This is a genomic window from Micromonospora sp. NPDC007271 (genome assembly GCF_040634005.1).
Taxonomy (GTDB): domain Bacteria; phylum Actinomycetota; class Actinomycetes; order Mycobacteriales; family Micromonosporaceae; genus Micromonospora.
Map to the genome: position 1 here is coordinate 1 of NZ_JBEYER010000032.1, position 57,671 is coordinate 57,671.

Sequence of the window (57,671 nt, forward strand, 5' to 3'; positions counted from 1 at the left end):
TCGGCGATTGCCGAGGTCGAGCAGTACTCGCGGGTCAAGCTCATCCCACCGGTCGCTGTCCGTGGCCTGGGCGGCCCGGCCCGGCAGCTGCTGTCGGCTCGGCCGGGGCGGTGGAGGCCGGCCGAGCTCAGGAGTACCGGGTCCAGGCGCGCTGGCTGACCACGTAGACGCCGAGCGAGTCCCGCTCCATGCCGCCGTGCCGGATCGGGGCGAACGCGTACCCGCCGGCGATCCCCTCGGTCACCTGGGTCTGGAGGTACGCCCGCAGCCGACCACGGTCGACGCTGCTCGCCGCCCGGGCCGCCGAGGCGAGCAGTTGGACCGCGTCCGAGCCGTACGGGGCGAAGCCGCTGAAGCTGCCGTGCCGCTGGATGTAGCGGAAGGTGAAGTCCCGCCGGGCCAGTTCGGCGGTGGTGGTCGTGGTGAGCGTGCTCGCGGCGAGGCAGCTCGGGTGGATGGCGTACGCCCCCTCCACGGCGGTGGCGTTCGGCCCGGTGAGGGTGTCCTCGGCGACCGCGCCCGGGTCGAAGAAGAGCGGACCCGAGTGGGCGGCGCGCCGCAGCTCCTGGGCCGCGGTGCCGGAGTCCGGGGCGGTACCCCAGACGATGACGCCGTCCGGCTTGCCGGCCGCGGCCTGTCGCGCCGCAGCCGTGAAGCTCCGCCCGGAGGCGGGCAGGCGCACGGTCCGCGTCAGGTCCACGTCGACGGCCCGTAGGGCGCTGCGCACCGCCGGTACGCCGGAGTCGCCGTGCAGCCCGTCAGCGGCCAGCAGGGCGACCCGCCGCAGCCGTTGCGACTCGATCAGCCGGGCCATCCGGCGGGCCACGTCCCCGGCGTCCGGCGTGAGCTTGTAGATGTACGTGCGTTCGGCCAGCGGCAGGACGATGTCGTCCCCGGCACCCAGCGAGACGAACGGCACCTGGAGCTTCTGGGCGACTTCGACGATGGCCATGGAGGTCTCGGCGGAGGTGCCGCCGACCAGCGCGTGCACCTGGTCCCGCCGGGCCAGCTCGGTGGCCTGCCGCGCGGCGTCCTGTGGGTCGCTGCGATTGTCCCGGATCTCCAGGCGCACCGTCCGCCGCAGGTTGCCGACCGGGATGCCGGCGAGGTTCAGCGACTCCACGGTGATCTCCATGGCCCGCTGCTGGAGCACGCCCAGGGCGGCCCCCCGGCCGGTCAGCTCCAGGCTGGCGCCGATCACCAGTTCGTGGCGGCCGGAAGCGGTGGTGCTGGCGGTCGGGCCCGCGTCCGGTCGCTGGTCCTGCTCCCCGCAGGCGGCGAGCAGCAGGGTGCCGGCCGCTGCGGCGAGGACGCCCCGCCGGTTCAACAGGGGGGAGTCGAATGCCGGTGTCGCCATTGGAGTCGCCTTCCCACGCCGGCGACGTCCGCCGCCGGCTGTTCCGCCGGGTATGCTCCCGGCCGGCCCGACCCGGCGTCAAATTATCCGGGTGTGGGCAGAAACACGAAGGTGAGAAGGGGGCGACTCCGATCAGGACCGGTAGCCGGCGGAACGGTATTCGTACTCCCGCTCGTCGTCGCGGTCGCCGGTGTCCCGGCTGAAGTCCCAGCCGCCGGCCGACTCCCGCCCCGGGCGGCCACCGACCGCGAAGCCGCCGATCTCCTGACCGCGCCGCCACCCACGGAAGTAACCGGTGGTGTTCTCGGCGAGGCTGGCGGCGTTCCGCACGATCCGCAGGGGACGCTCGTCGCGCAGCGGCGAGCCCGGCACCAGGTTGGCCTGGGGTACGCGCTTCGGCAGGCCGGCCTTGGTCTCCGCGCCGACCGCCGGACGGGCCGCCTGCTCGGCGGCCTGCCAACCGGTGTCTGCGGTGCTCGACCAGTCCAGGTCGGCGTCATCGCCGTGTCCGACGAACCAGGCGGACTTGGTCTGCGCGAAGATCAGTAGATCGCCGTCGCCCTCGTCCGAGACCGGCGGGGGCCGGTGCTCCATCGGCGCGGGCGACTGCTGCAGGTCGCGGCGCGGCGTCAGACGCGCCGAGCTGGAGTGGTCGAGGCGCTCGGGCGACCCGGGCAGTTCGGGGCCGCGCGCCGGACGGCCGGACGGGTCGGCCTCCTGCCGGTCGACCAGCCGCAGCGACGGGGTGTCCAGGCCCGGGTCGGTCGGTGGGTCCAGTTCGTCGCGCAGCGCCCGGTCGGCCAGCGGCGGCGGCTCCACCAGCCGCAGCATTGGCGGCTCCTGGGGCAGGTCGTCGGCGAGCCATGGCGGGGTGACCCGGCTGTTCTCGGGGTCGGTCGGCGCGTCGACGCTCCGGCCGCCGTACCGGTAGCCGGCCGGCGCCTCGGCGGCGTGGTCGTCCTGGTCTCCGTTGTTGACCAGCGGCCAGTTGGCCCGGGAACCCGGGGGAGCGGTCTCCTGCTCGGGTCGCGGCGGCTGCACCGGGATGCTCAGGTCGGTGGCGCTGAAGCCACTGGTCGGCGGCTCCGGGGTGGTCTTGGGGCGCGGCGGGATGACCGTGCGCTGGCGCTCGGCACGGGCCTTGTTGAGCGCTGCGGTGGTGAGCGTCGGGCGGAACGGCTCACCGGCCTCGGCCGGTGGCACCTTGCCCCGCTGGGTCGGGGGGATCGGGGTGATCCCGGGTGGTGGCGGAGGCGGCGCGGAGACCGGCCGGTTGGTCGGCCCGTCCGCTCGCTGCGGCATCGGCGCGCCGGTCGGCTCCGGACGCGCCGGCGGCGCCGAGGTGGGCCGGCCGGCGGCCGCGGCCGGAGTGACCGGTGCGGGGGCGACGGGCGGCGGCGTTACCGGTGGCGGGGCGACCGGCGGGGGGGCCAGCGGGCGCGGGGTGGCGGGCGTGGCCGGCCCGGAGACCGGCTCGGGGCGGCCACGCCGGCCCACCGGCTCGGGCTCGGCCGGCCGGATCGACCGCGGGCCGGACCCGGCGGTGGTGAGTTCGGGGCGCTCGTCGACCGACTCGCCGCGGGCCGCCCGGCGGCCGGGTGCCGGGGCGGGCGTGGTGACCCGGGCGCTGAGCGCGCCGACCAGCGCCGTGCAGCCGGCGTCGCAGGCCCGGACGGAGGAGACCGCCTGCCGTACCGTCTCGGCGACGGCGGCGGTGAGCGCCCGGTTGACGGTGGCCCGCCGGGGCGTCTCGGCGATGGCGACCCGCAGCGCGGTCACCGCGTCGTTGATGGTGTCGACGTCCGCGACGCCCTCGGCGGCCAGGTGCGCGGCGACGGCGTCCGCCGCGACCGCCACCTCGCGCCCGCGGGCCACCGTGCCGCTGAGCATGCCCGGCTCCGGCAGCGCGTCGAGCACGGCCAGGGAGACCGGCTCGGCCGGGTCCGGATAGGCGCGGAGAGCGGCCGGGTAGAGCTCGCGGAGCACCTCGCGCAGCGCCACTGCGGCGGAGTGCCGCCCGCTGGCCAGCGCGGCGTGCGCGGCGAGGACCTGCTTGTAGCCGGCGAGGTCACGGGGCGCCGGCAGGGTGACCGCGGACAGCGCGCCGGCCTGCAACGCGCGGGCCAGCCCGACGGCTCGGCGCTCGGCCGGCGGGGACTGCATCTCCTCCAGCGAGTCGTCGTCGGCGAAGCGCTCGGCGAAGTCGTCGACCGAGTCGTCGTCCGCGATCGCCAACGGTCGACCGGCCGCACTGAGCAGCGAGGTGACCGTGTGGTCGTCACTGTCGGCGGCGATGGCCGCACCGCTCGGCCCGCCCGACCGCTCCACGAGCAGCGCGACCAGCTGGGCGTAGCCAGCGGGGTCGTCGCCGATCTCGCAGACATGCAGCAGACGGCCTGCGTCGTCGACCACAGCGGACGTCAGCGTCGAACCGGCCGAAGCCGGCCGGTCGGCCGGATCCGCCGAGGCCAGACCGCAGTACACGCGCACAAGCGCCACGGCGTCGTCCTCCTCCCGGGACACAGGTCTTGCTCTGCCAGAGACTGATGCTCCCCGCTCCGGGTCAGTCGCGCCAGTCCACAACGGCAGAGATCTTGCCGACAATGGTGCGCCAACCCAAACTTGCGGTTTGTGCCCCAATTTTCTTCAGCCGGCGCCGACCCAGGAATCCGCCGATCCCACCGTTGACGGTTGCCCGCAGGGCCTCGTCCAGGTCGTCCAGGCTGGACCCGGCGGAGAGCATGTCCAGCACGGCGGGTAGCTGCATCGCGTACGCGACGTCACGGGCGATCTCGCCGGCCTCGATCAGGAGCGTGGGATCCCACGCGTCGTGGCCGCCGCGGAGGTTCTCCACCACGAGGTCGAGCTCGTAGGTGTCCTCGTCCAGCGGGGCGATGTCGGCCGGCTCCACCCGTTCGGACAACTCGCGCCAGCTGTCCAGTTGGGACAGATCGTTGGGGGCGCCGGACCGGATGAAACTGACCAGCGACTCAGGGGTCTTGAACAGCAGCAGCCTGCCGCGGTGGCTGAGGAAGATCGGGACCTCCTCGTCACCGGCGGTCTCGTCCGCCTCGTCCTCGTCCTCGTCCGCGGCCTCAGCGTCCGCGGCCTCGGCGTCCTCGTCCGCCTCCGCGTCCTCGTCCGCTGCCTTGGCCCCGCGGCGCCGGCGCTTCTCCGGCCGCTCCTCCTCGGCCTCCTCTTCCTCCTCGGCGGAGAGGGCGGCGAACTCCTCGTCGAGGATCACCACCTCCTCGTCGTCCTCGGCCTCGACGACCTGACGGCGAGCCAGGAACGGGTCCTCCTGGTCGCGTTCGGCGACGTCGGTCGGGGTCAGCTCGCGGGCCGGCCGGTACGCCCGCAGGGTGAAGCCGGTGCCGGCGGGCAGGGCGATCTCCACCGGGTCGATCCGCAGCTCCTCCCAGAGCGCGTGATCCGCGGTGGGGCGGTCGACCTCGACCTCGACCTCGTCTTCGGCGGCCGACGAGGTGGTGTCGTCGAGCTCGGGCTCGTCGGCGTCGGGCCGTTGGGGCGACTGGCGGGCCACGCTGACCTCCGTGTGCTTCGGGTTTGCCCACCCGGCGGCGCCTCCGGCCGCCGAGTGACTCTGCGCACATACCCTAGTGGTCGACCCGGCGGGGCCGGGAGTCCACCCCGGTGGCGGCCGGGACGGCAGACAAGTAGCCTTTCTACGTATGAACGCCCAGGCACTGCACGGACACCTGGACGCGCTGCTGCTCGCGGTGCTGGAGCGAGGCGCCCGGCACGGCTACGCGATCATCGAGGCGCTCCGGGAACGTAGCGGGGGCACCCTGGAGCTCCCCACCGGCACCATCTACCCGGCGCTGCGCCGCCTGGAGCGGGCCGGCTACGTGGCGAGCTCGTGGAGCACGGTCAACGGCCGGGAACGGCGCACCTATCAGCTCACCGAGGCCGGCCGTCGGGCGCTCGTCGGCGAGCGGGCCGGCTGGCGCGAGTTCAGCGCGACGGTGGGGCGCTTCCTCGGCACCGACGAGCCGCCCACCGCGCCGGCCTGACCGCGTCCACTCGGCCGCGTCCGCCGTGCCGGCCGGGCGCCCGACGGGACGCTGGCGGGCCGCCCCTGCGCTGCCCGGTCAGCAGCCGGTCAGCAGCCAGTGGCGGGCCGCTCGGGCGAGCGCGAACCAGCCGGCGCCGGCCAGCACCGCACCGATGATCATCGGTGGCCAGGTGAGGGCCGCCTCCCAGAGGCTGACCGACCAGCCGAACAGAGCGATGCCGGCGAGCAACCCGCCCGCCAGGCCACCGGACAGCCCGAAGCCCGCCAGCCGGGCCAGCCGGGCCAGCCGGGACGACCCGTACCGGGCAGCCAGGAAGCCGAGCAGCAGCCCGGCCAGTGCCAGCCCGGCGATCAGCGCCCAGATCGCGTTCATCGAGGCGGAGAGCAGCAGATAGGCCTCGGGCGGCCGTGGCCCGTCACTCCAGCTCGACCCGCGCCAGGTCAGGTCGCCGCCGGCCGTCAGCACCACCGCCACCGCCAGCGCCCGCAGCGCCAGCCCGCGCAGGGCCCCCGCCGCCAGCTCGGCCTGGTAGCCGGGGAGCAACTGGCCAGGGCTGCCGAACTCGGCCACCGCCCGCCGCTCGGCCTCCGCCGGCGACAGGCCCACCTCCCGGTACGCCTCGACGGCGTCCAGCAACGCGTGCCGCGCCTCGGTCAGCAGGTCCGCCTTGAGGCGGGTCGGCCCCCGCAACCCTCCGGCCAGCTCGCCCAACCGCTGCTCCACGAGCACGTCCTCGTCGCCCCGCACGCCACCACCCTGCCATCCGGCGCGGCCGGCCGCGTCCGGGGATTCCCCGGAGCCTGCTCAGGGTGCCAGGGCCAGGTAGCCGCGCTCGGCCGCCGCCTGGAGCTGCCACTGCTCGCGGTACCAGCCCGGCTGCGCCACCAGCTCGTCGTGCCGGCCGCGCTGCACCACCCGGCCGGCGTCGAGCACCACGATCTCGTCGAGCCCGGCCAGGCCGCTGAGCCGGTGGCTGATCAGCAGGACCGAGTGGCCGGCCGGGGTGGCGGTCAGCACCGAGGCGAGCACGGCGTCGGCGGCGGCCGGGTCGAGGCCCTCGGTCGGCTCGTCCAGCACCAGCACGGCCGGGGCGGCCAGTAGCGCCCGGGCCAGCGCGAGCCGCTGCCGTTGCCCGCCGGAGAGCTGCCCGCCCTGCTCGCCGACCACGGTGTCCCAGCCGTCGGGCTGGGCGTTCACCCAGTCCAGCAGGCCGGCCGCCCGGACGGCGGCGGTCAGCTCCTCCGCGTCGGCCCGCGGCCGCCCGAGCAGCAGGTTCTCCCGCACCGAGGCGTGGAAGACGTACGCCTCGGCGAGCAGCCCGCCGACCAGGCGGGGCAGCTCCCCGGCCGGGTACGCGGACACGTCCACCCCGTCGAGAGTGACCCGTCCGGCGTCGGGGCGGACCGCGCCGGTGAGCACTGCGGCGAGGGTGCTCTTGCCCGCGCCGCTCGGCCCGACCACAGCCACCCGGCGACCCGCCGGCAGGGCCAGGTCGACGCCGGCGAGGGCGGGTGCCGCTCCCTCGCGGTACCGCACGGTCACCCCGGCGAACCGCACGTCGTGCCCGGCCGCCGTCGGCTCGGGGCCGGGTGCCGGCTCGGCGGTTGCCGGCGCCGGGGCCGGCGCGGTGAGCAGGGCGGCCACCCGGGCCAGGCCGGCCCGCAGCTGGGTGCGCTGCCGGGCGGCCCCGACCAGGGCGAGGGCGACCTCGACGGTGGCCAGCGTGCCGACGGCCAGGACCCCGACCAGTACCCCGCCGACACCCGCGCGCATCGCCACCACGACCACGGCGGCGGCGGTCAGCCCGCCGACCAGCACCCCGGCCGCGTCGACCGCGAAGCCGGCCGCGGCGAGCCGTCGTTCCAGCCGGGCGAGCCGTCGGGCCCGCCCCTCGGCCGCCCCCAGCGCCGAGGCGGTGGCGCCGAAGGCGGCCAGGTCGGCGGCGCCGTGGGTCAGGTCCACCGCGTCCACGGCGAGCGCCCCGCGCAGCGGGGCCACCTCGTCGGCGGCGCGCCGGGTGAGCACGGTGGCCAGCACGGGCAGCCCCACCCCGGCCAGCAGCAGCCCGACGGCGAGCACCCCGGCCGCCGGCGGCGAGATCAGCGCGGCGCCCCCGACGGCGAGCAGGCTCACCAGCGCGGCGGCCGCCCCCGGTACGAGCACCCGGAGCAGCAGGTCCTGCACCGCCTCCACGTCGGAGACGAGCCGGCTCAACGCGTCCCCGGTCCGCTGGGCGGCGGTGTCGCGCCGGGCGGCGAGGGTGGCGAAGACCCGGGCCCGGACATCGGTGATCATGCGGAGCACCGCGTCGTGCCCGGCGAGCCGTTCGGTGTAGCGGAACACGCCCCGGCTGACGGCGAGGGCCCGGACCGCGACGATGGCCACGGTCAACCGGTCCAGCGTCGGCCGGCCGGCGGCGGTCATCAGCAGCCAGGTCGCAGTGGCCATCAGCGCCAGCCCGGCGAACTCGGTGGCCGCGGCGAGCAGCCCGGCCCCGAGCAGTCGGCTCAGGTACGGCCGCGCCAGCCGCAGCACCACCCGCTCGGCGCGGGCCCGGCGGCCGCGCGCGTCGCCACCGGACGGGGCCAGCTCGGGCGGGACGGGCTCGGCACCGGTCGGTGTGCCGGGATCACGGGCGGCCGGGGTCACGCCGTCCCGGGAGGTCCCGCCCGGTACGGCCCGTACCGGTTGGTCCGGGCGCTCCGGCACGGCCCGTACCGGCTGGTCGGAGGGCTCCGGCACGGCCGCTCCGCCGGTCATCCCGCCACCTTCCCCGCCGGCACCCGGCTCAGCTCGGTCACCCGGCCGTCCTCGACGCGCAGGATCCGGTCGGCGTCCTCCAGCAGCGCCGGCCGGTGCGCGACCAGCAGCGCGGTACGCCCGGCGACCAGCCGACGGGTGGCGGCGAGCACGATCGCCTCGCTGGCGGTGTCCAGCCGGGCGGTCGGCTCGTCGAGGAGCACCAGCGGGGCGTCCCGGAGGAACGCGCGGGCCAGTGCCACCCGCTGCCGCTGCCCGCTGGACAGGCCGTGCCCGCGTTCGCCGAGGAGGGTGGCCAGCCCGTCGGGCAGGGCGGCGACCACCTCGTCCAGCGCCGCGTCGGTGACCGCGCGGGCGAGGGCCGCGTCCGGGGTGTCGGACGCGCCGAGGCGGATGTTGTCGGCCAGCGAGCCGGCGAAGAGGTGGGCCCGCTGCGGCACCCAGGCCACCTGGCGCCGCCAGGCGTCGAGGTCGACCTCGGCCAGATCGACCCCGTCGACGGTGACCCGGCCGGCGGTCGGGGTGACGAACCCGAGCAGCAGGCCGAGCAGGGTGCTCTTGCCGGCGCCGCTGGGCCCGATGACCGCGACCCGGTCGCCGGGCCGGATGGTGAGGGTGACGTCCCGCAGCGCGGTGGTCCGCTCGTACTCGACGGTCACGCCCTCGAAGCGGATCTCGCCGGACCCGGCGGGGGCCGGCCGCCGCCCGGCGGCCGGCGCGGCGGCCGCCGGGGCGGCGGAGACGGTGAGCGCCTCGTCCAGCGCGGTCAACCCCTCCATGCTGGCGTGGAACCGGCTGCCCGCGGCGCGCAGCGGCAGGTACGCCTCCGGGGTGAGCAGCAGCACCAGCAGCGCGGTGGAGAGGGTGATGCCCCCGCCGAGCAGCCGGATGCCCACCGGCACCGCGACCAGCGCCACCGAGAGGGTGGCGACCAGTTCGAGGACCAGCGCGGAGAGGAACGCGATCCGCAGGGTCTTCATGGTGGCCTGGCGGTGCCCGTCGGCCATCCGGCGCACCACGTCGACCTGGGCCCGGGCCCGGCCGAACGCGCGCAGCGTGGGCAGCCCGGCCACCATGTCGAGGAAGTGCCCGCCGAGCAGCGACAGCCGCCGCCACTGCCGCTCGGTGGCGGCCTGCGCCTGCCAGCCGAGCAGCGCGCCGAAGATCGGGATGAGCGGAATGGTCAGCGCGATGATGACCGCCGAGCTCCAGTCGGCGAGGACGATCCGGGCCAGCACGGCCAGCGGCACGGTCACGCTCAGCACGAGCTGCGGCAGGTAGCCGGTGAAGTAGGCGTCCAGCGCGTCCAGCCCGCGCCCGGCGAGGGTGGCGAGCTGCCCGGCCCGCTGGCCGGCCACCCAGGTGGGGCCGTGCCGGCCGACCGCGCCGAGCAGGTCGGCGCGGAGGGCGGCCTTCACCGTCGCCGCCGCCCGCGCCGCCACCGTGCCCTGCGCCCAGCTCACCAGCGCCCGGGCGGCGACCGCCGCCAGGAAGCCGGCCAGCGCCGGCCGGTGCAGCCGTCCGTCCACCGCCGTCGCCAGCAGCGTCGCCAGCGCGGTGGCCTGCCCCACCACCAGCAGCGCGGTCAGCCCGCCCAGCAGCGCGAGCACGGCGAGGTCGCGCCGGGCCGCGGGGACCCGGCGCAGCAGCCGCGGGTCGAACGGGCGGCGGTTCACCAGTACACCGGTGCCCTGCCGTCGGTCCGTCCCCGGAACACCCACCGGCACATCGCTTGAAAGCCTAGTAGGGCCGGGAGCAGCGGCAGCGCGAGCCAGGCCAGGAGGGACAGCGTGGGTCCGCTCGCCGCGGCGTCGGCGACGGTCAGCGAGGCGGCCGGGTCGACGGTGGAGACCAGCACCCGGGGCCAGAGGGCCGCCCCGACGAGCACCACCGGCAGCGCCAGCGCCGAGCTGGTCGCCGCGAAGGCCACCCCCGGCCGGCCGCGGCCGAGCGCCGCGCGGGCCGCCAGCAGCGCTGCGACCAGCGCCAACGGCAGGAGTACGGCCAACGCCGGACGCGCCACGGCCGCGCGTACCCGGTCGGAGAGCAGGCCCAGGACGGTGGCCGTGGCGACCGCGGCGAGTGCCGTCGGCACCAGGCCGCGAGCCAGCCGGGCGGCCGACGGGGCGTCGACGGCCGGCAGTCGGAGCGTGAGGAAGGTCGCACCCTGCACGGCGACCAGCGCCAGCATCGCCAGCGCGGCGGCGGCCACGAACGGGGTGAAGAGGTGGCCCACCCCGTCGACGTGGCCGTCCACCCGCAGCGGTAGGCCCTGCAGGAGCCCGCCGAGCAGCGCGCCCCAGCCGAGGGCGGCGAGACCGCTGCCGACCACCACCGCCCGGTCCCAGGTGGCGCGGGCCGATCCGGCGTGCGGTCGGCTGCGCAGCTGGACCCCGGCGGTCACCAGGACCACCCCGGCGACCGCGCCGAGCACGGCCGGGTAGAAGCCGGAGAGAAGTTCGCCCTCCAGGACGGGGAAGGCGCCGAAGAGAATGCCGACGGCGGCCACCAGCCAGACCTCGTTGCCGAGGAAGAACGGCCCGACGGCGTTGAGCGCCGCCCGGCGGGCTCGATCGTTCCGGCTCGCCGCGTCCGGTGCCGTCGCCGGGGCGGCGCCGCGGGCGAGCAGCAGCCCGACGCCGTAGTCGTAGCCGCCGAGGACGAGGTAGGTGGCGAAGAAGAGGCCGAGCAGGGCGTACCAGGCGAGTTCCACGGCGGGCTCCCTCAGGCGAGCACGGAATGCGGACGGGGGTCGGTGTCCGGTGCGGGTGGCCGGCCGAGGGCCGGGTCGTGTGCGCCCCGGGCGGCGTGCCGGGCCAGCAGCACCCAGTTCGTGACGGCGAGCGTGCCGAGCAGCAGGCTGAAGCCGATCAGCGAGGTGAGCATCAGCCCGGGACTGACCGGCGAGACGGCCTGCCCGGTCGGCAGCAGCCCGTACGCGGCCCAGGGCTGGCGGCCCACCTCGCGGGCGATCCAGCCGAGGATCACCGCGACGAAGGGCAGCGGCAGGGCGAGCAGGATCAGCCAGAGCGGGAACTGCAGCCGGATGATCCAGTCCCGGAAGAGAAGCGGCACCACGAGGATGCCGAAGAAGAGCGCCATCCCGATGAGGATCATGAAGCCGAGACCGACGTTGGCCAGCGCCGGCGGCGTGTAGTCGCCCGGGCCGAACTTCGCCGTCCACTCCGCGATCAGCGCGTCCCGGTCGACGCCGCCGCCGAACTTGGTGGGCTGCAGCTCCCCGACCGGGCCGAACTGGGCGAAGCCGAACCCGATCAGGAAGACCACCGCGACCGCGAAGGTGAGTAGACCGAGCCGCAGGGACTTCCGGAACAGCGCGAAGTCCGGGGTACGCCGGATCAGGTGCCAGGCGCTGACCGCGGCCATCAGCATCCCGCCGGTGACCAGGCTCGCCGAGACGACGTGGCCGAACGCGAAACCGAAGGTGGGATTGGTGAGCAGCGCGCCGAAGTCGGTGAGGTGGGCCACCCCGTCGCGCAGCTCGTAGCCGACCGGGTGCTGGAGCCAGGAGTTGGCCACCATGATCCAGAAGGCCGAGGCGTACGCGGTGAGCGCGACGCCCCAGAGCAGCGCGAGGTGGACGCCGCGGCGCAGCCGGTGCCAGCCGAAGATCCACATGCCGAGGAAGGTGGACTCCAGGAAGAACGCGACCAGCGTCTCCATGGCCAGCGGCGCGCCGAAGACGTTGCCCACGTACCGCGACAGGCCGCTCCAGTTCAGCCCGAACTGGAACTCCATCACCACGCCGGTGGCGATGCCGAGCACGTAGTTGATCACATAGAGCTGGCCCCAGAAGCGGGTCAGCCGCTCGTACACCGGCTTGCCGGTGACGAAGCCGGCGGTCTGCAGTCCGACCAGCAGGGTCACCAGGCCGAGCGTGACCACCACGAACAGGAAGTGGATCGAGGTGGTGGTGGCGAACTGCAGGCGGGCGAGGAGCAGGGGATCCATGGCCGTCTCCCACGGGTAGGCTCGCTTGTCGTAGAAACCCTACACGTAGTCTCTCTACTCATTGACTCGTGGTCACCCGACCGGTGCCGGAGCGAGCCGCGGTCAGCTCAGGAAGAGGGAGATCGGCAGCGCGACCAGGGTGGTCGCGACGGTCAGCGCGGTGGTGCCGAGCAGCCGGGGCGGCCGGTCCGCGACCAGCAGCCGCTGCACGCGTACGTCGAGGTCGCGGTCGCCGAGGCCGAGCGCGCCCGCCGGGGTGATCCGGTGGCCGGCGGCGGCGAACCGGCGCAGCGCCCCGGCCAGCGGCACCTCGGCGTGCAGCTCACGGGCCTTGTCGTCGGCGCGCATCTCCACCAGCAGCGCCACCCGCTCGTGCGCCTCCCGGACCCACTGGAACCAGGGCAGCGCCCGGCAGAGCGCGGTGAACGGCAGCAGCACCAGGTCGTGCCGCTCCTCGGCGTGCGCCCGCTCGTGGGTCAGCACCGCCGCCAGCTCGGCCCGGTCGAGCAGGCTGAGCGTGCCGGCGCTGACCACCACCCGAGGCTTCATGCCCGGCAGGCAGTACGCCGCCGCGCTCGGGTGGTCGAGCACCAGCGCGCCGGGCACGGTCGGGTCCCGGCGGGCGACCAGGCTGAGCAGCTCCCGGTGCCGGCGCTGGGCGCGGATCGTGGCGTGCACGCTGCGCACCGTCGTGGTGAGCAGCACCGCGCCGATGCCGAAGCCGACGCTGACCAGGCCGAGGTGGACCACCCCGACCCCGTCCGGCAGGCTGCCGTGGGCCAGGTCGGTGGCGAGGGCGACCAGCGCGCTCCCGGTCGGCTGGCGGTAGGCGTGCAGGCCGAGCGCCATCGGCAGGCCCATCGCGGAGAGGCCGAGCGCCAGCCCGACCGCCTGCCAGCAGACGATCGCGACCCGCGGGGCCCGCCAGGTCCACCTCGACACGGCCAGGACCTGCGCGGTCAGCCAGCAGGCCAGGATGCTCGCGGCGAAGTGCACGGCGTACGCCACGGCCGTCGCCCTACCGGTCCGTCGCCTCGTCGGCCAGCGCCGGCCGCCCGGACCGTGGGTCCTCGACCCGGTCCGTCAGCCCGGTCTCGCGCTCGGCCGACCCGGAGCCGGTCAGCCCGGCCTCGGCGCTCAGCGCCGCGCGCAGCACCTCCGCCTCGGTGCCGGTCACCGAGCGGGCGAAGCGCACGAGCGCGGCGTCCCGGCTGCCACCGAGGTCGAGGGCGTCGAGCATGAGCTGGGCGATGTGCGCCTCGCGGCTGGCGGCGGGCCGGTAGCGCCAGGCCCGCCCCTCCCGCTGGCGCTCCACCATGCCCTTGCCGGCGAGCCGGTCCAGCACGGTCATCACCGTGGTGTAGGCCAGCTCCCGCCCGTCCAGGGCGTCGGCCACCTCGCGCACGGTCACTCCGTCCGACGTGCCCGGGTCCGTGTCCCACAGCACGTCCATCACCGCACGTTCGAGATCGCCAAGCCGAGTCACGCCGCCAATCCTACCCCCCGTAGTAGACCCTTCCCAGGGCAGTACACCTGAGCTCGACCCTCGGCGCGGACCGGGACCACAACAGGTTTTCGGGGGAGCCCCGCCCGCGGAGGGATCAAGCCTGACCGCCCGGCGCGGGTGGGGCTCCCCCGAAAACCCAGAGGCCGTCACACCCCCTTGGGGTGCCAGACCGTCTTCGTCTCCAGCAGGGCGGTCATCCGGCCCGGGCCCGGGTCGGCGTACCAGTCGTGGTCGGCCGGGGCGGGGCGGAGCACCCGCTTGAGGTTCTCGGCCGCCTTGACCTCCAGGTCCGCCGCCAGTTCGGCGTCGGTCACCCCGGTCAGGTCGATCGCGTTGACGTCCATGTGCGCGGCCAGCGTCGGCACCGTCTCGGTGATCCGGCCGGTGAGGATGTTGACCACCCCGCCCGGCAGGTCGGAGGTGGCCAGCACCTCGGCCAGGGTCACCGCCGCGAGCGGCGCCGACGGGGAGGCGGCCACCACCACCGTGTTGCCGGTGACGATCGCCGGGGCGATCACGCTGACCAGGCCGAGCAGCGCCGGCGCCGCCGGGGCCACCACGGCCACCACGCCGGTCGGCTCGGGCGCCGACAGGTTGAAGTACGGCCCGGCCACCGGGTTCGCGCCCCCGTACACCTGGGGGAGCTTGTCCGACCAGCCGGCGTACCAGACCCAGCGGTCGATCGCCGCGTCGACCTCGGCGACCGAGGCGCCGAGCGCGACGAACTGCTCCCGGCGGCCCTCCAGCATCTCGGCCACCCGGTAGAGGATCTGACCCCGGTTGTACGCGGTCGCCCCGGCCCAGCCCTGCACGGCGGCCCGGGCGGCGACGACCGCGTCCCGCGCGTCCTTGCGGGAGGCCAGCGACACGTTGGAGTCCTGCACGATGTACGACCGTCCCGACTCGCTGCGCGGGAACTTCCCGCCGATGAAGAGCTTGTACGTCTTCCGTACCGCGACCCGCTCAGACATTGAGGTACGCCTCCAGCCCGTGCCGGCCGCCCTCGCGACCGTAGCCCGACTCCTTGTAGCCGCCGAACGGCGAGGTGGGGTCGAACTTGTTGAACGTGTTGGCCCAGACCACACCCGCGCGGAGCCGGTCCGCCAGCCACAGGATCCGGGAGCCCTTGTCGGTCCAGATCCCGGCCGACAGCCCGTACGGCGTGTTGTTCGCCTTCTCCACGGCCTCGGCCGGGGTGCGGAAGGTCAGCACGGAGAGCACCGGCCCGAAGATCTCCTCGCGGGCGATCCGGTGCGCCTGGGTGACCCCGGTGAAGATGGTCGGCGCGAACCAGAAGCCCCGCTCGGGCAGCTCGCAGGCCGGCGACCAGCGCTCCGCCCCCTCGGCCGAGCCGGCCTCGGACAGCTCCCGGATCCGGGCGAGCTGGGCGGCCGAGTTGATCGCGCCGATGTCGGTGTTCTTGTCCAGCGGGTCACCGACGCGCAGCTGGGCCATCCGGCGCTTGAGCGACTCCAGCACCCGGTCGGCGACCGACTCCTGCACCAGCAGCCGGGAGCCGGCGCAGCAGACGTGCCCCTGGTTGAAGAAGATGCCGTTGACGATCCCCTCGACCGCCTGGTCGACCGGGGCGTCGTCGAAGACGATGTTGGCCGCCTTGCCGCCCAGCTCCAGGGTGAGCTTCTTGCGGGTGCCGGCGACCGCGCGGGCGATCGCCCGGCCGACATCGGTGGAGCCGGTGAAGGCGACCTTGTCCACACCCGGGTGCTCGACCAGCGCCCGGCCGGTGTCGCCGGCGCCGGTGACGATGTTGACCACGCCGGCCGGCAGGTCGGCCTGCTGGCAGATCTCGGCGAAGAGCAGCGCGGTCAGCGGGGTGGTCTCGGCCGGCTTCAGCACCACCGTGTTGCCGGCGGCGAGGGCGGGGGCGATCTTCCAGGCCAGCATGAGCAGCGGGAAGTTCCACGGGATGACCTGCGCGGCGACCCCGAGCGGCTGCGGGTTCGCCCCGAAGCCCGCGTGGTTGAGCTTGTCGGCCCAGCCCGCGTAGTAGAAGAAGTGCGCGGCGACCAGCGGGATGTCGACGTCCCGGGACTCCTTGATCGGCTTGCCGTTGTCCAGCGACTCCAGCACGGCCAGCTCACGGGAGCGCTCCTGGATGATCCGGGCGATCCGGAACAGGTACTTGGCCCGGTCGCGGCCCGGCATCGGGCCCCAGACCTTCTCGTACGCCGTGCGGGCGGCGCGGACCGCCCGGTCCACGTCCTGGGCGCCCGCCTCGGCGACCTCGGCGAGCACCTCCTCGGAGGCCGGGTTGATCGTCTTGAAGCTGCCGCCGTCGGTCGGGTCGACGAACTGCCCGTCGACGAAGAGCCCGTACGAGGGCTTGAGGTCCACCACCGAGCGCGACTCGGGGGCGGGGGCGTATTCGAACATCGCGCTCAGTCCAGGGTGAAGTAGTCGGGACCGGAGTAGACGCCGGTCGTCAGCTTGGTGCGCTGCATCAGCAGGTCGTTCAGCAGGCTGGACGCGCCGAACCGGAACCAGTCCGGGTCCAGCCAGTCCGCGCCGACGGTCTCGTTGACCATGACCAGGTACTTGATCGCGTCCTTGCTGGTCTTGATCCCGCCGGCCGGCTTGACGCCGACCTGTCGCCCGGTGGCGGCGCGGAAGTCGCGGACCGCCTCCAGCATCACCAGGGTCACCGGCATGGTGGCCGCGACCGGGACCTTGCCGGTGGAGGTCTTGATGAAGTCGCCGCCGGCCAGCATGGCCAGCCAGGAGGCGCGCCGCACGTTGTCGTACGTGGCCAGCTCGCCGGTCTCCAGGATCACCTTGAGGTGGGCGTCCCCGCAGGCCTCCTTGGTGGCCACGATCTCGTCGTAGACCTCCTTGTAGCGGCCGGCCAGGAACGCGCCCCGGTTGATCACCATGTCGATCTCGTCGGCGCCGGCCTCGACCGCGGCCCGGGTGTCGGCGAGCTTGACCTCCAGCGGTGCCTGGCCCGACGGGAAGGCGGTCGCCACGCTGGCCAGGTGCACGCCGGACCCGCGCAGCACCTCGGCCACGTACGGGACCATCAAGGGGTAGACGCAGACCGCGCCGACGTGCGGACAGGACGGGTCGGCCGGGTCGGGGCGCAGGGCCTTGGTGGCCAGCGCACGCACCTTGCCGGGGGTGTCGGCGCCTTCGAGCGTGGTCAGGTCGACCATCCGGATCGCCAGGTCGATCGCCTGGGCCTTGGCGGTGGTCTTGATGGATCGGGTGCCGAGTTGTGCCGCCCGCTGCTCCGCGCCCACCTGATCCACGCCGGGGAGGCCGTGCAGGAAGGTCCGCAGAGCGGTCTCGGATCGTCCCAGCTCGGAGAGGTCCGACCGGGCCGACGTCGCTGTCGCCGTCATGGCGTGAATAGTACGCACCCGCGTGTCGAGTGATCTTGGTCACACCGGCCCGTCGCAGGCGCCGCACGTGAGCGGCGTCGCTGGCCGCCCCCGCACCCACCGGGTGGGCCGGCCGGGACCGGTAGGTTGAGCGATCGTGGACGTACACGTCATTGACCACCCGCTCGCCCAGTCGCGGCTGACCGCCATGCGGGACGCCCGGACCGACTCGGCGTCGTTCCGGGCCGCGCTGCGCGAACTCACCACGATGCTGGTGTACGAGGCCGCGCGCTCCTTCCCCGTCGAGAAGTACCCGATCCAGACCCCGGTCACCGCCACCGAGGGCACCCGGCTGGCGAACCCACCGCTGCTGGTCCCGGTGCTGCGGGCCGGTTTGGGCATGGCCGACGCCGCGCTCGGCCTGCTGCCCGAGTCGTCGATGGGCTTCGTCGGCCTGGCTCGGGACGAGGAGACGTACGAGCCCCGCGCGTACATGGAGTCGCTGCCCCGCGACCTGAGCGGCCTGCCGGTGCTGGTGCTCGACCCGATGCTGGCCACCGGCGGCTCGCTGGAGCACTGCTGCCGGCTGCTCGCCGATCGCGGCTGCACCGACATCACGGTGCTCTGTGTCCTCGCCGCGCCGGCCGGCATCGAGCGCCTGGAGCACTCCGGCCTGCCCCTGCGCCTGGTCACCGCCTCGATCGACGAGGGTCTCAACGACCGCAAGTTCATCGTCCCCGGCCTCGGCGACGCCGGCGACCGCCAGTTCGGCGGCATGCCCCGCTTCTAACCCCCACCCCCAACCCCCTCCAGCCCGCGTCGATCACGGAGTTGTGGCAGCGGACGAGAGCCGCAGAACGGTAGGAAACCGGAGCCAGAAATTCATGATCGCCGCGCTGCGGGCGCGTTGGGGGGGCTTGGGGGTGGGGGAGGGGTTAGCGTTCCGGGCGTGACTGGTGTTGCGCTCGCCGAAGAGCTGCTGCTCCTCGCCTACGACGACGAGACCGGCAAGGCGACCATGCCCCGGATCAGCCTGGATCTCGGGATGGCCGCCGCGGTCCTCGTCGAGCTGGCCCTGGCCGGCCGGATCGCGTACGTCGAGGGCTCCCTGGCGGTGATCGACCCGGCGCCGACCGGCGAGCCGATCGCCGACGAGGTACTCGCCCGGATCGCCGCCGACACCCCCCACACCCCGTCATCGTGGGTGCAGCGACTGCGGCACGGACTGCGCGACCGGATCCTCGGCGACCTGTGCGGCCGGGGCGTGGTCCGGGACGTCGACGAGACCGAGCTGGGCTTCATCCACGTGCACCGGTACCCGGTGGTCGACGCCTCGGTGGAGGCGGACTCCCGGCGGCGGCTGGCCGCGGCGCTGACCGGCGGCCAACTCCCCGACGAGCGGACCGCCGCGCTGGCCACCCTGGTGGCGGTGCTGCGGATGGAGCCGACCCTCGGCCTGACCGGCGAGGACGCCCGGGACGCCCACCGCCGGCTGGAGGAGATCGCCGGTGTCGCCGGCTTCTCCGGCACCGTCAGCCGGGACGACTCGGTCGTCCGCCCCTCCGTCAGCCTGGTGGTCGCCGCCCTCGCCCAGGCCGTCGACGCCGCCCTCGGCAAGCGCCACCCGTAAGGAAGGGCCCCCTGTTAACGCCTCCGGCAGAGCAGGGGGCCCTTCCTAACCGGCTATAGGCCGAGGGCGGTGGCGATCTCGGTGCGTAGGGTTGCCACGGCGGTCGCGGCCCGGGCCCGGGCAGCCGGCACGTCGCCGTCCGCGACCGGCTCCACCACCTCCAGGTACGCCTTGAGCTTCGGCTCGGTGCCGGACGGGCGGATCACCGCCCGGGCGGCGTCGGTGCGCAGGATCACCACGTCGGCGCCGGGAAGCAGGTCCTTGGCCTCGGTCACCGGGCGCCCGAGCAGGCTGTCCGGGGTGTTCGCCCGGATGCCGGCCATCATGGCGGCGATCTCCCGCAGGTCGTCGACCCGCACCGACAGCTGGTCGGTGTGGTGCACGCCGAACTCGGCGGCAAGCTCGTCCAGCCGGTCGGTGAGCGTACGGCCCTCGGCCTTCAGGCCGGCGGCCAGCTCGGCGACGGTCAGCGCGGCGGTGATGCCGTCCTTGTCGCGTACGTGCTCCGGCGCGACGCAGTAGCCGAGCGCCTCCTCGTAGCCGAAGACCAGCGGCTGGGTCCCCCCACCGCCCCGCACGATCCACTTGAACCCGGTCAGCGTCTCGTCGTACGGCAGGCCCCGGGCCGCGCACATCGCCCGCAGCAGGGACGACGACACGATGGTGGTGGCGTACAGGCCGGTGACCCCGCGGCGCATGAGGTGGTCGGCGAGCAGCACGCCCACCTCGTCCCCGCGCAGCATCCGCCAAACGCCGCCGTCCGGCACGGCCACCGCGCACCGGTCCGCGTCCGGGTCGTTGGCGATGGCGACGTCGGCGCCCGTCGCGCCGGCCAGTGCGACGAGCTGGTCCACCGCGCCCGGCTCCTCGGGGTTGGGGAAGTTGACCGTCGGGAAGTCCGGGTCCGGCTCGGCCTGGTCCGGCACCACGCCGGGGGTCGGGAAGCCGGCCCGGGCGAAGGCGGCGGTCAGCACGGCCGCCCCCACCCCGTGCAGCGGGGTGTACGCCACCTTCAGGTCGCGCGGACCGGTCGGGGCGATGACCGCAGCGGCCCGCTCCACGTACGCCGCAACCAGGTCGTCGCCCAGCACCTCGCCGGCCGGGCCCAGCGGCACCTTCGCCAGCGGGCCGACCGCCCGGATGGCGGCCTCGATGCCGGCGTCCGCCGGCGGCACGATCTGCGCGCCCGCGCCGAGCTCCCCGCCCAGCTGCGCGCCGAGGTAGACCTTGTAGCCGTTGTCCTGCGGCGGGTTGTGGCTGGCGGTGACCATCACGCCGGCCACCGCGCCGAGGTGGCGCACCGCGTACGCCAGCACCGGGGTGGGCAGCGGGCGGGGCAGCAGCAGGGCCGGGCGACCCGCGCCGGTGGCGACCTGGGCGGTGCGCTCGGCGAAGGCCCGCGAGCCGTACCGGGCGTCGTACCCGATGACCAGCGGCCCCGTACCGCGCTGGTCGGCGAGCCAGGCGACCAGCCCGGCGGCTGCCTGGGTGACCACCGCGAGGTTCATCCCGTTCGGGCCGGCCCGCAGCGGGCCGCGCAGCCCGGCGGTGCCGAAGGTCAGCGGCCCGGCGAACCGGTCGGCCAGTTCCGGGGCGCTGCCCGGCAGCCCGCCCAGCACCGCGCTCAGCTCGTCCCGGCTGGCCGGGTCGGGATCGTCGTCGAGCCACCGCCGGGCCTGCTCGCGAAGTTCGTCAAGGTCAGTGGTATCCGCCGCCATTGCCCCTTGATAGCACGGCGCCGGATCACCACTGACCGTCGGCCTCGGCTCACTTGCTCCCGGCGAGATGGAACGACCCGACCATCGCGTCGAAGATCGGCTTGCTCTCGGCGAATCTGGTGTCGGTGGAGGAAAGGTAGAACGAGTAGACCTTGCCGTCCTTCACCGTCCCCCGCCACACCCCGTGCCGCATGCTGTCGCCCTCACCGCAGGTGTATTCCACTTCGCCCGCCGGCTCGCCGTCCAGCTTCTGCTCGGACACCGACACCTCGGTGTACGGGGCGGGGCAGTTCTTGCTCTTGGCGCTGTTCTTTTTGAGGTTTCGCGAGGCGAACTCCGCCCAGCTGATCGCGCTGCCGCTCCACTCCTCGGCGATCACCCGGACCTTGCGTCCGCTGTCCTCCGGGTCGACGTAGTCGACGTACAGGCCGCCGGTCTGGCGCTGCCAGCCCTTGGGCACCTTGACCGTGACGCCCTTGACGGTCTGCTCGTGCATCTCCACCGGCGGAGCCTCGGCGGTGGCGGTGGGCATCGTGCTCACGATCGGCGGGGCGGTCTCGTCGTCGCCGCTGCTGAGGGCGATCACGGTGATCAGCAGCAGTACGGCGACGCCACCGGCCGCCGCGAGCTGGATCTTGCGCGGCCAGCCCTTGACGGTGCTGACGAGCTGGTTGCCGGCGCTGCGGGCCTTGCCGAGCGCCCCGCCGCCGGCCGGGGCCGGGGTGGCCCACGGCTGACCGGTGCCGGGCACCGACCACTGGTTGCCGGCGTAGACCGGTTGGGTGGCGTCGGTGCCGGGCCCGTAGACCGGCTGGGTGGTGTCGCCGCCGCGGCCGTAGACCGGCTGGGTGGTGTCGCCGCCGGGCCCGTAGACCGGCTGGGTGGTGCCGTGGCCGTAGACGGGCTGGGTGGCATCCCGGTGGCCGGCGCCGAGGCGCTGGGTGGGGTCCGCCTGGCCGGCCGCCAGCGATTGGGTGGCGTCGGGCGAGATCCGCTGGGCGGCCCCCGGGGCGGCGGCCGGCACGGGCATCGCGCCGGTCGGGGTGTGCAGCGGGCCGGCCAGCGCGTCCGCGCTGGTCTCGTCGAGGGCCGCGGCGGCCTGGGCCGGCTTCGGCTCGGGGCGCTCGCCCCGGCTCAGGGCGGCGAGCCGGTCGGTCAGCGACTCGCCGGGGGCGATCATCGCTCGGCCGCCGATCTGGCCGGTCGGCTTCGGCTCGGCGGCGATCGCCAGCGGCGTCGACGGCCGCTGCACCGGCACCACCGCGTAGGGGTCGGTGACGGAGTTGACCGCGGTGGCGTTGCTGGTCAGCGGGCCGGCGAGCAGTTCGCGCAGCATGCCGCGGGCGCTGTGCACGTCCAGCCGTCGGGCCGGGTCCTTCTCCAGCAGGCCCATCAGCACGCCGGTCAGCGGGCCGCTGCGCTGCGGGATGGCCGGCGGGTCCTCGACCACCGCGTGCATGGTCTCGATCGGGTCGCCCTTGTCGAACGGGGGACGCCCCTCGACGGCCGTGTAGAGCGTGACGCCGAGCGAGAAGAGGTCGCTCGGTGGGCCGAAATCCTGGCCCATCGCCCGCTCGGGCGAGATGAAGTGCGGCGACCCGAGCACCATGCCGGGCGTGGTGAGCTGGACGTCGGTGGGCATCCGGGCGACGCCGAAGTCGGTCAGCACGCAGCGGCCGTCGGAACAGATGAGCACGTTGGCCGGCTTGACGTCGCGGTGCAGCACGCCGATCGCGTGCGCCACCTCCAGCGCGCCGAGCAGCGCGATGCCGATCTTGGCGACCGCGCGGGGCGCGACCGGCCCGTCCTCGATCACCATGTCGGCCAGGCTGCGCGCGTCCAGCAGTTCCATCACGATCCACGGGCGGCCACCCTCGGTGACCACGTCGTAGACCTGGACCACGGCCGGGTGCTGGATCGCGGCGGCGGCCCGGGCCTCCCGGAGGGTCCGCTCGTACATCGCGTCACGGTCGCTGGGGGCCAGCCCCGGAGGGAGGACGACCTCCTTGACCGCCACGTCGCGGCGCAGCAACGTGTCGGTGGCACGCCACACCGTGCCCATGCCGCCGTTGCCGACCGGGGAACGCAGGGAGTAACGATCGCCAATGGTCGTGCCGGGTGCCGCGCGTCCAGTGGGGGGACTGACTGGTCCGCCGCTCCACGTCGGGATCTGAGTCACAGAAAAGCCACCGGGGGATATCGAGGGGGCTGGGACACAACCTCCCTATCTTGCTGGTTCCGACGCCGGATGCGAAACCCGACGCGGCGGACGTTTACCTACTCGACGGTACGCGGTCAGCTGCTCACCCCCGGTCGGCGGGGGCGGCGACCCCCTGCTGTGCGCTATCCCTCACCCATCGATGTCCCGGCGCGTCCTACCATCCGGACATGAGCGAACGGCGGTCGAGCGAGTCCGGTTTCCCGATCAAGGGCGTCTACACGGCGGACGACGTCCCCGGGGGGCTGGCCGAGCGGCTGGGTGCCCCCGGCGAGTACCCGTACACCCGCGGGGTCTACCCGACGATGTACACCTCCCGGCCGTGGACCATGCGGCAGTACGCCGGCTTCGGCACCGCCACCGAGTCCAACGCGCGCTACCACCAGCTGTTGCGCGCCGGCACGATGGGTCTGTCGGTCGCCTTCGACCTGCCCACCCAGATGGGGTACGACTCCGACGACCCGATCGCGCACGGCGAGGTGGGCAAGGTCGGCGTGGCCATCGACTCGATCGAGGACATGCGGCTGCTCTTCGACGGCATCCCGCTGGACAAGGTCTCCACCTCGATGACCATCAACGCGCCCGGCTCCGTGCTGCTCCTGCTCTACCAGCTCGTGGCCGAGGAGTCCGGGGTGCCGGGCAGCGCGCTCAACGGCACCATCCAGAACGACATCCTCAAGGAGTACATCGCCCGGGGGACGTACATCTTCCCGCCGAAGCCCTCGCTGCGCCTGGTCGCCGACACCTTCGCGTACTGCCGGGCGGAGGTGCCGAAGTGGAACACCATCTCCATCTCCGGCTATCACATGGCCGAGGCGGGCGCCTCGCCCGTGCAGGAGATCGCGTTCACCCTCGCCAACGGCGTGGAGTACGTCCGCGCCGCGCTCGCCGCCGGGCTGGCCGTGGACGACTTCGCGCCCCGGCTGTCGTTCTTCTTCGTCGCCCGGACCACGCTGCTCGAGGAGGTCGCCAAGTTCCGGGCGGCCCGGCGGATCTGGGCCCGGCTGATGCGTGACGAGTTCGGGGCGAAGAACCCGAAGTCGATGATGCTGCGGTTCCACACCCAGACCGCGGGCGTACAGCTCACCGCCCAGCAGCCGGAGGTGAACCTGGTCCGGGTGGCGGTCCAGGGCCTCGGCGCGGTGCTCGGCGGCACCCAGTCGCTGCACACCAACAGCTTCGACGAGGCCATCGCCCTGCCGACCGAGAAGGCGGCCCGGCTGGCGCTGCGTACCCAGCAGGTGCTGGCGTACGAGACGGACCTGACCGCGACCGTGGACCCGTTCGCCGGGTCGTACGTGGTGGAGGCGATGACCGCCGAGATCGAGGCGGCGGCGGACGAGCTGATGCAGCGGGTCTTCGACCACGGCTCGGCGGTGGACGCGATCGAGGCCGGCTTCCAGAAGCGGGAGATCGAGCAGTCCGCGTACCGGATCGCCCAGGAGATCGACTCGGGCGAGCGGGTGGTGGTCGGGCTCAACCGGTTCCAGATCGACGAGGAGGAGCCCTACGAGCCGCTGCGGGTGGACCCGGCGATCGAGGTCGCGCAGGCCGAGCGGCTGGCGAAGCTGCGCGCCGAGCGGGACGCCGACGCGGTCGAGCGGGCTCTCGCGGAGCTGCGCACCGCCGCCCAGGGCACCGCGAACGTGCTCCACCCGATGAAGGAGGCGCTGCGGGTCAGGGCCACCATCGGCGAGGTGTGCGGGACGCTGCGTGAGGTGTGGGGGACGTACCGGCCCAGCGACCGGTTCTGAGTCGGGTTCGACGGCGGCCCCGCCGGTGCCCGTTCCGGGTGCCCGACGGGGCCGTCGCGCTGTCCGAACCCCGTCTGACCTGCGTAGACGTACTCGTCACGAGCGCCGGTACGGCGTACAGTCGATGCTCTCGCGGGTACGCGCGGCGGCGGCGGCTCGGTGCGGACCCCCGGGCGATGCGGCCCGGCCCGTCCGTCGGCCGTCGGGCAGTGGGGCCGGCCGTACCGCGCGTGTGCCCATCGGGAATGCGGGTAACCCGATCGGGTGAACGGGACGGACAGTCTGTGCGGTGGACCCCCGGGCCGTCATGTCACTCTCGGGAGTCTGTCGGCGGCGGAGCATTGTCGCGCAATTGTCGGAGCGGCGGTTAATTGTCCCGACTAATGCGACAATTCGGAACGACGGCCCCCTGATCTGGTGACCGCCGAATCGGTTACGCGTTGTAGGAGGTGTGGGGCAGATGACGCCGTTCGATCGCGATCTACCTGCTCTCCCGCAGATACTCAAGCCCTCCCACCAGGGCATTCGTGACGCTGCGCGGTCTGACCGCTACCCGAAAGATGTTGCCCAGCGTCACCGTCGACGGTCTAGGCTGTCTGCTGTTCTGCCCGAAGATCCATCCACTTCTAGTGATCGAGAATTCGACGTGACGAGTGCGTTGACGCTGCCTCCTTCCGGCAGCCCGCTGGCGTCGTCCTGGCCGGAGGCGCCATCCGGATCCCAGCCCCTGCCTTTCGAGCTCGACCAGCTGCTGGCCCTCCGGGTACCCGGCCTCATCGCCACCCGCCGTCACATCCACTCCCATCCGGAGCTCTCCGGCGAGGAGTTCGAGACGGCCGCCCTGATCCACCGGGAACTCTCCCTCGCCGGGCTGAAGCCGCGTCTCCTGCCCAAGGGCAACGGTGTCATCTGCGACATCGACGGGCGGCCGGACGGCCCGGTGATCGCGCTCCGCGCCGACATCGACGCCCTCCCGCTGACGGATCCCAAGGACGTGCCGTACCGGTCCACGGTGGATGGCGTCTGCCACGCCTGCGGGCACGACGTGCACACCACCGTGATGCTCGGCGTCGGGATGCTGCTCGCCCAGCTCGCCGACCTCGGCCAGCTCGACGGCCGGGTCCGGCTCATCTTCCAGCCAGCCGAGGAGATCCTGCCCTGCGGCTCGCTGGAGGTCATCGAGGCCGGGGGCCTGGACGACGTGGTGCAGATCTTCGCCGTCCACTGCGACCCGAACCTGCCGGTCGGCCGGGTCGGCCTGCGGGTCGGCCCGATCACCGCCGCCGCCGACAACGTCACCGTCCGGCTCAGCGGCCCGGGCGGGCACACCGCGCGCCCGCACCTCACGGTCGACCTGGTCGACGCGCTCGGCCGGCTGGTCACCGAGGTGCCGGCCCTGGTCAGTCGGCGGGTGCCGGCCAACAGCGGGCTGCTGCTGGTGTTCGGCCACGCCACGGCCGGCACCCGCTACAACGTCATCCCCTCCGAGGCCTGCGCCGCCGGCACCCTCCGGGTGATGGACCGCGACACCTGGGATCAGGCCCCGAAGATCGTGGCGCAGGTCGTCCGGGACGTCATCGCCCCCACCGGTGCCACCGTCGACCTGGAATACCTGCGTGGCCGGCCGCCGGTCACCAACGACGCCCGCGCCATCGGCGTGCTCACCGCCGCCACCGCCGCGGCCCTCGGCCCCGAGGGGATCGCGGAGACCCCGCAGAGCATGGGTGGCGAGGACTTCTCCTGGTACCTGGAGCACGTGCCGGGCGCGCTCGCCCGCCTCGGGGTCGGCCGGAACGGTCCCAACGTGGACCTGCACCGGGCCTCGTTCGACGTGGACGAGCGCGCCATCCCGGTCGGCGTACGCCTCATGGTCCAGACCGCGCTGCGGGCACTGGCGGCGGCGCGCTAGGCGGCGGACCACCCACCGGCCCGGCCGGTCCCGGCACCGAGGGCGCCGGGCCGGCCGGCGGGGTGCGCCGCGCCCGCCGACGCCGCGCCCGCAGCAGCAGTGCGACCGGTACGCCGATCACGACCGCGAACGGCAGCACCGCGCCGAGCACGGTCAGCAGCACGAACGCCGTGGTGACGAAGACGTCCCAGCCGCCGCGCAGGCCGGCCAGGAAGCCCAGCTCGGTCTCCTCCTTCTCCGCCGTCGTCGCGGCGGTGCGGACGAAGGTCACCGTGATCGTGGAGAGCGCGGTCAGGTCGGCGAGGCGGCGCTTCTTCGCCTCCAGCGACGCGAGGTCGGCCTCCCGCTTGCCCACCTCGTTCTCCAACGTGACCAGGTCGTTGATCGAGGTGGCCTTGGCGAGCAGCTTCCGGGCGCTGTCCACCCGGGCCCGCTGGGTGGCGATCCGGGCGTCCAGGTCGACGGTCTCCTCGGTGACGTCCTCGGTTTGTACCTGGCGTTCCTCCGGCTGGCCGAGCCGGGCCAGCTCGTTGACGACCGCGGTGAACCGGTCCGCCGGCACGCGCAGCGTCAGCTCGGCCCGGGCGTCGTCCGATCCGCTGTGCCGCTGGTCGCCACCGACGAACCCGCCCGCGGCGGTCGCCGCCGCCGTCGCGTCCCGGGCCGCCCGGTCCACGTCGGCCACTCGCACCTGCAGCGTCCCGGTGTAGATGATCGACCGCTGGTCGACCCGGAGGTCGGCGCCGCCCGCGCCGCTAGCGCCGGGGGCCCCCTCCTGGCGGGCCGCGTCCCCGCCCGCGGCCGCCGGCCCCTGCGCCCGCGCCGACGTGGCCTGATCGTTCGCTCCACTGTCGGCACCGCAGGCCCCCGCGACCAGCACCGACACCAGTCCCACCGCCGCCAGCGCCACGGCCCGGCGACCTCTGCCCCGTCCGCTCATGCCGCCACCTCGCTGCGCTCGGCGCCGGCATGAGGCACCACGGCGCTGTGCTGACGATTCGCTCGCTGACGCTCGCTCATGTCCCCGCTCCGATCCTCGACGACCCCGCCGCGGGGTCGATACGTCGGACGCGGCGCGCCACCGCGCCGGTTCCGGCAGACTGCGCTGAGGACGTCACGATTCGATAATCGAGGAGTCACGATGCAGGTCACCAAGTACGGCCACTCCTGTGTCCGGCTGGAGCACGACGGGGGAGTGGTCGTGGTGGACCCCGGGGTCTACAGCGAACCGGAGGCCCTGGACAGGGCGGACGCGGTGCTGATCACCCACGAGCACCCGGACCACGTGAACGTCGAGGCGCTGACCCGGGCGCTGGAGCGCCGCCCGTTCACCGTCAACGGCCCGGCCTCGCTCGCCGGCGTCCTCGGTGACGCCGCCGAGGCGCTGGTGGTGGTCGCGCCCGGTGAGTCGTTCACCGCCGCCGGCGTCCCGGTCCGCGCGTACGGCGGGCAGCACGCCGTCATCCACCCCGACATCCCGGTCATCCAGAACCTGGGCTACCTGTTCAACGACGTCGTCTACCACCCGGGCGACGCCCTGTTCGTCCCCGACGACGTCCAGGTGGACACCCTGTTCGCCCCAATCCACGCACCCTGGTCGAAGTTTTCCGAGGTGGTCGACTTCATCCGGGCCGTCGCCCCGCGCCGCGCCTTCGCGCTGCACGACGGCCTGCTCAACACCAACGGCTTCGGCGTGCTCGACCGGCAGTACACCGCGCTGTCGAAGACCGAGTACCGCCGCCTCGAACCGGGCACCCGGGTCGACGTCTGACCGGCATGGCCGGTCCGCCCCCCGAGCTGGTCCAGCGGCTGTACGCGACGCCGCCGGACCGGTTCGTCGCGGCCCGGGACGCCGCGGTCGCCGAGGCCCGCCGGGCCGGGGACCCGAAGGCCGCCCGGGAGATCGGCCGGCTGCGCCGGCCCACGGTCGCCGCCTGGCTGGTCAACCTGCTGGCCATCCGCCGGCCCGAGCTGGTCGCCGACCTGGCGCAGCTCGCCGAGTCGCTGCGCGCCGCCCAACGCGAGCTGCGCGGCGGGAAGCTGCGCGAGCTCTCCGCCCAGCGTCGGGCCGTCGTGGGCGCGCTGGTGAGCGAGGTACGCAAGCTGGCCGCGGCCGAGCCGGCCGCCCCGCCGGCCGGGAAGCTGCCGCTGGCCGAGGTGGAGGCGACCCTCAACGCCGCCCTCTCCGACACCGAGGTGGCCGAGCAGATCCGGGCGGGCCGGCTGCTCCGGGCCACCCACTACGCCGGCTTCGGCGAGGTGCCCCGCCCGCAGCTGCGGCTGGTCACCGGGGGCGCGGAGGAGCCGCCCGTACGCGAGCGGGCGGCCGAGCGGGCCGGGGCCCACCGGACCCGCGACGAGCGGGCCGCCGAGCGGGCGGCCCGGGCCGAGCGGGCGAAACGCCGCCGCGCGCTGGAACGCGAGCTGGCGCAGGCCCGCGGCGATCTGGACCGGGCCGAGCAGGAGCTGACCGAGGCGGTCGGGTCCGAACGGGACGGCAGCGCGACGCTGGACCGGATCGAGACCGAGCTGGCCGAGCTGGAACGCCGTCGGGCCGTCGCCGAGCAGGAGCTCAGCCGCGCCAAGCTGGCCCGGCGGGGAGCCGAACGATCGGTCACCGCTGCCCGCCGGCGCACCGGCGAGGTGGAGGCGGCGCTGGAGGCGCTGGCGGCCGAAGCGGGGGATGCCGACGCGGGCGGCGACCCGGCAGACTGACCGGGATGGATGACCACGGTGAACGGACGGGGGTGCCCCGTCGATGACTCCAGAGCAGGTCGCCGCCGCCAGCAAGCCGCTGGTGCTGGAGCTCGGGGAAACCTTCTCCCGCCGCCCGGCGACGCTGCGCCGGGCGCGGCTGCTGGGCATCTCCGGCTGGGCGTTCTACATCACCGGCCGGGCCGGGGCGCTCGGTGACGTCCGCGCCGAGACGGTCGCTGCCGCGCTCGGCTTCATCGCCCCGGAGGCGGTCGCCGACGGCTGGGACGCCGCCGCCCGTACGGTCCGCCCGCTGGAGGTGGCCGCCGCGAACCTGGCCGAGTGCTGCCGGTGGGGCGTCGAGCAGTTGGGCGACGCGCCCCAGGCGCCCCGCCTGGCCGGCCTGCTGGAACGCGCCGTCGAGGCGGCGGACGGCAGCGGGATGCCGCTCTTCGCGGCGTGGCGGGCGATGCCGGTCCCGGACCGCTCGCCGGGCGCGCGGGCGGCCGTCGGGATGCTGCTGCTCCGCGAGCACTTCACCGGGGCGTACCTGCTGGCCGTCCGGGCGTCCGGGATGACCCCGCTGGAGGCGGTGCTGGCCGGGCCGGAGGGGGAGGCGGGGGCCGCCGCCTGTGGCTGGTCGCCCCCGTACCCGCCGGTGGGGCCGCTGGTGCGGCGGCGGCTCTGGGCCGAGGCGGTGACCGACCGGCTGGCCGCGACCGCGTTCCGGGCGCTCGCCCCCGGCGAGGGAGCGGAACTGCTCAACCTGCTCAGCGCCGCCCGGCTGCACGTACGCGGCGGATAAATGGGAGGCGTGGCCGCCGGACGGGCTGCCAGGATCGGCGGCGTGACGCTCCCCGCCGGCTGGACCGCCCGCCGCCCCACCCTCGATGACGTACCCGCGATCCTCAAGGTGGTGCACGCCGCCGACGTCTTCGCTCTCGGCTACCCGGACTTCGACGCCGAGGACGTCGAGTCCGCGCTGACCGCCCCCTTCGTCGATCCGGCCCGGGACTCGTGGCTGGTCACCGACCCGGACGGGGCCGCGGTCGCCTGGGCGATCCTGAACAACCCGACCGGGGTCGGCCGCGAGTTCGTCGACGTACTCGTCGACCCGGACCGCGGCGACGGCCTGCGCGCCCCGATGCTGGCCCGTCAGCTCGACCGGGTCGCCGAGCGGGCCGCCGAACGCGGGCTGCCGGCGCTGACCGTGCGCTGCGCGGTCTTCGCGCCGGAGACCCGCTGGGCGGCCGAGCTGGCCGAGGCCGGCTTCACCCGGGTCAAGCGGTACATCCGGATGAGCCGCTCCCTCGCCGACCTGCCCGCCGAACCGGCTCCGCCGGCCGGGGTCGCCGTCCGCCCGCTGCGCGCCGGCGACGAGGCCGACCTGCGGCTGTTCCACCGGATCTTCGACACCGCGTTCCGGGACACCCCGGACCACGAGCCGCTCGGCTTCGACCAGTGGCGGGAGCTGATCCCGTCCTACGGCAAGGTGTGGGACGAGTGGTTCGTCGCCGAGGTCGACGGGGAGCCGGCCGGTGCCCTCCAGTCCTCGGACCAGGCGCTGGAGCACGACATGGGCTGGGTACGCACGCTGTCGGTGCTGCCCGCGTACCGGCGACGCGGGGTGGGTGCGGCGCTGCTGCGCCGGGCGTTCGCGGTCTACGCGGCCAAGGGCCGGGCCTCCGCCGGGCTCGGCGTCGACCTGGCCAACCCGACCACCCCGGTGACCCTCTACCGCTCCCTCGGCCTGCACGAGGAGCGCTGGACCGACGTGTACGAGCGCACGGTCACCGCCATGGATGTGGGATAGGCGACCCGGCGCGGGGTTGCCCGCCGGCCGGGGAACCGGCCGGAGGACACTGACCGCGTGGGATACGCGGCAGGCCGACGAGACGCGCTAGGCCGACGCGGTGCCGGTGGGGCGGGACCGCAGGTCGGTGACGTAGTCGTCGGGCGCGCCCGCCTTCTCCGCCGCGGTCGCGATCTCCGACAGGTACCACGACGTCGGCAGGCCGCCCTCGTACCCGTCGAAGACGTAGACCCAGGCGGTCACGTCCCCGTCCAGCGTCGAGACGCGTACGGTGAGCTTCCGGTACGTCCCGGCGGTCACGCCCTCGATCTCGTCGAGCTGCGCGGCGTCGTACGGGTGGATGTCGTAGAGCGCCACGAAGACCCGGTCACCCGGGGACTCGACCACCGTGCTGACCGAGCCCTCCCAGCCGATGACGCCCTCGCCGGCGAAGGTGAGTCGCCACCCCTCCAGCCAGCCGGTGCCCACCATCGGCGAATGCGGGCAGTAGGCGCGCATTCGAGCGGGGTCCAGGTTTGAGCCATAAGCGGCGTACAGACGCACGGCGATGACGATAGCCCGGCCGGGGCGTGGGGGAGAATACGACGGTGCGTGTCGAGCGCGACGGGGAGAAGAAAGTCACTGTGAGCACTGACGAGGGGCGAGCGCTGTGAGCCAGATCGTGATCATCGGCGGAGGGCCGGCCGGGTACGAGGCGGCGCTGGTCGCCGCCCAGCTCGACGCTGATGTCACCGTGGTCGAGGCGGAGGGGGCCGGCGGCGCCTGCGTGCTCTCCGACTGTGTCCCGTCGAAGACCTTCATCGCCAGCTCGGAGGTGGTCACCGGCTACCGGGACACCGACGAGTTCGGCGTGCACTCGGACGGGCTGGAGGCGGTCACCGTCGACGCTCAGGCGGTGCACGCGCGGGTCAAGCGGCTCGCCCTGGCCCAGTCCGCCGACATCCACGCCAAGCTGGTCAAGTCCGGGGTGGAGTTCGTGGCCGGCACCGCCCGGCTCGGCGAGGACACGCTCGGTCACACCCACCGGGTGGTCGTCACGCCGGCCGGCGGCGGCGAGAAGTACTCGATCGCCGCGTCCACCGTCCTGATCGCCACCGGCGCCACCCCGCGCCAGCTGCCCACCGCGCTGCCGGACGGCGAGCGGATCCTCACCTGGCGCCAGGTGTACGACCTGCCGGAGCTGCCGGAGCACCTGATCGTGGTCGGTTCCGGGGTGACCGGCGCAGAGTTCGCCAGCGCGTACCTGGCCATGGGTGTCGAGGTCACCCTCGTCTCCAGCCGGGACCGGGTGATGCCGCACGAGGACGCCGACGCCGCGATGGCGATCGAGCGGGTGTTCCGCAACCGGGGCATGACCATCCTCAACAACTCCCGCGCCGAGGCGGTCCGCCGGATCGGCGACGGCGTCGAGGTGGTGCTCGCCGACGGCCGGATCGTGGTCGGCTCGCACGCGCTGATCGCGGTCGGCTCGATCCCGAACACCGCCAACCTGGGCCTCGCCGAGTACGGCGTGGAGCTGGCCCGGGGCGGCTACGTGACCGTCGACCGGGTCTCCCGGACCAACGTCCCCGGCATCTACGCCGCCGGTGACTGCACCGGGGTGCTGCCGCTGGCCAGCGTCGCCGCCATGCAGGGCCGGATCGCGATGTGGCACGCGCTCGGCGAGGCGGTCCGGCCGCTGCGGCTGCGTACCGTCGCGGCGAACGTCTTCACCGACCCGGAGCTGGCCACGGTCGGCGTCTCGCAGAACGAGGTGGACGCCGGCAAGGTGCCGGCCCGGCAGGTGATGCTGCCGCTGTCGGGCAACGCCCGGGCCAAGATGGCCGATCTCGCGGACGGTTTCGTCAAGCTCTTCTGCCGCCCGGCCAGCGGCCAGGTGATCGGCGGCGTGGTGGTGGCGCCGAAGGCCAGCGAGCTGATCCTGCCGATCACCATGGCGGTGGAGAACAACCTCACCGTCAACGAGTTGGCCCAGACCATCACCATCTACCCGAGCCTCTCCGGCTCCATCACCGAGGCCGCCCGCCAACTGATGCTCCACGAACTGGAGTGATCACGCGTCGATCATGGAGTTGTGGTGCCCGACCCGTCGTGCTACGGGCGCTCTGCGTAGTGCCACGACTCCATGATCGCGGGTCCGGGTGAGGGACAGGGCGACGACGGCTAGGAGGGCGACCTCGGTGAGGATGAGCAGGCGTTCGGTCAGGCCGATCAGCATCCGGTCGCCGGGGTAGGCGGACCAGATCATCGCCCCGGCCAGAAGCAGGCTGCCCAGGGTGAGCGCGCGCAGCCAGCCGGCGGCACGGCCGCCTAGGGGCCCGGCGAGCAGCCAGCCGGCGGCCGGCAGGGCGAGGAAGGCGACCACCGAGGCGTACCGGTGCAGGTAGGCCGCGGTGTCCATGGGCAGGCCGGGCTCGTTGGTCGGCACCACGGCGGTGGCGAGCAGGCCGGCGGTCCAGGCCGCCAGGAGCGCCCCCGCCAGCCGTTGCCGCCGTCCGGCCCGCCCGGCCGCCCCGTCGCCGGTCGGCGCCCGTCCGTCGCCGGTGGACCGCGCGCCTCCGGGGTTCGACCCGGATCCGGTACGCCAGAGCGCCGGGATCAGCACCGCCGTCGCGCCGGCGAGCACCGCCATGGCCACGTCGATGACGCCGCCCCGGTCGGAGACGGCGAAGTCGCTGACGGTCAGCGACCAGGGATCCAGGTCGTCGCTCACCTCAAGGTGGCCGAGCACGGCGAGCACCGCCGCCAGGGCGATCCCGCCGAGGGTCAACAGGCCGGACGTCCGGTTTCCAGGCATGCCCCAGCCTGTCGCCGGAACGGTCCGAAAAGGATCCGGGGCCGCCCCCCACTTCGATCCCGGGGAAGTCCCTTACCGGCTGCCGCCGGCGCGGGCTTTCCTCAGGTCGATCAGGTGCTCCGGACCGCGGGCGTCAGTCGACACCGACCCGTACCTTGGCCTCGGCCTCGGTGCGGGTGTTGCGGGCGCTGATCGCGCTCATCGCCCAGCCGGCCGCCGCGAAGCCGGCCGCCGCCACCCCGCCGATCACCGCGAGCCGCCACGCCGACTCGGTCAGCGCCCGGCCGCCCAGGTGCCCGACCAGGCTGCCGTATGCGGCCCAGCCGGTCGCCGCCACGCTCTCGTAGAGCAGGAAGAGGCGGTACGGGTAGCGGCTGCGCCCGGCCGAGAAGCAGGCGGCCATCCGACCGCCGGGTACGAAGCGGCAGAGCAGGATCACCAGGGGCCCCGGCTCGCGCAGCCCACGGGTGACCCGGGCGGCGGCCCGGCGGGCCCGGCCGGGCATGGTGTGCCGCGACGCCGGACGGTTCGGGGTGCTCCGGCCCAGCAGGTAGCAGGCGAGATCGCCGGCGAAGACGCCGAGCGCGCCGACGACGATGGTGAGCGGCAGGCTGAGTCCGCCGTAGACGGTGAGCGCGCCGCTGGTGATCATGACGACCTGGGTCGGTACGACCGGCACGAAGGCGTCGGCGGCCAGCAGCCCCAGCAGCGCCAGGTACACCCACGCCGGCGACGCGACGTCAGAGATGAGTTCGGGCACGACCGCCACCTCGCCGGATTCCCCCGTTCGATTGCACCGAGCCTGACGGCGTGTCCCGCGTCACCGGGAGCTGCCCCACTCGGTGGTGACCATGGACACCAGCGGGCCACCAGTGGACAACGATGCGGCGGGGGCGATTGTGACGGCCTCTCCGCGTGGCGTCGCTCACCGAGGCGGGCGGCGAACCACCGCTCCCCGGCGTACCGTTGTCGGGACGCGGTCCCGCCGCCGTCGGGTCCCCCGTTCCCGACGGCCGGGCCGCGGCGGGTCGTCGGCAGGTCCCGTGCCGACGACCCGCCCCCGCTCCCCGAAATCCAGGTGTGCGACCCGAGCCGTCGCGCGTACCGTCGCCGCATGCGCAGCGCGGTGGTGACCACGACGCCGGGAATCCCCGGCGCGCCGCACTGACGTATCCGTCGACGAGGCCCCGGGGCGAACCGCCCCGGGGCCTCGCGGCGTTCCGGGCCAGCTCGCCTCCGGGTCGTACCCGATCAAGGAGAGCGACATGATCGACCACCGCAGGCTCGGCCGGGAGCTGGAGCTGTTCGTCTCGGACCCCCTCGCGGGCGCCGGGCTGCCGATCTGGCTGCCGGCCGGCGCCGCCGCCCGCCATGCCGTCGAGGAGTACGTGCGGGAGTTGGAGCGCCGGGCCGGCTACCAGCACGTCTACTCGCCGCCGCTGGGCAAGCGGGAGCTGTTCGAGCTGTCGGGACACCTGGGCTACTTCGCCGACGACATGTTCCCGCCGATGCAGCTCTCCGCCGACGACGAGTTCGTGCTCCGGCCGGCGCTCTGCCCGCACCACGCGCTGGTCTTCCGCGCCCGGGGCCGCTCCTACCGGGAGCTGCCGCTGCGGGTGGCCGAGCTGGGCGGGATGTACCGGGCGGAGCGCTCCGGGGTGCTCGGCGGGCTCGCCCGGGTACGGGCCATCTCGCTCAACGACGCGCACAACTTCTGCGCCCTCGAGCAGGTCGGCGACGAGGTACGCGAGATCCTGCGGCTGATCCGCGAGGCGCACGCCGCGCTCGGCGTTCGGCCGGCCGGGTTCCGGCTGTCGCTGCGCGGGCCGGGGGAGAAGTACGTCGGGGACGACGCCGCGTGGGCGCGGGCCGAGGAGTTGCTCCGCGCCGCGCTCGACGGGGTCGACTTCACCGAGGGGCCGGGCGAGGCCGCCTTCTACGGGCCGAAGATCGACATCCAGATCGTCGACGCGGCCGGCCGGGAGTCGACCATCTCCACCGTCCAGCTCGACTTCGACAAGCCGGAGCGGTTCGACCTGTCGTACACCGATGCGGACGGCAGCCGGAAACGGCCGGTGATGGTGCACCGGAGCCTGGTCGGCAGCATGGAACGGCTCTTCGCGTACCTGATCGAGGTGCACGCCGGCGCCTTCCCGGCCTGGTACGCCCCGGTGCAGGTGGTGCTGATCCCGGTGGACGACGGCCAGGCGGACGCGGCCGTCGACCTGTGCCGGCGGGCCGGGGCGGCCGGGCTGCGGGCCGAGGTCGACCTGGTCGGCTCGCTGGGCGCCCGGATCCGCGACGCGGCGCGCCGCAAGGTCCCGTACGTCGGGGTGGTCGGCCCACGGGAGGCGGCCGGCGGGTCGGTGTCCCTGCGGCTGCGCGACGGCCGGAGGCTCGACCCGATGCCGGTGGCCGCCGCGCTGGAGCTGATCGGACGGGTGGTCGCCGCCCGTGCGGCCGGGCTGCTCCCGGCCGACTGACTGCCGCAGGCCCGGGCCGGCTCCGGGATCCGGGCCGGCTCCGGGAACCCGGCCGGGCTCCCGGCTGGCGGCCGGCGCCGGCTGCCCGCCATCGCGGCGGGAAGCCGGCGCCGGGCCGGGCGCCGGATCCACGTCAGTTCTTGGCCGGCGCGGCCGCCGGAAGCGCCCCGGCTGCCGGCGCACCCCCCGGCAGCGGTGCCGGGACCTCGTCCGTGATCACCGCTCCGGTGAACTGCGACCGGTACAGCCGGGCGTACGCCCCGCCGGCGGCGAGCAACTGGTCGTGCGTGCCCTGCTCGACGATCCGGCCGTTCTCCATCATCAGGATCAGGTCCGCGTCGCGGATGGTGGAGAGCCGGTGCGCGATGACGAAGCTGGTCCGGTCGGACCGCAGCGCCGCCATGGCCCGTTGGAGCAGCACCTCCGTCCGGGTGTCCACCGAGCTGGTGGCCTCGTCGAGGATCAGCAGCGACGGCTCGGCGAGGAACGCCCGGGCGATGGTGATCAGCTGCTTCTCGCCGGCGCTGACGTTGCTGCCCTCCTCGTCGATCACGGTGTCGTACCCGTCGGGCAGGCTGCGGACGAACCGGTCGACGAAGGTGGCCCGGGCCGCCGCCAGGATCTCCTCCTCGCTGGCGTCCGGCCGCCCGTACGCGATGTTGTCCCGGATGGTGCCGCCGAAGAGCCAGGTGTCCTGGAGCACCATGCCGATCCGGCCGCGCAGCTCGTCCCGGCGCATCGTGGTGATGTCCACCCCGTCCAGGGTGATCCGGCCGGCGTCCAGCTCGTAGAACCGCATGACCAGGTTGACCAGGGTGGTCTTGCCGGCGCCGGTCGGCCCGACGATCGCCACCGTGTGTCCGGGCTCGGCGACCAGGGACAGGTCGTCGATCAGCGGCTTGTCCGGGTCGTACCGGAAGGAGACGTGCTCGAACTCGACGCGGCCGTGCGGGTCGGCGATCCGGGCCGGCCGCGCCGGCTCCGGGCTCTGCTCCTCGGCGTCGAGGACCGCGAAGACCCGTTCGGCCGAGGCCACCCCGGACTGGAGCAGGTTGGCCATCGAGGCGACCTGGGTGAGCGGCTGGGTGAACTGCCGCGAGTACTGGATGAACGCCTGCACGTCGCCGAGGCTCATCGTGCCCGAGGCCACCCGCAGGCCGCCGACCACGGCGATCGCCACGTAGCTGAGGTTCCCGATGAAGAACATCGCCGGCATGATGATCCCGGAGACGAACTGCGCGCCGAAGCTCGCCTGGAACAACTGCTCGTTCTTGGCGTGGAAGGCGCCCTCCACCTCCTTCTGCCGGCCGAAGACCTTGACCAGCTCGTGGCCGGTGTACGCCTCCTCGATCTGCCCGTTCAGCTCGCCGGTGTGCGTCCACTGGGCGATGAACTTCCGCTGCGAGCGCTTCGCGATCTGGGCGGTGACCAGCACCGACAGCGGCACCGCCACCAGGGCCACCAGCGCCAGCAGCGGCGAGATCCAGACCATCATGGCCAGTACGCCGACCACGGTGAGCAGCGAGGTGACCAGCTGGCTGAGCGTCTGCTGGAGGGTCTGCGAGATGTTGTCGATGTCGTTGGTGACCCGGCTCAGCAGCTCGCCGCGGGGCTGCCGGTCGAAGTAGGGCAGCGGCAGCCGGTTGAGCTTCTCCTCCACCTCGGCGCGCAGCCGCAGGACAGTCCGCTGCACCACGCCGTTGAGCAGCCAGCCCTGCGCCCACATCAGCACGCTGGCGCCCAGGTAGAGCGCCAGGGCCAGGGCCAGCACCCGGCCCAGCGCGGTGAAGTCGATGCCGACGCCGGGGACCACGTCCATCCGGGCCAGCATGTCGGCGAAGTTGCCGTTGCCGGACGCCCGGGCGGCGGCCACCGCCTCCTCGGTGGTGGTGCCGGCGGGCAGTCGCCGGCCCATCACCCCGCTGAAGATCAGGTCGGTGGCGTGGCCGAGCACCTTCGGCCCGATCACGCTGAGCCCGACGCTCGCCACGGCCAGCGCGAGCACGGCGGTCAGCTCCATCCGGTACGGCCGCAGCCGCCCGAGCAGCCGCCGGGCGGACGGCCCGAAGTTCATCGCCTTCTCGGCGGGCATGCCCATGCCCATGTGGGGCGGGCCACCGGTACGCCGCCCCGCCGGCGGCAGCCGCTTCGGCGTCGCCTTTTCCGTTACGGCGCTCATGCCGTCACCTCGCTTCGCTCGGCGCCGGCATGAGGCACCACAACCCTGCATTGATGATTCGCTCGCTGACGCTCGCTCATGCCGCCACCTCCGCGGTCTGCTGGGACGCCACGATCTCGGCGTACGTCGGGCAGGTCTGGAGCAGGTCCTCGTGTCGTCCCGTCCCGACGACGCCGCCGTCCTCGAGCACGAGGATCTGATCGGCGTCGACGATCGTGGAGACCCGCTGGGCCACGATCACCACCGCCGCCTCCGCGGTGACCGGCTTCAGGGCCGCGCGCAGCCGGGCGTCGGTGCCGAGGTCGAGCGCGGAGAACGAGTCGTCGAACAGGTAGATCTCGGGTTTGCGTACCATTGCGCGGGCGATGGCCAGCCGCTGCCGCTGGCCGCCTGAGACGTTCGTGCCGCCCTGCGCGATCGGCGCGTCCAGCCCGCCGGGCATCTCGGCGACGAACTCCCGGGCCTGGGCGATCTCCAGCGCCGCCCAGAGCTCGGCGTCGGTGGCGTCCGGGTTGCCGTACCGGAGGTTGCTGGCGACCGTGCCACTGAACAGGTACGGCCGCTGCGGCACCAGCCCGATCCGCCGCCACAGCTCGTCCGGGGCCAGGTCGCGGACGTCCACCCCGTCGACGAGGACGGCACCGGTGGTCGGGTCGACCAGCCGCGGGATCAGGGTGAGCAGGGTCGTCTTGCCGGCGCCGGTGGAGCCGATGATCGCCGTGGTCCGCCCGGGCTCGGCGCGGAACGAGATGTCGTGCAGCACCGGCGCGCTCGCCCCCGGGTACTGGAAGCCGACCCCGCGCAGCTCCAACTCGCCCCGGCTGGACACCTCGGTCACCGGCCGGGCCGGCGGCGCCACCGAGGACTCGGTGTCCAGCACCTCCACGATGCGCTCGGCGCAGACCGCGGCCCGGGGCACCATCATCAGCATGAAGGTGGCCATCATGACCGCCATCAGGATCTGCATCAGGTACTGGAGGAAGGCGGTCAGCGCGCCGACCTCGATCTGGCCGGAGTCCACCCGGCCCGCGCCGAACCAGAGCACCGCGACGCTGGACACGTTGAGCACCAGCATCACCACCGGGAAGATCAGCGCCTGGAGCCGGCCGATCCGCAGCGCGGTCGCGGTCAGGTCGGCGTTCGCGACACCGAAGCGCTCCGTCTCGTACGGCTCACGGACGAAGGCGCGGACCACCCGGATGCCGGTGATCTGCTCGCGCAGCACCCGGTTCACCGTGTCGATCCGGGTCTGCATGAGCCGGAAGCCCGGCACCATCCGCCGGATGATCAGGCCCAGCGCGACCGCCAGGACCGGCACGCAGACCAGCATCAGCCAGGAGAGCCCGACGTCCTCGCGGAGCGCCATCACCACGCCGCCGATGCTCATGATCGGCGCGGCCACCAGCATCGTGCAGGTCAGCAGGACGAGCATCTGCACCTGCTGCACGTCGTTGGTGTTGCGGGTGATCAGCGAGGGCGCCCCGAACCGGGCCACCTCGCGGGCGGAGAAGCGGTTGACGTGGCGGAAGATGGCCCCCCGGACGTCCCGGCCGAACCCCATCGCGGTCTTCGCGCCGAGGTAGACGGCGGCGATCGAGCAAGCGATCTGGAGCAGGCTGACGAGCAGCATCCAGCCGCCCGTACGCATGATCTGGCCGGTGTCGCCGAGGGCCACGCCACGGTCGATGATGTCGGCGTTGAGGCTCGGCAGGTAGAGCGAGGCCATCGTGCCGACGAACTGGAACGCCACTACGGCGGCCAGCAGCCGCCGGTACGGGCGTAGCTGGGTACGGAGCAGGCGGATCAGCAAGGCCGGGACCCCCGTGTCGTCATGTCGGCGGATTCCTTGTCTGGGTTCAACCGGCCGAGGTCCCCGTCGGACATCGTCGTGATGAGTTCGGCGAGGAACTCACGGATCACCGCCCGCTTCGCCGGGTCGGCGTCGACGGAGGTGAGCGGCCGGTCACTGTGGATCATCTGGATGAGGGCCTGTGCGTGTTCCCGGCCCTTGTCGGTGAGGCTGAGCTGCACGCTGCGCCGGTCGTTCGGGTCCCGCTGCCGGACGACGAAGCCGTCCCGTTCGAGAGTGTCCACGATGCCGGTGAGGGTGGCGGGACGGACGAAGCAACGCTCCGCCATTTCCCGGTGCGTGCTGTCGCCGGCCCGCGCCAGGACCATCAGGACGCGCATGCCAGCCGAGGTGAGGCCGTGGTGTTCGGCCAGGTAGCGCCCCCAGTGCTGCTCCACGACGTGGCCGGCGATCGAGATCAGGCGGCCGAGCGGCGCGTGGCGCAGGGCGTCGGAGAAGCTGACGAGGGGTTCCATGGACGCCAGATTAGCCCCCAGACCATCAGGGCCCAAACTAATTTCCGTCTCCTCAGTTGCCGATCGCCACCGCCAGGGCGGCCGCGACGAACACCACCTGGAGCACGGTCCGGGCGCCGATCGGGGTCACCGGGCGGCCGGCCAGGGTGAGGCCGCGGCGGGCGGCCGAGACGTTGGCCGGGAACATGGCCAGCATCAGCAGTGCCAGGGCGGCGGCGGCCGGGCGCCCGGTGGCCGGCACGAGCAGGCCGAGCGCGCCGACCAGTTCGAGCACGCCGGTCAGGGTGACCAGCAGGTCGGGGCGGGGCAGCCGCGGCGGCACCATGGCGATCAGGTCGGCGCGGCGGGACAGGAAGTGGGCCGAGGCGGTGACCGCGAACATCAGGGCCAGGCCGACCCGCAGGGCGGGGTGCCAGCCGTCAACGGCGGCGACGCCGAGCAGGCCGACGATGCGGGCCGCCGCGGTGCCGGCGATCAGGGCGATCAGGGGTGCCATGGGGTACGCCTCCGGGTAGCCGAACTTGTCGCTGGCAAGATTGCCTCCCGGGGAATCATCTTGTCAATGGCAAGTTAGGCTGCTGGGCATGACCCGTTCCCGCGCGTACCACCATGGCGACCTGCGCCGCGCCCTGCTCGACGCCGCGGTCGAGGCGATGACGGAGTCCGGCCCGGCCACCCTGAGCCTCCGCGACCTGGCCCGCCGGGCCGGTGTCTCGCACGCCGCCCCCGCCCACCATTTCGGCGACAAGGCGGGCCTGCTCACCGCGCTCGCCGCGCAGGGCTTCGACCTGTTGACCGAGGCGCTGCGCGGCGCGGGGGACGATCTGGTGGAGACCGGGGTGGCGTACGTCGGGTTCGCGGTCCGACACCGGGCGCACTTCGAGGTCATGTTCCGCCCCGACCTCTACCATGCCGACGATGCCGAGGTGATGGCCGCGCGCACCCGTGCCGGTGAGGTGCTCCGTACCGGTGTGGCCCGGCACACCGGCCGGGGCGCGGAGGTCGACTCGCTCGCCGCCTGGTCCATCGTGCACGGATTCGCGACGCTCTGGCTCGCCGGTGCCCTGCCGCCGCGGGTCGGTCCCGATCCCGAGGCCGCCGCCCGTACGGTGATCAGCCGGCTCTTCGCCTGACCCTCCCGGCGCGGCACGGGTGCGGCCGATCGGCCGGCCCCTCGTCAGCCCGCGGGGGCCCGAGGGTCACCAACTGGTCGGCAGCGGCATGCCCTCGGTGTAGCCGGCGGCGCTCTGCACCCCGACCAGTGCGCGCTCGTGGAACTCCTCCAGGTTCCGCGCGCCGGCGTAGGTGAAGGCGCTCCGCACACCGGAGATGATCTCGTCGATCAGGTCCTCCACACCGGGCCGCTCCGGATCCAGGTACATCCGGGCCGAGGAGATGCCCTCCTCGAAGATCGCCTTCCGGGCCCGGTCGTACGCGCTGTCCTCACCCGTACGCGCGCTGACCGCCCGGGCCGACGCCATGCCGAAGCTCTCCTTGTAGCGCCGCCCGTCCGGGTCGGTGTAAAGGTCGCCGGGGGACTCGTAGGTGCCGGCGAACCAGGAGCCGATCATCACGTTCGAGGCGCCCGCCGCGAGGGCCAGCGCCACGTCCCGGGGGTGGCGTACGCCGCCGTCGGCCCAGACGTGCCGGCCCAGCGCCCGGGCCGCCGCGGCGCAGTCGAGCACCGCCGAGAACTGCGGCCGTCCCACGCCGGTCATCATCCGGGTGGTGCACATGGCGCCCGGCCCGACGCCGACCTTGACGATGTCGGCGCCCGCGTCGACCAGGTCCCGTACGCCCTCGGCGGTGACCACGTTGCCGGCCGCGACCGGGACCGCCGGGTCGAGCTTGCGGACCGCCCGCAGCGCGGAGATCATCCGCTCCTGGTGGCCGTGCGCGGTGTCCACGACCAGCGTGTCCACCCCGGCCTCCAGCAGCGCGGCGGCCTTGCCGGTCACGTCACCGTTGATCCCCACCGCGGCGGCGATCCGCAGCCGGCCCCGGTCGTCCACCGCCGGCTTGTAGAGCGTGGCGCGCAGCGCACCCTGCCGGGTCAGGACGCCGACCAGGCGTCCCTGCGCGTCCACCACCGGGGCGAGCCGGCGGCGGCCCGCGGAGAGCCGGTCGAAGCCGGTACGCGGGTCCGCGTCCGCCGGCACGGTGTGCAGCTCGGTCGACATCACGTGCCGGAGCTGGGCGAACCGGTCGACGCCCACGGTGTCCGCCTCGGTGACCACGCCGACCGGGCGGCCCGCCTCGTCCACCACGATCACCGCGCCGTGCGCGCGCTTCGGCAGCAGGTGGATCGCGTCGCCGACGGTGTCCGTCGGGCCGAGGGTGATCGCGGTGTCGTGCACCAGGTGCCGCTGCTTGACCCAGGCGACGACGTTGGCCACCACCTCGATCGGGATGTCCTGGGGGATCACCGCGATGGCGCCCCGGCGGGCCACGGTCTCGGCCATCCGCCGGCCGGCCACCGCCGTCATGTTCGACACCACCAGCGGGACGGTGGTGCCCGTGCCGTCGGCCGTGGCCAGGTCGACGTCGAGCCGGGAGCCCACCTCGGAGCGGTTGGGCGCCATGAAGACGTCGTTGTAGGTCAGGTCGTGCGCGGGGACCGCGCCATGAAGGAACCGCACCGGAACATCATTCCCGGCGGCACCCGTTCGTGCCGCCGATGGTCACGGAAAACACCTCGCGCGGGCGTCAGCCGAGCAGCAGCGCCGCGGCGGTCCCGGCCATCACGACGGCGACCGCGCCGTCCAGCACGCGCCAGGCGGCGGTACGCGCGAGCAGCGGCGCCAGCCGGTGCGCCCCGCCGCCGAGCGCGGTGAACCAGGCCGCGCTGGCCAGGGCGGCGCCGGCCCCGAACGCCCAGCGCGGCTCGTACTGCTGGGCCACACCGCCGAGCAGCAGCACGGTGTCGAGGTAGACGTGCGGGTTGAGGTAGGTGAAGGCCAGGCAGGCCAGCACGGTCGCCCCGAGGGTGGCCGGCGGCCGGTCGGTGGGGGCGAGGGAGCCCGGGCGCAGCGCCCGGCGGGCGGCGAGCACGGCGTAGCCGAGCAGGAACGCGGCCCCGGCCCAGCGGATGGCGGACAGCAGACCCGGCCGGCCCGCCACGGCGCTGCCGAGACCTGCGATGCCCACCGCGATGAGCAGGGCGTCCGACGCGGCGCAGGCGACCACCACGGGCAGCACGTGCTCCCGGCGTAGCCCCTGGCGGAGCACGAAGGCGTTCTGCGCGCCGATGGCGACGATCAGCGCGAGCGACACGGAGAACCCGGCGACGGCCGTGGGGAGTGGTTCGGGCACGCGTGCGACGCTACGGGCGGCCAGATGGTGCAGTCCAACTAATCTTTCTGAAGCTCCGTAAGCTGGACTTATGGAAGGGCTCGACACGAACCAGCTGCGTACCCTGGCCGCGGTGGTCGGCGAGGGCAGCTTCGAGGGCGCGGCGCGCGTCCTGCACGTCACCCAGTCGGCGGTGAGCCAGCGGATCCGCGCGCTGGAGGAGGTCGTCGGGCAGGTGCTGGTCCGCCGCAGCCGCCCCTGTCAGGCGACCGCCGCCGGCCAGCCGCTGCTCCGCCTGGCCGTCCAGTTGACGCTGCTGGAACGGGAGGCCCTCGCCGAGGCGTGCGGGGCGGTGGACGGGACGGCCGGGCCCACCCGGGTGCCCGTGGTGGTCAACGCCGACTCGTTGGCCACCTGGTTCGTGCCCGCGCTGGCCCGGGTCCCGGCCGAGCTGGCCGTCTGCTTCGACGTACGCCAGGACGACCAGGACCACACCGCCGAGCTGCTGCGCGACGGCGCGGTGCTGGCGGCGGTGACCGCCCAGCGGGAGCCGGTGCAGGGCTGTCGCGTACGCCCGCTCGGCGCGATGCGCTACCGGCCGCTCGCCTCCGCGGCGCTGGTCGCCCGGTGGTTCCCCGACGGGCTGACCGCCGAGGCGCTGGCCGCCGCGCCGATGCTCGTCTTCGACCGCAAGGACCGGGTTCAGCACCGCTTCGTCCGGGCGGTGACCGGCCGGGACCTCGACCCGCCGGTACACCACGTGCCCTCGGTGCCGGCGTTCAGCGAGGCGATCCGGAGCGGGCTCGCCTGGGGGCTGGTGCCGGAGCGGTTGGCCGAGCCGGACCTGGCCGCCGGCGTCTGCGTCGACCTCGGCCCGGGGCGGCACGTCGACGTGCCGCTCTACTGGCAGCACTGGCGGCTGGAGTCGCGGGTGCTCGAAGCGCTCACCGACGCGGTACGCGCGGAGGCGGCGGTCGCGCTCCGCTGAACCCGAGCCGGGCTGTTAGCAGGGGCCCCTTCCTATGCCTGAGGCGTTAGCAAGGGGCCCCTCCTTACGCCTCAGGCGATGGTGCAGATGGTGGCGCCGGCGGTGATGACCGCGCCGACCTCGGCGGAGAGGCCGCTGACGGTGCCCGCCTTGTGGGCGTGCAGCGGCTGCTCCATCTTCATCGCCTCCAGCACGACGACCAGGTCGCCCTCGGCGACGGTGTCCCCGTCGGCGACGGCGATCTTGACGATGGTGCCCTGCATGGGGGAGGCGAGCGCGTCGCCGCTCACCGCGGCACCGGCCTTGGCGCCACCGCCCCGGCGGGCCGGCTTCTTGGCGGCGGGCGCGGCGGCGGCCGTACCCGAGCCGAGCCCGGCGGGCAGGGTGACCTCCAGCCGCTTGCCGCCGACCTCGACCACGACGGTCTCGCGCTCGGCCGGGCCCTCGACCGCGCCGGCCGGGGCGGTGAACGCCGGGATCGTGTTGTCGAACTCGGTCTCGATCCACCGGGTGTGCACGGTGAACGGCTCGGCGGCGAACGCCTCGTCCCGGACCACCCGGCGGTGGAACGGCAGCGCGGTCGCCATGCCCTCGACGACCATCTCGTCCAGCGCCCGGCGGGCCCGCTCCAGCGCCTCGGTACGCGTCTCGCCCGTGATGATCACCTTGGCCAGCAGCGAGTCGAAGTTACCGCCGATCACGTCACCGGCCGAGATGCCGGTGTCCACCCGGACGCCCGGCCCGCTGGGCAGCCGCAGCGCGGTGATCGTGCCCGGGGCGGGCAGGAAGTTGCGTCCCGGGTCCTCGCCGTTGATCCGGAACTCGATGGCGTGCCCGCGCGGGGTCGGGTCCTCGGTGAAGCGCAGCTTCTCGCCGTCGGCGATCCGGAACTGCTCGCGGACCAGGTCGATGCCCGCGGTCTCCTCGGTGACCGGGTGCTCGACCTGGAGCCGGGTGTTGACCTCCAGGAAGGAGATGGTGCCGTCGGCGCCGACCAGGTACTCCACCGTGCCGGCCCCGTGGTAGCCGGCCTCCCGGCAGATCGCCTTGGCGCTGTCGTGGATCTGGGCGCGCTGCGCCTCGGTGAGGAACGGTGCCGGAGCCTCCTCGACCAGCTTCTGGTGCCGGCGCTGGAGCGAGCAGTCCCGGGTGCCGACCACGATCACGTTGCCGTGCTGGTCGGCCAGCACCTGCGCCTCGACGTGCCGGGGCTGGTCCAGGTAGCGCTCGACGAAGCACTCGCCGCGGCCGAACGCGGCGACCGCCTCACGGGTGGCCGACTCGAACAGGTGGGGGATCTCCTCCATGGTGCGGGCCACCTTGAGGCCGCGCCCGCCGCCGCCGAAGGCCGCCTTGATGGCGACCGGCAGGCCGTGGTCGACCGCGAAGGCCATCACCTCGTCGGCGCTGCCGACCGGGTCCGGAGTGCCGGGGACCAGGGGCGCGCCGGCGCGCTGGGCGATGTGCCGGGCGGTCACCTTGTCGCCGAGGTCGCGGATCGCCTGCGGGGTCGGGCCGATCCAGGTCAGCCCGGCGTCGATGACGGCCTGGGCGAAGTCGGCGTTCTCCGAGAGGAAGCCGTAGCCGGGGTGCACGGCGTCGGCGCCCGACCGGGCGGCGATGTCGATCAGCTTGTCGATCCGCAGGTAGCTGTCGGCCGCGGTGTCGCCGCCCAGGGCGTACGCCTCGTCGGCGAGGGTGGCGTGCAGGGCGTCCCGGTCGGAGTCCGCGTAGACGGCGACGCTCGCCAGGCCGGCGTCGCGGCAGGCGCGGATGACGCGGACGGCGATCTCGCCGCGGTTGGCGATGAGTACCTTGCGCACCTTGGTGGCTCCTCCCCGGAGTTCGATGTCGGGAGTTTATCGGCCGGCATCCGAGGCCCTAACGATCGCTCAGTGTGGGATGCGGCACGGCACAGCCGCCTCTTAGTCAAATTTGCTTATTACGCTTGCCTGATGTCGGCGACACGGATGATGATTCTCGGCCTGGTCAGGTGGATGCAACCGGTGCACGGTTACGACGTACGCCGTGAGCTGTTGAGCTGGAGCGCCGACAAGTGGGCCAACGTGCAGCCCGGGTCGATCTATCACGCGCTGCGCAAGCTCACCGACGAGGGGTTGCTCCGCGCGGTGTCGACGGAGCAGGTCGGCGCCCGTCCGGCCCGCACCACCTATGAGGTGACCGCCAAGGGCGAGGACGAGTTCGAGACCCTGCTGCGGGCGCAGTGGTGGCAGCTTCACGAGCCGCCGGATCCGTTCGTGGCGGCGTTCTCCTTCCTGCCCGCGATGCCGCGCGACGAGGCCGCGGCGGCCCTGCGCAACCGGGCCAACCTGCTGCGGGCCGGCATCGAGTCGATGCGGGCCTCGCTGGAGTCGGAGTGGGTGCGCAACACCAAACCGGTGCACGTGGGCTGGATGTTCGAGCTCTGGTCGGCCCGGGCGGAGGTCGAGATGGCCTGGTGCGATCGGGTCGCCGAGCGGATCGAGTCGGGAGTGTCGTACCTGCCGGCTGCAATGAAGCTTGCCGAGGGCTGGTCCGGATGGCCGGACGGGGCTCCCGAGGAGCGCAACGCGGAATAATCAACGTTGACCACAAGAGCTATATCGCGTTAGTGTCGGCGCCAGCCGCGGGGGCAGTCGCTGTCCTCCCGCGGACGATCGGCGGCCGGTCACGTCCGGCCCGGACGACCAGGAGCAGAGATGATCGAGACCAGAGGGTTGCGGAAGTCGTTCCGCTCCCGTGCGGGTCGCGAGACGAAGACCGTGGACGCGGTCCGGGGCGTCAACCTCGACGTCGCCGAGGGGGAGATCTTCGGCTTCCTCGGCCCGAACGGCGCCGGCAAGACCACGACGCTGCGGATGCTCGCGACCCTCATCGAGCCCGACGGCGGCGAGGCCACCATCGCCGGGGCCGACCTGCGCAAGGACCCGGCCGAGGTACGCCGCCGGATCGGGTACGTGGCCCAGGGCGGCAGCACCTGGGACGAGTCCACCGCCCGCGAGGAGCTGGTGCTCCAGGCCCGGCTCTACGGCATCGGCAAGGCCGAGGCGCACCGGCGCGCCGTCCACGCCCTGGACGCCTTCCAGCTCAGCGAGTACGCCGACCGCAAGTGCAAGACCTACTCCGGCGGTCAGCGACGCCGGGTGGAGATCGCGCTCGGCATCATCCACGAACCGAAGATCGTCTTCCTGGACGAGCCGACCACCGGCCTCGACCCACAGAGCCGGGCCCACATGTGGGACGAGATCCGCCGGCTGCGTACCGAGGGGATGACGGTCTTCATCACCACGCACTACCTGGACGAGGCGGACGCGCTCTGCGACCGGATCGCGATCATGGACCATGGCGAGGTGGTCGCCGAGGGCACCCCGGCCGAGCTGAAGCGGGAAATCTCGGGCGAGGTGCTGCTCGTCGGCCTCGACGCCGCGGTCACCCCGCACGCCGCCGAGCTGCTCGACGTCGAGGCGTACGTCAACAAGCTGGAGACCGCCGACGAGGGCGGCCTGCGCCTGTACGTCGAGGACGGCGCCACCGCCATCCCCCAGGTGCTGCGCCGCCTCGACGGCGCCGGCCTGGGCCTGCGCTCCATCGAGCTACACCGGCCCAGCCTCGACGACGTCTTCCTCACCAAGACCGGCCGCTCGCTGCGCGAGTCCTGACCAACCGGAGATTTGTCATGAAACTCGTCCGCGACACCTGGCTGATCTTCCAGCGCCAGATCCAGCTGCTGCTGCGCAACCCGGTCTGGCTCTTCGTCGGCGTCTTCCAGCCGGTGATGTACCTGCTGCTCTTCGCCCCGCTGCTCAAGGACGCGCTGCACGCACCCAGCCAGGCCGAGGCGTACAAGATCTTCGTCCCCGGCCTGCTGGTGCTGCTGGCCATCTTCGGCGGCCTGTTCCAGGGCTTCGGCCTGATCGCCGAGCTGCGCGCCGGGGTCATCGAGCGGTCCCGGGTCACGCCGATCAGCCGGCTCGCCCTGCTGCTCGGCCGCGCGCTGCGGGACGTGGTCTCGCTGATCGCGCAGGCGGTCATCATCACCGTGCTGGCGCTCGTGTTCGACCTGCGCGTCTTCATCGGTTACCTGCTCCTCGCGTACCTGATGCTGGCCCTGATCGCGCTGATGACGGCGTCCGTCTCGTACGGCGTCGCGCTCAAGGTCAAGAGCGAGGACGCGCTCGCCCCGCTGATGAACACGGTCGCCCAGCCGGTGCTGCTGCTCTCCGGCATCCTGCTGCCGCTCACCTACGCGCCGAGCTGGCTGAAGGGGATCGCCAACTGGAACCCGTTCTCCTGGGCGGTCGACGGCACCCGGGCACTGTTCGCCGGCGACCTCGGCAACGAGAAGGTCTGGCAGGGGTTGACCATCATCGCGGTGCTGGCCGTCGCCGGGGTGGTCTGGTCCGCCCGCCAGTTCGCCCGCAGCGTCCGCTGAGGTGAACGGAGGGCCTGCTCCACCCCAGCAGTAGAGCAGGGGTCCCTCTCACCCCGCCCAACAGGCGAGAGTTGGCTCTCATCGGGGCGGGGCACCAGCCCGACGCGCGTAGCGTGGGCCGGTGCCCCGCCTCACCCGTGACAAGACAACCTGGTTGACCTACGCCCAACTGGGGCTGTGGGGCTTCTTCCTCTACGGGTTCGGCCCCGTCGTACCGCTGCTCCGCGAGGAACAGGGCACCAGCGCCGCCGTCGCCGGCCTGCACAGCACGGGCATCGCCGTCGGCGCGCTGCTCGGCGGAGCGCTCTTCGCACCGGCCGCCCGCCGCATCGGCCGCGGCCCGGCCATCTGGCTCGGCCTCGCCGGCGTCGCCGCGGGCGTCACCGCGCTCGGGCTGCTGCGCCCGCTGCCCGCCACCCTCGCCGTCGTCGCGGTGATCGCCACCTTCGGCATGATGGTGATCAGCGGGGTCAGCGTGGTGCTCACCGCTCACCACGGGCCCGCCGCGCCCGCCGCGCTCACCGAGGCCAACGCCGCCTGCGCCGGCATGGGCATCCTCGCCCCGCTGGTCATCGGCGCCACCGTGGACGCCGGCCACGGCTGGCGGCCGGTGATGGCCGTCGAGGTCGGCCTGATCACCCTGGTCGCCCTCGCCGCCCTGACCTTCCGGGTACGCCTGCCGAAAGCCGCCCCCTGCGACAACTCCAGCTCAGCGCGTCTGACGCCGCGCAGTGACCTGGAGCCGTCGGCTGCCGTGGCTGGCACCGGCCCGGTCCCGGTGGCCGCCGCGGCTGGCGCCGACCCGGTCCCGGTGGCCGCAGCGGTGGGGGCGGCGGAACCGGCCGCGCCGCCGGTCGACGGACCCGCCGCCGGGCACGCCGTGCGGGCTGGTGCCAGCGCCCCGGCCAGTGCCAGTGCCCCGGCCGGCGTCCGCCCGACGGACCGGCTGCCGGCGGTGTACTGGATCGCCTGGGTGCTGATGTCGGTCACCGGCTCGATCGAGGTGTGCCTGTCCCTCTGGACCGCCGACGTGCTGCGTACCCACGCCGGGCTCGGCGCGGGCAGCGCCTCGGCGGCGGTCGCCGCAATCGTCTGCGGCATGTTCGCCGGCCGGCTGGCCGGCGGCCGCCTCGCGTTGCGCTGGCCGCCGGTACCGCTGCTGCTCGGCGCGCTGACCGTCTCGCTGGGCGGGTTCGCCCTCTTCTGGTCCGCCCCGGTCGGCTGGTTGGCGGTCACCGGCCTGGTCGTGCTCGGGCTGGGCAACGCCCTGCACTATCCGCTGGCGATCGCCATCGCGCTGGCCGTCGCCGGTCCGGCCGCGGACAAGGCGGCCGGCTGGGCGTCGTACTCGATGGGGGTGGGTTTCGGGATCGCGCCGGTCGTGCTCGGCTGGGTGGCCGACGGCGTCGGCCCCCACCTGGCCTTCCTGCTGCTGCCCGGCTTCATCGCAGCCGCCGTGCTGCTCACCCTGCGCCTCGGCCGCGCCCTCCACCCCACCCCCGCCTAACCCGTTACCCCCACCCCGCCCCCGCCCCCCTTTCCGGCGATCTTGCACTTACTGCCCCGACATACGGGGCATTCCGGGCGGATGCCGGGCCGCAACTGCAAGATCGGCGAGGCGGGGGTGGGGTGGGGTGGGGTGGGGTTAGTGGGTTTGGGCGAGGGTGACGCCGTCGGCGATGGGGAGCATGATCACGTCGACGCGGACGTCGGACATGATCTCGTCGTTGAATGCGGCGATTGCCCGGTCGTCGGCGTTCTGCGGAGCGAGCACACGGCCGCCGCGCAGGGTGTTGTCCACCGCGATGACCGCACCGGGCCGCATCCGAGGCACCAGCTCATCCCAGTAGACCGGGTAGCCGACCTTGTCGGCGTCGATGAACGCGAAGTCCAGGTACCGCTCCCGGGGCAGCTCCCGCAGGGTGTCGGCGGCCGGGCCGATGCGCAGCTCGATCCGGTCCTGCACGCCGGCACGGGTCCAGTAGCGGCGGGCGATCCCCGTGTACTCCTCCGAGATGTCGAAGCAGGTCAGCCGGCCACCCTCGGCCAGGCCGCGGGCGATCGCCAGCGAGGAGAGCCCGGTGAACGTGCCCACCTCCACCGCCTGCCGCACTCCGAGCAGTCGGGTGAGGAAAGTCAGGAACGCGGCCTGCTCCGGCGCGACCTGCATGTCCGCCTGAGCTGGCAGGGCGGCTCGGGTCTCCTCGGCCAGCTCACGGACGATCTCGTCGGGCGCGGAACCGTGCGCCACGAGGTAGGCGTGCAGTTCCGGGGTCAGTGGCAACGGCTTCGTGCTCATGACCGGCACGCTAGCGCTCGATCGGTAAAGCCGGCGGCGTTGCCTGGGCGCTGGCGGAAAGTGTCGGTTTCAAGCAGCGGAACTGCGCGTGTGCCCGCGTGCCGCCGTTCCCGAGAAAGGTGACCGGTGACCGTGACACCGCTAGCCAAGGCGCTCGATTTCCTGGCCCCCGGGCGCGACCTTCCTCCACAGGTCAGTGACGCGCAGGCCCAGGTCGCCAAGGAGAGTCCGCAGCAGCGGCAGGCTCAATCCCACCACCGTGCCCGGGTCGCCCTCGATGCCGGTCAGGAACGCTCCGCCCAGCCCGTCGATGGTGAACGCCCCAGCCACGGCCAGCGGCTCGCCCGTCGCCACGTACGCGTCGATCTCCTCGTCGCTGATGTCCGCGAAATGCACCGTGGTCGAGGCGACCGCTTCCGCCCGCGACTCGTGCACCACGTCGATCAGGCAGTGCCCGGTGTGCAGCACGCCGCTACGCCCGCGCATCCGCTGCCACCGTCGGGTGGCGTCCGCCGCGTCCGCCGGCTTGCCCAGAATCTGCCCGTCGAACGCCAGCACCGAGTCACAGCCGAGCACCAGCGTCCGCTCCTCCGGTGCGGCGCGCAGCCGGCCGAGTACGGCCTGCGCCTTCAGCCGGGCCAGTTCCAGGCACAACTCCTCCGCCCGGTCGCTGACCACCTGAGACTCGTCGACGCCGCTGACCAGCACATCGGGTTCGATCCCGGCGGCCTGGAGCAGCTTGCGGCGGGCGGGACTCTGCGAGGCGAGCACAAGGCGTAGCGGTACAGGACTCAACACCCCACCGACGCTACCGGCTGATCCGGGGCGGCGGATCATCGGCACGGCGGCGGCGTCGCCACAGCAGATACCCGCCACCCGCCGCCACCAGTACGCCCAGCGTTGCCAGCCCACGCGCCGTGGCGCCGCCGTCTCCGCTGCCCTCGGGTAGCGCTGCCTGGGTTGAGGCGGGTGCGGTCACGCTCGCCGACTCGAAGCCCAGCGGGGGTACGTCCGCGGTGAGCGCGGCGACCAGGTCAATGACGCCGTAGCCGTACTCGTCGTCACGGCCGGGCGGCCCCTTGTCGATGGCGGTCGCAGTCAGTCGATGCGCGACCTCCTGCGCGGGCAGATTGGGGTACTTGGAGCGAATGAGGGCAGCAGCCCCAGCAACAATCGCCGTCGCGCTGGATGTGCCAGTGCCCTTCGAGTACCTGCCGCCATAGCTCGTGCTGTATATGTCGACCGCAGGCGCCACGACATCGATCTCTGGGCCGACTGCCGATACCGTCGCATGCCTCCCAGAGCGGCCAACGCCGCCAACGGCGATTACTCCGTTTTCCCTTGCCGGATATCCAACGCCGGAATCCTCGGGAGCGTTGCCAGCGGCCGCCACCACGACAATGTCTGCGGACATGGCGTCCCTAACGGCTTTGATTAGTCTTGAACTAGCCCCGCCACTGCTAGAGATGCTGATTACATCCGCGCCGTTTGCGATCGCATACTCGATAGCTACGGCTAGATCGTCGGGAGTGCCGAGGTTGTTTGCGCCTGAGGACTTGATAGGCATGATCTTGGCTTCAGGTGCGACGCCTAGGGCACCACTATCTCGATTGCGGCCATGCGCTGCAATCAACCCGGCCATGCTTGTCCCGTGACTGTTCTCGTCTTGCCGACCGTCGTTCGAGATTCCGCCGATCACGCTGGTTCCAGGAAGTAGATTGGCGCGCAAATCCGGATGGGGATCCACCCCAGTATCCGGGACGGCAACGACAACTCCCTTACCCCGGCTTAGCTGGTTCGCTTCCTTCACCTTGAGGAAACGGAGGTGCCACTGATCGGCTCGTATCCGTGCAGCTTCGTCAGGGCTGGGCGTGGCACCCAAGGCATCGGCTGGCAAGGCTGGCGCCAGTAATGCCAGAACGACGGAAAGGATGAGACCCGACTTCACCGGTCGAGGCCGATTGCGGGACCGGGATCGAGAGGACCCCCCTCGTCTGGTGGTCGGACCACGGGGCTGACACCCTCATCTGTCTCCCAGGGGTTGTCAGGATCCCATCGGCGCGGTTCATCAACCTCTCGCTTGCATCGATCAAGACGATCGGTTAGGCCGGGAGCGCTCGGAGTCGGGTAGCCACCGATGGAGGGTAGACCGTGTGGCCCGTTGAACTGCGGAGTGCGGCCTCCGCCCGGCCTGGAACCTGCAGCGCCGGATGGCGCGGTCCCAGCGCCGCCCCCTCCGATAACGCCTCCGACAGGGTTCACACGGCGCGGAGCGGTAGGTCCAGGTACTTGACCATGTCCGAATCCTGGCGTGGCTCCAATTAGCCCGCCGGGTGGCATTAGGTGGGGTGCATTGGGTGATATATGGCGAGGAGGAGTGTTTGGTGCTCGGTTCGGTTCCTGGTGAGGAGGGCCGGGGTTCTCTTTGAATCGAGTCGAAGAAGTTCCTCCGATGATCCCTGGCGCGGAAAACACGGAGGGTCCCCCCAATGTAGTAGGTGTGACTGCGGCGCTAGGGAGGGTCGGCTGAGGCGGTGTTGCAACAGTTCCGGAACCAACGCCGCCTAGTACTGGACCGGCCGCCGAAACCGTGCCACTGGAAGGTACAGCAGGTGCGGCAGCCTGACGCGATGCTGTGGACAAGCGCGTTGTTACGCGAGCATTTCCTGACGAGGTAATCGGCACAGGCACGATTGGATGAATGGCGGGCATCGCTTTGCTGTAAGCATCGGTATCGTTTGCCTGACGACCTGGTCTAGCTGGAGCGGGTGGCTGGCGGAGCATTACTTGGGCTTGTTGGAGTTCGCCGCTCAATCCCGTCATCAGGCTCCGCGCCCGTATGTTCAGCTGCTCCAGGTCCGCGTCCGTCACCGGGGGCTGGTCGGGCAGGCGGCTGCCGGCCACCGCCTTCGGGTCGGCAAGTGTCGCCTCGTACGCGCGCTTCTGTTGAACCTTGGCCGCGTACTCGTCGTAGATCGGCTTGAGGTCGGTGCGGGTGCTGCTGATGGCGCGGGTGGCGGCGGCGAGCGCGTCGTAGTTCGCGGCGGCGGCGTCGTGGGTGCGCTGCACCTTGTCGATGAGCTGGTCCAGTTCACCGAGGTAGGCCCGCGCGGCGGCGTTGGTCTCCGGTGGCCAGGCTTCGGCAAGGCCCCGGCGGTATTCCTGGAGCCGGCTGAGGTGAGTCAGGGCGAGGTCGCAGATCTTGCGCCACCCGGCGACCTGCTTCCACTGCCCGGTGGTTTCCTGGTCCTGGAGGCACGCCCACATGTTGAGCACGTCCATCAGCCGCCAGTCGGTGAGGCCCGAGGTGCGTCCGCTGCCCCGCTCGATCACGGCAGCACCACCGGCCCGTCCTCGCCGGTGGTCGGGTCGGGCAGCATGGGCACGGGACGTGCGCCGACCGCTACGGCGCGGCCCAGGGCCTGCTCGACGTCGGCTACCCGGGCGGCGGAGAACGCGTCGGTGTGGGCGTACTGAGCGGCGATCCGGCCTGCGGCGTCGGCGAGGTGGCCGGTGGCGGGGCCGAGGTCCCAGACCATGTGGACGGCGGCCTGCTGGGTCTCGTGGTGCGCCTGGAGGAACTGGACCAGCTCGATGAACGCGTCGGCCGGGTTGGGGACCGGCGCCTTCATGTCGTCGGCGATGTACGACAGGTGCGGCGCGTAGTTGCGGGCGACCTCATTTTGGAGCCGATCGGCGAATTCGCGCATCTGTCGGATGTCGGCCTCGATGCCGCCGTAGCCTCGCAGCCAGCCCGCCGGCCGGTCCTCCTCGGGGATCATCGACCCTCCCTGCCTGTCACCGTGCCGTTTCCCAGAGTGAGGTTAGCGGCTCGGTGAGCCTCCCGGCAGCCCCGGCCATCCGAGGGCGGCGCAGGCTGGTCGTACCGGGGAAAGGGTCAGCGGGGAAGGCCGGAGGCGCGCCACGCGCCGGGACCGGCGACGAGCGCCGCGCCCGCCGGTCGGGCGCGGCGGGCCCACTGGGACACGGCTGTCGGCGCCGCGGCCGGGGCCGGTCGGGTCCGCGCCACGATCGCGCCGACCAGGGCGGCCACCTCCTCGGCGGTGGGCACCCCGCGCACGATCCGGAACAGCGGCTCCTCGGCAGACATGCGAATCAGGGTACGCGTCGAGAACTTGACCTTCGCCGCACAGTGGCGTGCCGGCGGTGTGCCTGTTGGGGCCTCCGGGTACGGTTTCAGCGATGTCGAACGCGCTTCCCCAACTCGTCGCCGACCGGTACCGGCTCATCTCGCCGCTCGGCCAGGGTGGCATGGGTCGGGTGTGGAAGGCGCGCGACGAGGTGCTGCATCGGGACGTGGCCATCAAGGAGTTGGTCCCGCCGCCGAGCCTCACCCCTGAGGAGCGCCGCGAGATGCGGGAACGCTCGCTGCGGGAGGCGCGGGCGATCGCCCGGCTGAACAACATCAACGTGGTCCGCATCTTCGACGTGCTGCGTACCGACGGCGATCCGTGGATCGTCATGGAGTACGTGCCGTCGAAGTCGTTGCAGGAGACGATCGCCGAGGACGGGCCGGTGTCGCCGGCCAAGGCGGTCCAGATCGGCCTCGGGGTGCTGGGCGCGCTGAAGGCCGCCCACAAGGCCGGCATCATGCACCGCGACGTCAAGCCGGGCAACGTCCTGATGGGCAACGACGGCCGGGTGGTGCTCACCGACTTCGGCCTGGCCACCATCCCCGGCGACCCGAACGTCACCCGCACCGGCATGGTGCTCGGCTCGCCCGCGTACATCGCACCGGAGCGGGCCCGGGACGGCACGGCGGGGCCCGAGGCCGACCTCTGGTCGCTGGGCGCGACACTCTACGCCGCTGTGGAGGGCAAGTCGCCGTACGCCCGGCCGTCGGCGATCGCCACCCTGGCCGCGCTCGCCACCGAGCCGCTCCCGCCACCGAAGAACGCCGGGCCGCTCAAGCCGGTCCTGCAGGGCCTGCTGCGCAAGGACCCGGCTGAGCGGATCACGGCCGAGGTGGCGGAGCGCATGCTGCGCAAGGCCGCCGGGCGGCGCGCGAGGGGCATCTCGCTGCTGGACGGCGTACGCCGGCCGGGGCCGAACGGTCCGCGCGAGCCGCGCCCACCGCTGGTGCCGGCGCCGCGTCCGGCCGACGACCGGGCCGAGCGGCCGCCGGTCACCCCGGCACCACGCAAGCCCGGGCTGGGTACTGCCGCTGCCGCCGCCGCAGGCGCGGCGGTCACCGCCGACGATGCCACCGCCAAGGTTCCCGACGGCCTGGACGTCGCGCCGACCGCGAAGGTGGACCCGCCGGCCGCCGAGCCGACCGCGAAGGTGGATCTCCCGACGGCCGAGCCGACCGCGAAGCTCGACCCCGCCGGGCAGGCTGACGCCGCCCCGGAGACCGATGGCGCGCCGACGACGGACGGGGCCGAGACACCGGTCGACGGGCCCGATCCCGCCCTCGATGAGACGCGGATCGATGGCACCCCGGCCGTCGAGCCGCCGTCGCCGCCGAAGAACCCCACCGCTGTGCTGGCCGAGCCGGTGAGCCCGGCGCCGTCGACCGGCCGGGCCACGGTCATTCCGGGTACGAAGCCGGCGCGCAACCGTCGCAACCTGCTGATCGGGGCGCTGGCCGTGGTGTTGCTGCTCGGCCTCGCGCTGGCTGTACCGCTGCTCACCAGCGGCGACGACAAGGGCGACGGCGGGCAGCCGGCGGCCGCCACCTCGTCCGCTCCGGCTCCGCCGCCCGCGACCAGTGCCGCACCGCCGACATCGGCCGCCCCGACCAGCGCCGCCCCCACTCCGACCCCGTCGACGACCCCCTCGGCCTCCGCCGGTGCGCTGCCCGCCGGCTGGCACTACTACACCGGGCGCAACGGCTTCAAGGTGCCGATCCCGGACGGGTGGCGGGCCCGCGGCGAAGGGTCCAACGAGGTCACTCTCTACGACCCCAACAGCCCGCGGCTGCTGTACATGCAGTGGACCTCCTCGCCAAAGAAGGACGCGTACGCCGACTGGAAGAATCAGGAGCCGTACCGCTCCAAGCACGTGACGGCCTACCAGTACCTGGACATCACGCCCTGTGACCCCTATTTCCGCACCTGCGCGGACTGGGACTGGTTGGAGACCCGGGACGGCGTCCGGATCCACACGCGCAACAGGGGGGTGGCCACCGCCAGCAACCGGGGCTACGC

Annotated in this window: 49 protein-coding genes (1 of these 49 running past the window's edge); 18 read left to right on the top strand and 31 right to left on the bottom strand. The window is 73.3% G+C overall.

All coding sequences use genetic code 11. From position 1 onward, the window contains the following. Positions 1 to 127: 127 nt before the first annotated feature. The 3 genes from ABZ570_RS14095 to ABZ570_RS14105 form a co-directional block, all read right to left on the bottom strand. Positions 128 to 1,357, bottom strand: a complete 1,230-nt coding sequence (locus ABZ570_RS14095) for an ABC transporter substrate-binding protein (protein WP_358062065.1) — start codon at positions 1,355 to 1,357, stop codon at positions 128 to 130. Positions 1,358 to 1,489: 132 nt separating this feature from the next. Continuing rightward, the gene (locus tag ABZ570_RS14100; RefSeq protein WP_358062067.1) at positions 1,490 to 3,880 is read right to left on the bottom strand and encodes a transposase; all 2,391 of its coding nucleotides are present in this window, start codon (positions 3,878 to 3,880) and stop codon (positions 1,490 to 1,492) included. 40 nt (positions 3,881 to 3,920) lie between these two features. Further along, the gene (locus ABZ570_RS14105; RefSeq protein ID WP_358062069.1) at positions 3,921 to 4,901 is read right to left on the bottom strand and encodes a DNA primase; all 981 of its coding nucleotides are present in this window, start codon (positions 4,899 to 4,901) and stop codon (positions 3,921 to 3,923) included. A gap of 148 nt (positions 4,902 to 5,049) precedes the next feature. Here ABZ570_RS14105 and ABZ570_RS14110 point away from each other — a divergent pair, with 148 nt between their 5' ends. Continuing rightward, the gene (locus tag ABZ570_RS14110; RefSeq protein ID WP_358062072.1) at positions 5,050 to 5,391 is read left to right on the top strand and encodes a helix-turn-helix transcriptional regulator; all 342 of its coding nucleotides are present in this window, start codon (positions 5,050 to 5,052) and stop codon (positions 5,389 to 5,391) included. Between the two features lie 78 nt (positions 5,392 to 5,469). Here ABZ570_RS14110 and ABZ570_RS14115 read toward each other — a convergent pair whose 3' ends face one another. The 10 genes from ABZ570_RS14115 to deoC form a co-directional block, all read right to left on the bottom strand. Continuing rightward, on the bottom strand, positions 5,470 to 6,141 hold the full coding sequence (locus ABZ570_RS14115; RefSeq protein ID WP_358062075.1) for a permease prefix domain 1-containing protein: 672 nt from the start codon (positions 6,139 to 6,141) through the stop codon (positions 5,470 to 5,472). A 57-nt stretch (positions 6,142 to 6,198) separates the two neighbouring features. Further along, positions 6,199 to 8,154 carry a thiol reductant ABC exporter subunit CydC gene (gene cydC / locus ABZ570_RS14120; RefSeq protein WP_358062078.1) on the bottom strand — a complete coding sequence of 652 codons (1,956 nt, stop codon included), beginning with the start codon at positions 8,152 to 8,154 and terminating at the stop codon, positions 6,199 to 6,201. Then, positions 8,151 to 9,830, bottom strand: coding sequence for a thiol reductant ABC exporter subunit CydD (gene cydD, locus ABZ570_RS14125; RefSeq protein ID WP_358062081.1), 1,680 nt, complete (start codon positions 9,828 to 9,830; stop codon positions 8,151 to 8,153). The genes cydC and cydD overlap by 4 nt, the downstream gene beginning before the upstream one ends. Next, entirely contained in the window at positions 9,827 to 10,867 is a 1,041-nt protein-coding gene (locus ABZ570_RS14130; RefSeq protein WP_358062084.1) for a cytochrome d ubiquinol oxidase subunit II, read from the bottom strand. Before ABZ570_RS14130 ends, cydD begins: the two co-directional genes overlap by 4 nt. Before the next feature lie 11 nt (positions 10,868 to 10,878). Next, complete coding sequence (locus ABZ570_RS14135; RefSeq protein ID WP_358062087.1) at positions 10,879 to 12,126, bottom strand: cytochrome ubiquinol oxidase subunit I; 1,248 nt, start codon at positions 12,124 to 12,126, stop codon at positions 10,879 to 10,881. 102 nt (positions 12,127 to 12,228) lie between these two features. Beyond that, positions 12,229 to 13,134 carry a M48 family metalloprotease gene (locus ABZ570_RS14140; RefSeq protein WP_358062090.1) on the bottom strand — a complete coding sequence of 302 codons (906 nt, stop codon included), beginning with the start codon at positions 13,132 to 13,134 and terminating at the stop codon, positions 12,229 to 12,231. A 10-nt stretch (positions 13,135 to 13,144) separates the two neighbouring features. Further along, a complete protein-coding gene (locus ABZ570_RS14145; RefSeq protein ID WP_358062093.1) occupies positions 13,145 to 13,612 on the bottom strand; it encodes a BlaI/MecI/CopY family transcriptional regulator in 468 nt (155 codons plus the stop codon). 167 nt (positions 13,613 to 13,779) lie between these two features. Beyond that, positions 13,780 to 14,604, bottom strand: a complete 825-nt coding sequence (locus ABZ570_RS14150) for an aldehyde dehydrogenase family protein (RefSeq protein ID WP_358062096.1) — start codon at positions 14,602 to 14,604, stop codon at positions 13,780 to 13,782. Further along, positions 14,597 to 16,027, bottom strand: a complete 1,431-nt coding sequence (locus ABZ570_RS14155) for an aldehyde dehydrogenase family protein (RefSeq protein ID WP_358062099.1) — start codon at positions 16,025 to 16,027, stop codon at positions 14,597 to 14,599. Before ABZ570_RS14155 ends, ABZ570_RS14150 begins: the two co-directional genes overlap by 8 nt. A gap of 5 nt (positions 16,028 to 16,032) precedes the next feature. Next, positions 16,033 to 16,992 carry a deoxyribose-phosphate aldolase gene (gene deoC, locus ABZ570_RS14160; RefSeq protein ID WP_358062102.1) on the bottom strand — a complete coding sequence of 320 codons (960 nt, stop codon included), beginning with the start codon at positions 16,990 to 16,992 and terminating at the stop codon, positions 16,033 to 16,035. Between the two features lie 136 nt (positions 16,993 to 17,128). Here deoC and upp point away from each other — a divergent pair, with 136 nt between their 5' ends. Together upp and ABZ570_RS14170 are read left to right on the top strand one after the other, a co-directional pair. After that, positions 17,129 to 17,761 (top strand): uracil phosphoribosyltransferase, encoded by a 633-nt coding sequence (gene upp / locus ABZ570_RS14165; RefSeq protein ID WP_358062105.1) that lies wholly within the window; start codon positions 17,129 to 17,131, stop codon positions 17,759 to 17,761. A 159-nt stretch (positions 17,762 to 17,920) separates the two neighbouring features. Then, complete coding sequence (locus ABZ570_RS14170) at positions 17,921 to 18,601, top strand: GPP34 family phosphoprotein (protein ID WP_358062108.1); 681 nt, start codon at positions 17,921 to 17,923, stop codon at positions 18,599 to 18,601. A gap of 53 nt (positions 18,602 to 18,654) precedes the next feature. Here the strand turns inward: ABZ570_RS14170 and ABZ570_RS14175 are convergent, their stop codons facing one another. Beyond that, a complete protein-coding gene (locus tag ABZ570_RS14175; protein WP_358062111.1) occupies positions 18,655 to 20,319 on the bottom strand; it encodes a phospho-sugar mutase in 1,665 nt (554 codons plus the stop codon). A gap of 49 nt (positions 20,320 to 20,368) precedes the next feature. Beyond that, complete coding sequence (locus ABZ570_RS14180) at positions 20,369 to 22,498, bottom strand: protein kinase (protein ID WP_358062114.1); 2,130 nt, start codon at positions 22,496 to 22,498, stop codon at positions 20,369 to 20,371. A gap of 209 nt (positions 22,499 to 22,707) precedes the next feature. Here ABZ570_RS14180 and ABZ570_RS14185 point away from each other — a divergent pair, with 209 nt between their 5' ends. Both ABZ570_RS14185 and ABZ570_RS14190 read left to right on the top strand, forming a co-directional pair. After that, positions 22,708 to 24,291, top strand: a complete 1,584-nt coding sequence (locus ABZ570_RS14185) for a methylmalonyl-CoA mutase family protein (protein ID WP_358062117.1) — start codon at positions 22,708 to 22,710, stop codon at positions 24,289 to 24,291. Positions 24,292 to 24,937: 646 nt separating this feature from the next. Continuing rightward, entirely contained in the window at positions 24,938 to 26,200 is a 1,263-nt protein-coding gene (locus ABZ570_RS14190; RefSeq protein ID WP_358062120.1) for an amidohydrolase, read from the top strand. On the opposite strand, the gene ABZ570_RS14195 is transcribed toward ABZ570_RS14190, so the two are convergent. Next, the gene (locus ABZ570_RS14195; protein ID WP_358062123.1) at positions 26,157 to 27,140 is read right to left on the bottom strand and encodes a DUF4349 domain-containing protein; all 984 of its coding nucleotides are present in this window, start codon (positions 27,138 to 27,140) and stop codon (positions 26,157 to 26,159) included. The genes ABZ570_RS14190 and ABZ570_RS14195 overlap by 44 nt on opposite strands. Positions 27,141 to 27,341: 201 nt before the next feature. Between ABZ570_RS14195 and ABZ570_RS14200 the strand changes: the two genes are divergently transcribed. Genes ABZ570_RS14200 through ABZ570_RS14215 form a run of 4 tightly spaced genes read left to right on the top strand, consistent with a single transcriptional unit; the run spans position 27,342 to position 30,707 of the window. After that, positions 27,342 to 27,971: an MBL fold metallo-hydrolase gene (locus ABZ570_RS14200; protein ID WP_358062126.1), complete on the top strand. Its 630-nt coding sequence runs from the start codon at positions 27,342 to 27,344 to the stop codon at positions 27,969 to 27,971. 5 nt (positions 27,972 to 27,976) lie between these two features. After that, positions 27,977 to 28,915: a hypothetical protein gene (locus ABZ570_RS14205; RefSeq protein WP_358062129.1), complete on the top strand. Its 939-nt coding sequence runs from the start codon at positions 27,977 to 27,979 to the stop codon at positions 28,913 to 28,915. A gap of 43 nt (positions 28,916 to 28,958) precedes the next feature. Beyond that, positions 28,959 to 29,699, top strand: a complete 741-nt coding sequence (locus tag ABZ570_RS14210) for a hypothetical protein (RefSeq protein ID WP_358062132.1) — start codon at positions 28,959 to 28,961, stop codon at positions 29,697 to 29,699. 42 nt (positions 29,700 to 29,741) lie between these two features. Continuing rightward, on the top strand, positions 29,742 to 30,707 hold the full coding sequence (locus ABZ570_RS14215) for a GNAT family N-acetyltransferase (protein WP_358062135.1): 966 nt from the start codon (positions 29,742 to 29,744) through the stop codon (positions 30,705 to 30,707). Between the two features lie 87 nt (positions 30,708 to 30,794). Here ABZ570_RS14215 and ABZ570_RS14220 read toward each other — a convergent pair whose 3' ends face one another. After that, positions 30,795 to 31,250 (bottom strand): gamma-glutamylcyclotransferase, encoded by a 456-nt coding sequence (locus ABZ570_RS14220; protein WP_358062138.1) that lies wholly within the window; start codon positions 31,248 to 31,250, stop codon positions 30,795 to 30,797. Between the two features lie 106 nt (positions 31,251 to 31,356). On the opposite strand from ABZ570_RS14220, the gene ABZ570_RS14225 reads away from it, so the two are divergent. Continuing rightward, positions 31,357 to 32,760, top strand: coding sequence for an NAD(P)H-quinone dehydrogenase (locus ABZ570_RS14225; RefSeq protein ID WP_358062141.1), 1,404 nt, complete (start codon positions 31,357 to 31,359; stop codon positions 32,758 to 32,760). Here the strand turns inward: ABZ570_RS14225 and ABZ570_RS14230 are convergent, their stop codons facing one another. Together ABZ570_RS14230 and ABZ570_RS14235 are read right to left on the bottom strand one after the other, a co-directional pair. After that, positions 32,761 to 33,504, bottom strand: coding sequence for a DUF998 domain-containing protein (locus ABZ570_RS14230; protein ID WP_358062144.1), 744 nt, complete (start codon positions 33,502 to 33,504; stop codon positions 32,761 to 32,763). A gap of 133 nt (positions 33,505 to 33,637) precedes the next feature. After that, the gene (locus ABZ570_RS14235; RefSeq protein WP_358062147.1) at positions 33,638 to 34,264 is read right to left on the bottom strand and encodes a VTT domain-containing protein; all 627 of its coding nucleotides are present in this window, start codon (positions 34,262 to 34,264) and stop codon (positions 33,638 to 33,640) included. Between the two features lie 490 nt (positions 34,265 to 34,754). Here ABZ570_RS14235 and thrS point away from each other — a divergent pair, with 490 nt between their 5' ends. Then, entirely contained in the window at positions 34,755 to 35,987 is a 1,233-nt protein-coding gene (gene thrS, locus ABZ570_RS14240; protein ID WP_358062223.1) for a threonine--tRNA ligase, read from the top strand. A 133-nt stretch (positions 35,988 to 36,120) separates the two neighbouring features. Here thrS and ABZ570_RS14245 read toward each other — a convergent pair whose 3' ends face one another. The 4 genes from ABZ570_RS14245 to ABZ570_RS14260 all read right to left on the bottom strand — a co-directional run bounded on the left by ABZ570_RS14245 (position 36,121) and on the right by ABZ570_RS14260 (position 40,987). Then, entirely contained in the window at positions 36,121 to 38,166 is a 2,046-nt protein-coding gene (locus tag ABZ570_RS14245) for an ABC transporter ATP-binding protein (protein ID WP_358062150.1), read from the bottom strand. Positions 38,167 to 38,242: 76 nt separating this feature from the next. Continuing rightward, complete coding sequence (locus ABZ570_RS14250; protein WP_358062153.1) at positions 38,243 to 39,976, bottom strand: ABC transporter ATP-binding protein; 1,734 nt, start codon at positions 39,974 to 39,976, stop codon at positions 38,243 to 38,245. After that, the gene (locus tag ABZ570_RS14255) at positions 39,970 to 40,491 is read right to left on the bottom strand and encodes a MarR family transcriptional regulator (protein WP_358062155.1); all 522 of its coding nucleotides are present in this window, start codon (positions 40,489 to 40,491) and stop codon (positions 39,970 to 39,972) included. Before ABZ570_RS14255 ends, ABZ570_RS14250 begins: the two co-directional genes overlap by 7 nt. 52 nt (positions 40,492 to 40,543) lie before the next feature. Beyond that, entirely contained in the window at positions 40,544 to 40,987 is a 444-nt protein-coding gene (locus tag ABZ570_RS14260) for a DoxX family membrane protein (RefSeq protein ID WP_358062158.1), read from the bottom strand. A gap of 88 nt (positions 40,988 to 41,075) precedes the next feature. On the opposite strand from ABZ570_RS14260, the gene ABZ570_RS14265 reads away from it, so the two are divergent. Further along, positions 41,076 to 41,624 carry a TetR/AcrR family transcriptional regulator gene (locus ABZ570_RS14265; protein WP_358062161.1) on the top strand — a complete coding sequence of 183 codons (549 nt, stop codon included), beginning with the start codon at positions 41,076 to 41,078 and terminating at the stop codon, positions 41,622 to 41,624. A 66-nt stretch (positions 41,625 to 41,690) separates the two neighbouring features. Here ABZ570_RS14265 and ABZ570_RS14270 read toward each other — a convergent pair whose 3' ends face one another. Together ABZ570_RS14270 and ABZ570_RS14275 are read right to left on the bottom strand one after the other, a co-directional pair. Then, entirely contained in the window at positions 41,691 to 43,130 is a 1,440-nt protein-coding gene (locus tag ABZ570_RS14270) for a GuaB1 family IMP dehydrogenase-related protein (RefSeq protein ID WP_358062164.1), read from the bottom strand. Positions 43,131 to 43,197: 67 nt separating this feature from the next. Beyond that, positions 43,198 to 43,803, bottom strand: a complete 606-nt coding sequence (locus ABZ570_RS14275; protein WP_358062166.1) for a LysE/ArgO family amino acid transporter — start codon at positions 43,801 to 43,803, stop codon at positions 43,198 to 43,200. 70 nt (positions 43,804 to 43,873) lie between these two features. Between ABZ570_RS14275 and ABZ570_RS14280 the strand changes: the two genes are divergently transcribed. Then, complete coding sequence (locus ABZ570_RS14280; protein WP_358062169.1) at positions 43,874 to 44,770, top strand: LysR family transcriptional regulator ArgP; 897 nt, start codon at positions 43,874 to 43,876, stop codon at positions 44,768 to 44,770. Positions 44,771 to 44,841: 71 nt separating this feature from the next. Here ABZ570_RS14280 and ABZ570_RS14285 read toward each other — a convergent pair whose 3' ends face one another. After that, positions 44,842 to 46,593, bottom strand: coding sequence for a biotin carboxylase N-terminal domain-containing protein (locus ABZ570_RS14285; RefSeq protein ID WP_358062171.1), 1,752 nt, complete (start codon positions 46,591 to 46,593; stop codon positions 44,842 to 44,844). Positions 46,594 to 46,725: 132 nt separating this feature from the next. On the opposite strand from ABZ570_RS14285, the gene ABZ570_RS14290 reads away from it, so the two are divergent. From ABZ570_RS14290 to ABZ570_RS14305, 4 genes are all read left to right on the top strand, one after another. Next, positions 46,726 to 47,349 carry a PadR family transcriptional regulator gene (locus ABZ570_RS14290; protein ID WP_358062174.1) on the top strand — a complete coding sequence of 208 codons (624 nt, stop codon included), beginning with the start codon at positions 46,726 to 46,728 and terminating at the stop codon, positions 47,347 to 47,349. A 120-nt stretch (positions 47,350 to 47,469) separates the two neighbouring features. Beyond that, positions 47,470 to 48,429 (top strand): ATP-binding cassette domain-containing protein, encoded by a 960-nt coding sequence (locus tag ABZ570_RS14295; protein WP_358062177.1) that lies wholly within the window; start codon positions 47,470 to 47,472, stop codon positions 48,427 to 48,429. Positions 48,430 to 48,446: 17 nt separating this feature from the next. After that, a complete protein-coding gene (locus ABZ570_RS14300) occupies positions 48,447 to 49,202 on the top strand; it encodes an ABC transporter permease (RefSeq protein ID WP_358062180.1) in 756 nt (251 codons plus the stop codon). 121 nt (positions 49,203 to 49,323) lie between these two features. After that, positions 49,324 to 50,709 carry an MFS transporter gene (locus tag ABZ570_RS14305; RefSeq protein ID WP_358062183.1) on the top strand — a complete coding sequence of 462 codons (1,386 nt, stop codon included), beginning with the start codon at positions 49,324 to 49,326 and terminating at the stop codon, positions 50,707 to 50,709. A gap of 138 nt (positions 50,710 to 50,847) precedes the next feature. Here the strand turns inward: ABZ570_RS14305 and ABZ570_RS14310 are convergent, their stop codons facing one another. The 5 genes from ABZ570_RS14310 to ABZ570_RS14330 form a co-directional block, all read right to left on the bottom strand. Beyond that, positions 50,848 to 51,501 (bottom strand): O-methyltransferase, encoded by a 654-nt coding sequence (locus tag ABZ570_RS14310; protein WP_358062186.1) that lies wholly within the window; start codon positions 51,499 to 51,501, stop codon positions 50,848 to 50,850. A gap of 141 nt (positions 51,502 to 51,642) precedes the next feature. Beyond that, complete coding sequence (locus ABZ570_RS14315; protein WP_358062189.1) at positions 51,643 to 52,299, bottom strand: Maf family protein; 657 nt, start codon at positions 52,297 to 52,299, stop codon at positions 51,643 to 51,645. A gap of 10 nt (positions 52,300 to 52,309) precedes the next feature. Continuing rightward, complete coding sequence (locus ABZ570_RS14320; protein WP_358062225.1) at positions 52,310 to 53,383, bottom strand: S8 family serine peptidase; 1,074 nt, start codon at positions 53,381 to 53,383, stop codon at positions 52,310 to 52,312. Positions 53,384 to 54,830: 1,447 nt separating this feature from the next. Then, positions 54,831 to 55,283 (bottom strand): hypothetical protein, encoded by a 453-nt coding sequence (locus tag ABZ570_RS14325; RefSeq protein WP_358062192.1) that lies wholly within the window; start codon positions 55,281 to 55,283, stop codon positions 54,831 to 54,833. 116 nt (positions 55,284 to 55,399) lie between these two features. Further along, the gene (locus ABZ570_RS14330; protein ID WP_358062195.1) at positions 55,400 to 55,612 is read right to left on the bottom strand and encodes an acyl-CoA carboxylase subunit epsilon; all 213 of its coding nucleotides are present in this window, start codon (positions 55,610 to 55,612) and stop codon (positions 55,400 to 55,402) included. A gap of 92 nt (positions 55,613 to 55,704) precedes the next feature. Here ABZ570_RS14330 and ABZ570_RS14335 point away from each other — a divergent pair, with 92 nt between their 5' ends. Beyond that, positions 55,705 to 57,671: the 5' portion of a protein kinase gene (locus ABZ570_RS14335; protein WP_358062198.1), read on the top strand. 94 nt of this gene lie beyond the right edge of the window; only the first 1,967 of its 2,061 coding nucleotides appear in the window; its start codon is at positions 55,705 to 55,707; its stop codon lies off the right edge, out of view.

Coding starts and splice junctions, on each gene's coding strand:
- ABZ570_RS14325 (WP_358062192.1), bottom strand. CDS start 55,283: ATGATCCCCGAGGAGGACCGGCCGGCGGGCTGGCTGCGAGGCTACGGC.
- deoC (WP_358062102.1), bottom strand. CDS start 16,992: ATGACGGCGACAGCGACGTCGGCCCGGTCGGACCTCTCCGAGCTGGGA.
- ABZ570_RS14175 (WP_358062111.1), bottom strand. CDS start 20,319: ATGGCGGCGGATACCACTGACCTTGACGAACTTCGCGAGCAGGCCCGG.
- ABZ570_RS14280 (WP_358062169.1), top strand. CDS start 43,874: ATGGAAGGGCTCGACACGAACCAGCTGCGTACCCTGGCCGCGGTGGTC.
- ABZ570_RS14210 (WP_358062132.1), top strand. CDS start 28,959: ATGACTCCAGAGCAGGTCGCCGCCGCCAGCAAGCCGCTGGTGCTGGAG.
- ABZ570_RS14245 (WP_358062150.1), bottom strand. CDS start 38,166: ATGAGCGCCGTAACGGAAAAGGCGACGCCGAAGCGGCTGCCGCCGGCG.
- ABZ570_RS14265 (WP_358062161.1), top strand. CDS start 41,076: ATGACCCGTTCCCGCGCGTACCACCATGGCGACCTGCGCCGCGCCCTG.
- ABZ570_RS14135 (WP_358062087.1), bottom strand. CDS start 12,126: ATGGATCCCCTGCTCCTCGCCCGCCTGCAGTTCGCCACCACCACCTCG.
- ABZ570_RS14230 (WP_358062144.1), bottom strand. CDS start 33,504: ATGCCTGGAAACCGGACGTCCGGCCTGTTGACCCTCGGCGGGATCGCC.
- ABZ570_RS14290 (WP_358062174.1), top strand. CDS start 46,726: ATGTCGGCGACACGGATGATGATTCTCGGCCTGGTCAGGTGGATGCAA.
- ABZ570_RS14205 (WP_358062129.1), top strand. CDS start 27,977: ATGGCCGGTCCGCCCCCCGAGCTGGTCCAGCGGCTGTACGCGACGCCG.
- ABZ570_RS14150 (WP_358062096.1), bottom strand. CDS start 14,604: ATGTCTGAGCGGGTCGCGGTACGGAAGACGTACAAGCTCTTCATCGGC.
- ABZ570_RS14295 (WP_358062177.1), top strand. CDS start 47,470: ATGATCGAGACCAGAGGGTTGCGGAAGTCGTTCCGCTCCCGTGCGGGT.
- ABZ570_RS14310 (WP_358062186.1), bottom strand. CDS start 51,501: ATGAGCACGAAGCCGTTGCCACTGACCCCGGAACTGCACGCCTACCTC.
- ABZ570_RS14255 (WP_358062155.1), bottom strand. CDS start 40,491: ATGGAACCCCTCGTCAGCTTCTCCGACGCCCTGCGCCACGCGCCGCTC.
- ABZ570_RS14185 (WP_358062117.1), top strand. CDS start 22,708: ATGAGCGAACGGCGGTCGAGCGAGTCCGGTTTCCCGATCAAGGGCGTC.
- ABZ570_RS14260 (WP_358062158.1), bottom strand. CDS start 40,987: ATGGCACCCCTGATCGCCCTGATCGCCGGCACCGCGGCGGCCCGCATC.
- ABZ570_RS14330 (WP_358062195.1), bottom strand. CDS start 55,612: ATGTCTGCCGAGGAGCCGCTGTTCCGGATCGTGCGCGGGGTGCCCACC.
- ABZ570_RS14110 (WP_358062072.1), top strand. CDS start 5,050: ATGAACGCCCAGGCACTGCACGGACACCTGGACGCGCTGCTGCTCGCG.
- ABZ570_RS14300 (WP_358062180.1), top strand. CDS start 48,447: ATGAAACTCGTCCGCGACACCTGGCTGATCTTCCAGCGCCAGATCCAG.
- ABZ570_RS14195 (WP_358062123.1), bottom strand. CDS start 27,140: ATGAGCGGACGGGGCAGAGGTCGCCGGGCCGTGGCGCTGGCGGCGGTG.
- ABZ570_RS14095 (WP_358062065.1), bottom strand. CDS start 1,357: ATGGCGACACCGGCATTCGACTCCCCCCTGTTGAACCGGCGGGGCGTC.
- ABZ570_RS14155 (WP_358062099.1), bottom strand. CDS start 16,027: ATGTTCGAATACGCCCCCGCCCCCGAGTCGCGCTCGGTGGTGGACCTC.
- ABZ570_RS14200 (WP_358062126.1), top strand. CDS start 27,342: ATGCAGGTCACCAAGTACGGCCACTCCTGTGTCCGGCTGGAGCACGAC.
- cydC (WP_358062078.1), bottom strand. CDS start 8,154: ATGACCGGCGGAGCGGCCGTGCCGGAGCCCTCCGACCAGCCGGTACGG.